General features: G+C 62.2%; 62 protein-coding genes and 4 tRNA genes (1 of these 66 running past the window's edge). 31 read left to right on the top strand and 35 right to left on the bottom strand.

Annotated features, from left to right (window positions below):
• The 7 genes from FYC77_RS11405 to hisC form a co-directional block, all read right to left on the bottom strand.
• Window positions 1-190: the 5' portion of a toll/interleukin-1 receptor domain-containing protein gene (locus FYC77_RS11405; protein WP_149081633.1), read on the bottom strand. Its footprint begins 422 nt before the window's first position; 190 of the gene's 612 nt are visible here — the first part of the coding sequence; it begins with the start codon at window positions 188-190; its stop codon lies beyond the left edge, outside the window.
• Window positions 191-233: 43 nt separating this feature from the next.
• Window positions 234-608, bottom strand: coding sequence for a hypothetical protein (locus FYC77_RS11400; RefSeq protein WP_149081632.1), 375 nt, complete (start codon window positions 606-608; stop codon window positions 234-236).
• Between the two features lie 41 nt (window positions 609-649).
• Window positions 650-1297 (bottom strand): triose-phosphate isomerase, encoded by a 648-nt coding sequence (gene tpiA, locus FYC77_RS11395; RefSeq protein WP_149081631.1) that lies wholly within the window; start codon window positions 1295-1297, stop codon window positions 650-652.
• A 78-nt stretch (window positions 1298-1375) separates the two neighbouring features.
• Window positions 1376-1927, bottom strand: a complete 552-nt coding sequence (locus tag FYC77_RS20700) for a multiprotein bridging factor aMBF1 (protein ID WP_149081630.1) — start codon at window positions 1925-1927, stop codon at window positions 1376-1378.
• A 54-nt stretch (window positions 1928-1981) separates the two neighbouring features.
• Window positions 1982-2593 (bottom strand): CDP-alcohol phosphatidyltransferase family protein, encoded by a 612-nt coding sequence (locus FYC77_RS11385; protein ID WP_149081629.1) that lies wholly within the window; start codon window positions 2591-2593, stop codon window positions 1982-1984.
• Window positions 2590-3123: an adenylate kinase family protein gene (locus FYC77_RS11380; RefSeq protein ID WP_149081628.1), complete on the bottom strand. Its 534-nt coding sequence runs from the start codon at window positions 3121-3123 to the stop codon at window positions 2590-2592. Before FYC77_RS11380 ends, FYC77_RS11385 begins: the two co-directional genes overlap by 4 nt.
• Window positions 3120-4247 (bottom strand): histidinol-phosphate transaminase, encoded by a 1128-nt coding sequence (hisC, locus tag FYC77_RS11375; RefSeq protein ID WP_149081627.1) that lies wholly within the window; start codon window positions 4245-4247, stop codon window positions 3120-3122. The genes FYC77_RS11380 and hisC overlap by 4 nt, the downstream gene beginning before the upstream one ends.
• Window positions 4248-4400: 153 nt before the next feature.
• Between hisC and FYC77_RS11370 the strand changes: the two genes are divergently transcribed.
• The 3 genes from FYC77_RS11370 (at window position 4401) to gcvPB (ending at window position 8617) form a co-directional block, all read left to right on the top strand.
• Entirely contained in the window at window positions 4401-5642 is a 1242-nt protein-coding gene (locus FYC77_RS11370) for an AI-2E family transporter (protein WP_149081626.1), read from the top strand.
• Window positions 5643-5744: 102 nt separating this feature from the next.
• A complete protein-coding gene (gcvPA, locus tag FYC77_RS11365; protein WP_149081625.1) occupies window positions 5745-7079 on the top strand; it encodes an aminomethyl-transferring glycine dehydrogenase subunit GcvPA in 1335 nt (444 codons plus the stop codon).
• The gene (gene gcvPB / locus FYC77_RS11360) at window positions 7076-8617 is read left to right on the top strand and encodes an aminomethyl-transferring glycine dehydrogenase subunit GcvPB (protein ID WP_149081624.1); all 1542 of its coding nucleotides are present in this window, start codon (window positions 7076-7078) and stop codon (window positions 8615-8617) included. The genes gcvPA and gcvPB overlap by 4 nt, the downstream gene beginning before the upstream one ends.
• A gap of 71 nt (window positions 8618-8688) precedes the next feature.
• Here the strand turns inward: gcvPB and FYC77_RS20440 are convergent, their stop codons facing one another.
• Window positions 8689-8862, bottom strand: a complete 174-nt coding sequence (locus tag FYC77_RS20440) for a DUF7838 family putative zinc beta-ribbon protein (protein WP_202911812.1) — start codon at window positions 8860-8862, stop codon at window positions 8689-8691.
• A 257-nt stretch (window positions 8863-9119) separates the two neighbouring features.
• Here FYC77_RS20440 and FYC77_RS11355 point away from each other — a divergent pair, with 257 nt between their 5' ends.
• From FYC77_RS11355 to FYC77_RS11345, 3 genes are all read left to right on the top strand, one after another.
• On the top strand, window positions 9120-9554 hold the full coding sequence (locus FYC77_RS11355) for a DUF4870 domain-containing protein (RefSeq protein WP_162354512.1): 435 nt from the start codon (window positions 9120-9122) through the stop codon (window positions 9552-9554).
• Between the two features lie 265 nt (window positions 9555-9819).
• Entirely contained in the window at window positions 9820-10353 is a 534-nt protein-coding gene (locus tag FYC77_RS11350) for a cob(I)yrinic acid a,c-diamide adenosyltransferase (protein WP_149081623.1), read from the top strand.
• Window positions 10354-10427: 74 nt separating this feature from the next.
• Window positions 10428-10502 (top strand) — tRNA-Val (locus FYC77_RS11345).
• Window positions 10503-10901: 399 nt separating this feature from the next.
• Here FYC77_RS11345 and FYC77_RS11340 read toward each other — a convergent pair.
• The 3 genes from FYC77_RS11340 to FYC77_RS11330 all read right to left on the bottom strand — a co-directional run bounded on the left by FYC77_RS11340 (window position 10902) and on the right by FYC77_RS11330 (window position 13396).
• Window positions 10902-11099, bottom strand: a complete 198-nt coding sequence (locus FYC77_RS11340; RefSeq protein ID WP_149081622.1) for a hypothetical protein — start codon at window positions 11097-11099, stop codon at window positions 10902-10904.
• 60 nt (window positions 11100-11159) lie between these two features.
• Window positions 11160-12554, bottom strand: coding sequence for a 4Fe-4S ferredoxin N-terminal domain-containing protein (locus FYC77_RS11335; RefSeq protein ID WP_149081621.1), 1395 nt, complete (start codon window positions 12552-12554; stop codon window positions 11160-11162).
• A 757-nt stretch (window positions 12555-13311) separates the two neighbouring features.
• Window positions 13312-13396: transfer RNA gene (locus FYC77_RS11330), tRNA-Ser, on the bottom strand.
• A 114-nt stretch (window positions 13397-13510) separates the two neighbouring features.
• Here FYC77_RS11330 and FYC77_RS11325 point away from each other — a divergent pair.
• Together FYC77_RS11325 and FYC77_RS11320 are read left to right on the top strand one after the other, a co-directional pair.
• A complete protein-coding gene (locus FYC77_RS11325) occupies window positions 13511-14482 on the top strand; it encodes an AAA family ATPase (RefSeq protein ID WP_149081620.1) in 972 nt (323 codons plus the stop codon).
• 12 nt (window positions 14483-14494) lie between these two features.
• Entirely contained in the window at window positions 14495-14707 is a 213-nt protein-coding gene (locus FYC77_RS11320) for a winged helix-turn-helix transcriptional regulator (protein WP_149081619.1), read from the top strand.
• A 35-nt stretch (window positions 14708-14742) separates the two neighbouring features.
• Here the strand turns inward: FYC77_RS11320 and ppc are convergent, their stop codons facing one another.
• The 3 genes from ppc to dpsA form a co-directional block, all read right to left on the bottom strand.
• Window positions 14743-17433, bottom strand: a complete 2691-nt coding sequence (gene ppc, locus FYC77_RS11315) for a phosphoenolpyruvate carboxylase (protein WP_149081618.1) — start codon at window positions 17431-17433, stop codon at window positions 14743-14745.
• Window positions 17434-17573: 140 nt separating this feature from the next.
• A complete protein-coding gene (locus tag FYC77_RS11310) occupies window positions 17574-18767 on the bottom strand; it encodes a pyridoxal phosphate-dependent aminotransferase (protein WP_149081617.1) in 1194 nt (397 codons plus the stop codon).
• A 180-nt stretch (window positions 18768-18947) separates the two neighbouring features.
• The gene (gene dpsA, locus FYC77_RS11305) at window positions 18948-19493 is read right to left on the bottom strand and encodes a DNA starvation/stationary phase protection protein DpsA (protein ID WP_149081616.1); all 546 of its coding nucleotides are present in this window, start codon (window positions 19491-19493) and stop codon (window positions 18948-18950) included.
• Window positions 19494-19693: 200 nt separating this feature from the next.
• On the opposite strand from dpsA, the gene cofD reads away from it, so the two are divergent.
• The 3 genes from cofD to FYC77_RS11290 all read left to right on the top strand — a co-directional run bounded on the left by cofD (window position 19694) and on the right by FYC77_RS11290 (window position 22048).
• Window positions 19694-20686: a 2-phospho-L-lactate transferase gene (gene cofD / locus FYC77_RS11300; RefSeq protein ID WP_149081615.1), complete on the top strand. Its 993-nt coding sequence runs from the start codon at window positions 19694-19696 to the stop codon at window positions 20684-20686.
• Window positions 20686-21438 carry a tRNA-dihydrouridine synthase gene (locus FYC77_RS11295; RefSeq protein ID WP_149081614.1) on the top strand — a complete coding sequence of 251 codons (753 nt, stop codon included), beginning with the start codon at window positions 20686-20688 and terminating at the stop codon, window positions 21436-21438. The genes cofD and FYC77_RS11295 overlap by 1 nt, the downstream gene beginning before the upstream one ends.
• A gap of 286 nt (window positions 21439-21724) precedes the next feature.
• Window positions 21725-22048, top strand: a complete 324-nt coding sequence (locus tag FYC77_RS11290; protein ID WP_149081613.1) for a hypothetical protein — start codon at window positions 21725-21727, stop codon at window positions 22046-22048.
• Window positions 22049-22339: 291 nt separating this feature from the next.
• On the opposite strand, the gene FYC77_RS11285 is transcribed toward FYC77_RS11290, so the two are convergent.
• Window positions 22340-24244 carry a DHH family phosphoesterase gene (locus FYC77_RS11285; protein ID WP_149081612.1) on the bottom strand — a complete coding sequence of 635 codons (1905 nt, stop codon included), beginning with the start codon at window positions 24242-24244 and terminating at the stop codon, window positions 22340-22342.
• A 151-nt stretch (window positions 24245-24395) separates the two neighbouring features.
• Here FYC77_RS11285 and FYC77_RS11280 point away from each other — a divergent pair, with 151 nt between their 5' ends.
• The 3 genes from FYC77_RS11280 to FYC77_RS11270 all read left to right on the top strand — a co-directional run bounded on the left by FYC77_RS11280 (window position 24396) and on the right by FYC77_RS11270 (window position 27047).
• Window positions 24396-24893, top strand: coding sequence for a Mov34/MPN/PAD-1 family protein (locus FYC77_RS11280; protein WP_149081611.1), 498 nt, complete (start codon window positions 24396-24398; stop codon window positions 24891-24893).
• Between the two features lie 79 nt (window positions 24894-24972).
• Window positions 24973-25401, top strand: coding sequence for an adenylyltransferase/cytidyltransferase family protein (locus FYC77_RS11275; protein WP_149081610.1), 429 nt, complete (start codon window positions 24973-24975; stop codon window positions 25399-25401).
• A 275-nt stretch (window positions 25402-25676) separates the two neighbouring features.
• A complete protein-coding gene (locus FYC77_RS11270; protein ID WP_149081609.1) occupies window positions 25677-27047 on the top strand; it encodes a YncE family protein in 1371 nt (456 codons plus the stop codon).
• Window positions 27048-27194: 147 nt separating this feature from the next.
• On the opposite strand, the gene FYC77_RS20435 is transcribed toward FYC77_RS11270, so the two are convergent.
• Window positions 27195-27359, bottom strand: coding sequence for a hypothetical protein (locus FYC77_RS20435; RefSeq protein ID WP_202911811.1), 165 nt, complete (start codon window positions 27357-27359; stop codon window positions 27195-27197).
• Between the two features lie 136 nt (window positions 27360-27495).
• Window positions 27496-29217, bottom strand: a complete 1722-nt coding sequence (ilvD, locus tag FYC77_RS11265; protein WP_149081608.1) for a dihydroxy-acid dehydratase — start codon at window positions 29215-29217, stop codon at window positions 27496-27498.
• A 219-nt stretch (window positions 29218-29436) separates the two neighbouring features.
• Between ilvD and FYC77_RS11260 the strand changes: the two genes are divergently transcribed.
• Together FYC77_RS11260 and FYC77_RS11255 are read left to right on the top strand one after the other, a co-directional pair.
• Complete coding sequence (locus FYC77_RS11260; RefSeq protein WP_149081607.1) at window positions 29437-29766, top strand: hypothetical protein; 330 nt, start codon at window positions 29437-29439, stop codon at window positions 29764-29766.
• 369 nt (window positions 29767-30135) lie between these two features.
• Entirely contained in the window at window positions 30136-31119 is a 984-nt protein-coding gene (locus FYC77_RS11255; protein ID WP_149081606.1) for a beta-ribofuranosylaminobenzene 5'-phosphate synthase family protein, read from the top strand.
• Window positions 31120-31401: 282 nt separating this feature from the next.
• On the opposite strand, the gene FYC77_RS11250 is transcribed toward FYC77_RS11255, so the two are convergent.
• The 3 genes from FYC77_RS11250 to FYC77_RS20150 are packed head-to-tail and all read right to left on the bottom strand — an operon-like array spanning window position 31402 to window position 32719.
• On the bottom strand, window positions 31402-32433 hold the full coding sequence (locus FYC77_RS11250) for a tyrosine-type recombinase/integrase (protein WP_149081605.1): 1032 nt from the start codon (window positions 32431-32433) through the stop codon (window positions 31402-31404).
• Window positions 32430-32552, bottom strand: a complete 123-nt coding sequence (locus tag FYC77_RS20895) for a hypothetical protein (protein WP_274381031.1) — start codon at window positions 32550-32552, stop codon at window positions 32430-32432. The genes FYC77_RS11250 and FYC77_RS20895 overlap by 4 nt, the downstream gene beginning before the upstream one ends.
• Window positions 32549-32719, bottom strand: a complete 171-nt coding sequence (locus FYC77_RS20150) for a hypothetical protein (protein ID WP_162354511.1) — start codon at window positions 32717-32719, stop codon at window positions 32549-32551. Before FYC77_RS20150 ends, FYC77_RS20895 begins: the two co-directional genes overlap by 4 nt.
• Before the next feature lie 613 nt (window positions 32720-33332).
• Here FYC77_RS20150 and FYC77_RS11245 point away from each other — a divergent pair.
• Entirely contained in the window at window positions 33333-33593 is a 261-nt protein-coding gene (locus tag FYC77_RS11245) for a helix-turn-helix domain-containing protein (protein WP_149081604.1), read from the top strand.
• A 19-nt stretch (window positions 33594-33612) separates the two neighbouring features.
• On the opposite strand, the gene FYC77_RS11240 is transcribed toward FYC77_RS11245, so the two are convergent.
• Entirely contained in the window at window positions 33613-34407 is a 795-nt protein-coding gene (locus FYC77_RS11240; protein ID WP_149081603.1) for a hypothetical protein, read from the bottom strand.
• Window positions 34408-34756: 349 nt separating this feature from the next.
• Between FYC77_RS11240 and FYC77_RS11235 the strand changes: the two genes are divergently transcribed.
• On the top strand, window positions 34757-35203 hold the full coding sequence (locus tag FYC77_RS11235) for a type IV pilin (protein WP_149081602.1): 447 nt from the start codon (window positions 34757-34759) through the stop codon (window positions 35201-35203).
• A 34-nt stretch (window positions 35204-35237) separates the two neighbouring features.
• Window positions 35238-35669, top strand: coding sequence for a type IV pilin (locus FYC77_RS11230; protein ID WP_149081601.1), 432 nt, complete (start codon window positions 35238-35240; stop codon window positions 35667-35669).
• A 45-nt stretch (window positions 35670-35714) separates the two neighbouring features.
• On the opposite strand, the gene FYC77_RS11225 is transcribed toward FYC77_RS11230, so the two are convergent.
• Complete coding sequence (locus FYC77_RS11225) at window positions 35715-35972, bottom strand: DUF7386 family protein (protein ID WP_149081600.1); 258 nt, start codon at window positions 35970-35972, stop codon at window positions 35715-35717.
• Entirely contained in the window at window positions 35969-36190 is a 222-nt protein-coding gene (locus FYC77_RS11220; RefSeq protein WP_149081599.1) for a hypothetical protein, read from the bottom strand. The genes FYC77_RS11225 and FYC77_RS11220 overlap by 4 nt, the downstream gene beginning before the upstream one ends.
• 284 nt (window positions 36191-36474) lie before the next feature.
• On the opposite strand from FYC77_RS11220, the gene FYC77_RS11215 reads away from it, so the two are divergent.
• Window positions 36475-36750 (top strand): type II toxin-antitoxin system HicB family antitoxin, encoded by a 276-nt coding sequence (locus FYC77_RS11215; protein ID WP_149081598.1) that lies wholly within the window; start codon window positions 36475-36477, stop codon window positions 36748-36750.
• Window positions 36751-36753: 3 nt separating this feature from the next.
• On the top strand, window positions 36754-36999 hold the full coding sequence (locus FYC77_RS11210) for a type II toxin-antitoxin system HicA family toxin (protein WP_149081597.1): 246 nt from the start codon (window positions 36754-36756) through the stop codon (window positions 36997-36999).
• Between the two features lie 20 nt (window positions 37000-37019).
• Here FYC77_RS11210 and FYC77_RS11205 read toward each other — a convergent pair whose 3' ends face one another.
• Window positions 37020-37205 (bottom strand): hypothetical protein, encoded by a 186-nt coding sequence (locus FYC77_RS11205; protein ID WP_149081596.1) that lies wholly within the window; start codon window positions 37203-37205, stop codon window positions 37020-37022.
• A gap of 192 nt (window positions 37206-37397) precedes the next feature.
• Between FYC77_RS11205 and FYC77_RS11200 the strand changes: the two genes are divergently transcribed.
• The 9 genes from FYC77_RS11200 to FYC77_RS11165 all read left to right on the top strand — a co-directional run bounded on the left by FYC77_RS11200 (window position 37398) and on the right by FYC77_RS11165 (window position 44098).
• Entirely contained in the window at window positions 37398-37622 is a 225-nt protein-coding gene (locus tag FYC77_RS11200) for a hypothetical protein (RefSeq protein WP_149081595.1), read from the top strand.
• Window positions 37622-38005 (top strand): hypothetical protein, encoded by a 384-nt coding sequence (locus FYC77_RS11195; protein ID WP_149081594.1) that lies wholly within the window; start codon window positions 37622-37624, stop codon window positions 38003-38005. The genes FYC77_RS11200 and FYC77_RS11195 overlap by 1 nt, the downstream gene beginning before the upstream one ends.
• A gap of 2 nt (window positions 38006-38007) precedes the next feature.
• Window positions 38008-38505, top strand: a complete 498-nt coding sequence (locus FYC77_RS11190) for a hypothetical protein (protein ID WP_149081593.1) — start codon at window positions 38008-38010, stop codon at window positions 38503-38505.
• A gap of 53 nt (window positions 38506-38558) precedes the next feature.
• Entirely contained in the window at window positions 38559-40499 is a 1941-nt protein-coding gene (locus FYC77_RS11185) for a hypothetical protein (protein ID WP_149081592.1), read from the top strand.
• A 107-nt stretch (window positions 40500-40606) separates the two neighbouring features.
• On the top strand, window positions 40607-41170 hold the full coding sequence (locus FYC77_RS11180) for a hypothetical protein (RefSeq protein ID WP_149081591.1): 564 nt from the start codon (window positions 40607-40609) through the stop codon (window positions 41168-41170).
• Window positions 41167-42006 carry a hypothetical protein gene (locus FYC77_RS11175; RefSeq protein ID WP_149081590.1) on the top strand — a complete coding sequence of 280 codons (840 nt, stop codon included), beginning with the start codon at window positions 41167-41169 and terminating at the stop codon, window positions 42004-42006. Before FYC77_RS11180 ends, FYC77_RS11175 begins: the two co-directional genes overlap by 4 nt.
• A 95-nt stretch (window positions 42007-42101) precedes the next feature.
• Entirely contained in the window at window positions 42102-43217 is a 1116-nt protein-coding gene (locus FYC77_RS11170; protein ID WP_149081589.1) for a hypothetical protein, read from the top strand.
• Window positions 43218-43580: 363 nt separating this feature from the next.
• Window positions 43581-43706: a hypothetical protein gene (locus FYC77_RS20890; RefSeq protein WP_274381030.1), complete on the top strand. Its 126-nt coding sequence runs from the start codon at window positions 43581-43583 to the stop codon at window positions 43704-43706.
• A complete protein-coding gene (locus FYC77_RS11165) occupies window positions 43703-44098 on the top strand; it encodes a hypothetical protein (protein ID WP_149081588.1) in 396 nt (131 codons plus the stop codon). The genes FYC77_RS20890 and FYC77_RS11165 overlap by 4 nt, the downstream gene beginning before the upstream one ends.
• A 265-nt stretch (window positions 44099-44363) precedes the next feature.
• Here the strand turns inward: FYC77_RS11165 and FYC77_RS11160 are convergent, their stop codons facing one another.
• From FYC77_RS11160 to FYC77_RS11115, 10 genes are all read right to left on the bottom strand, one after another.
• Complete coding sequence (locus FYC77_RS11160) at window positions 44364-45422, bottom strand: hypothetical protein (protein ID WP_149081587.1); 1059 nt, start codon at window positions 45420-45422, stop codon at window positions 44364-44366.
• Window positions 45423-45749: 327 nt separating this feature from the next.
• The gene (locus tag FYC77_RS11155; protein WP_149081586.1) at window positions 45750-47369 is read right to left on the bottom strand and encodes a DUF7845 domain-containing protein; all 1620 of its coding nucleotides are present in this window, start codon (window positions 47367-47369) and stop codon (window positions 45750-45752) included.
• Window positions 47370-47371: 2 nt separating this feature from the next.
• Complete coding sequence (locus FYC77_RS11150; RefSeq protein ID WP_149081585.1) at window positions 47372-47650, bottom strand: hypothetical protein; 279 nt, start codon at window positions 47648-47650, stop codon at window positions 47372-47374.
• Window positions 47647-48168 (bottom strand): hypothetical protein, encoded by a 522-nt coding sequence (locus tag FYC77_RS11145; RefSeq protein ID WP_149081584.1) that lies wholly within the window; start codon window positions 48166-48168, stop codon window positions 47647-47649. Before FYC77_RS11145 ends, FYC77_RS11150 begins: the two co-directional genes overlap by 4 nt.
• A 112-nt stretch (window positions 48169-48280) precedes the next feature.
• Window positions 48281-48688 carry a hypothetical protein gene (locus FYC77_RS11140; RefSeq protein WP_149081583.1) on the bottom strand — a complete coding sequence of 136 codons (408 nt, stop codon included), beginning with the start codon at window positions 48686-48688 and terminating at the stop codon, window positions 48281-48283.
• A gap of 128 nt (window positions 48689-48816) precedes the next feature.
• Window positions 48817-49056, bottom strand: coding sequence for a DUF7563 family protein (locus FYC77_RS11135; RefSeq protein ID WP_149081582.1), 240 nt, complete (start codon window positions 49054-49056; stop codon window positions 48817-48819).
• Window positions 49057-49115: 59 nt separating this feature from the next.
• Window positions 49116-49290, bottom strand: a tRNA-Trp gene (locus FYC77_RS11130).
• A gap of 46 nt (window positions 49291-49336) precedes the next feature.
• Window positions 49337-50248 (bottom strand): DUF5794 domain-containing protein, encoded by a 912-nt coding sequence (locus FYC77_RS11125; RefSeq protein ID WP_149081581.1) that lies wholly within the window; start codon window positions 50246-50248, stop codon window positions 49337-49339.
• A gap of 361 nt (window positions 50249-50609) precedes the next feature.
• Window positions 50610-51269, bottom strand: coding sequence for a hypothetical protein (locus FYC77_RS11120; protein WP_149081580.1), 660 nt, complete (start codon window positions 51267-51269; stop codon window positions 50610-50612).
• Window positions 51270-51303: 34 nt separating this feature from the next.
• Window positions 51304-52263, bottom strand: coding sequence for an ABC transporter substrate-binding protein (locus FYC77_RS11115; protein WP_162354510.1), 960 nt, complete (start codon window positions 52261-52263; stop codon window positions 51304-51306).
• A 247-nt stretch (window positions 52264-52510) separates the two neighbouring features.
• Between FYC77_RS11115 and FYC77_RS11110 the strand changes: the two genes are divergently transcribed.
• Window positions 52511-52593, top strand: a tRNA-Leu gene (locus tag FYC77_RS11110).
• A 164-nt stretch (window positions 52594-52757) separates the two neighbouring features.
• Here the strand turns inward: FYC77_RS11110 and FYC77_RS20430 are convergent.
• On the bottom strand, window positions 52758-54584 hold a 1827-nt coding region (locus FYC77_RS20430; protein WP_238386905.1), incomplete at its 5' end, for a PGF-CTERM-anchored ABC transporter substrate-binding protein.

The following is a 54584-nucleotide window of genomic DNA, read 5'->3' as shown; positions in this document are numbered from 1 at the left end:
CGGTCAACACCGCGACGACGACATCGCTGTCGGGAATGCGACTCTCGAGTCGATCCCGCGTGCGATTCGAATCGACCTCTTCGAGTGCGATATGAACGTCGAACGGGAGGTTCTTGACCGTCGAGAACAGCGTCTGGACGAGCTCGAGGTCCGACGGAGCGTGCGAAACGTACACCTGTTCTCCGGTCATTTATCGGTTACAACGTGTACGACTTCGAGTTTAATTAATGTATCTACTCGTCGACCGAACCCGTCGTTACCGTCTCGAGGATCCGTCGGGAGAACTCGGATTCCGTCAGTTCGGCGTGGAGATCGTCGAACCAGTCGCGTTCGACGCGCCAGCGTCCCCGAAGCGAGCCGTCAGTCCCGCGGGAGGTGGCCTCGAGGTGGCCCGGCGACCACCCCCGTTCGTCCGCGATCGCGAGCACGGTCCGGACGACCGTTCCGACCTCGTCGCTCGTCACTCGCGGAGCGTCGGTGACGACCTCGTACGTGAGGTGGAAGTCGGTCTCCGAGCTGGGTTCGTCCCACTCGACCTCGAGGACGTAGATCCCGTGGCTCATGAGTCGGTTCTCGAGGGTGACGGCGATGGGCGGATCTCCGGTCATACGACGGTGTTCGGCCGGAGCGACGAAAAACACCGTGGCAGTTAGAGCGGATCGACGAGATCCGAAAGCGCGGCCGTCGGGTCGTCCGCTTTCGCGACGCCGCTTGCCAACAAGACGCCCTCCGAGCCGAGCTCGCCCGCGGCGACGACGTCGTCCCCGGTGCTGATACCGGCACCACAGAGGACCGAAACGTCGGAATCCACGTTGGCCGCGGCGGCGACGGCACCCTCGACGATCTCCGGGTCGGCCTGACTGACCGGCGTTCCGGTTCCGATGAGTTCGGGCGGCTCGACGGCGACGGCGTCCGGCTCGAGCGCGGCCGCAGCACCGATCTGGGCGGGGTTGTTCGCACAGACGACCGTCTCGAGACCCGCCCGGTCGGCAGCCTCGACGGCACCGTCAACGTCAGCGAGTTTCAGGCGGCGTTCGGAGTGGTTGATCAACGTCCCGACGGCACCGGCGTCGGCGACCGTCTCGGCCAGCGTATGGCCGGTGTTGCTCCCGTAGTCGATGGGATCGACGTGCTGAGCCCACGTCTCGGCCCCTGTCTCGGCGACGCGCTCGAGGTGTGTGGCCTGGGGGGCAACGGCGACGCGAGCGACGTCGGTGGACTCGTCGACGTCGCGGACCGCTTCGGCGACGGCGACCGGATCACACGGATACGTCTTCAGGTTGACGAGGATGAACATACGGAGTATCCGATCCCCGTCGAAGAAATAGCTTGCGAGTTGTCGACAGAGATACGCCTCGCGAACGGAGCGTGTCGGTCAGTCCTTTCGCTTGACGACGTCTCCGAGCGTGTAACTGCCGGACGAGGAGCCCCCGGACCACTCGGAGTCCTCACCTGAGCCACCCTCGGCGCTCAGGTCGATCTCGAGGAACCGCTCGAGTTTCGACTGGACGCGGTCGCTCGGGAGCGTATCGCCGCGTTCGATCTTGCGGATGAGACTCGCCTTCTCATTAAGTTCGTTGGCGAGATCCGACTGGCTGAGCCCCTTCCCCTCGCGGGCGTTGCGTACGCTGTCGTCGTAGTCGGCGACGAGTTGGTCCATGTCGTCGAACATATCGGACCGGGGAGAGCCACCGGAGCTGGAACTCGTCGACGAGCTCGCGGACGCACTCGAACTCGAACTCGAACTGCTCGACCCTCCGGAGGAACTCGATCCGGTCGAGTACTTCGTGGACGTACTCGAGCTCGAGGGCTGTTTGACCTCCGTGCCGAAGTCGGTGCAGTTCGAACACACGTCGAGTTTCGCACCCTCGACTTTGATGGTCTTCGGAGACGACGTCTCGGCGCCACACATCTCACACTGAACCATGTGCGCACCTATATCGCGCCGAGTGATAAACCATGCGGCGAGAGCGATGCAATCCTACTCGAGTGCGCTCCAGGAGTAGAAGAACCGCTGGAGGGCAGTGAGGTGACCGACGACAGCGAGGAAGGCGAGCAGCCAGCCGACGAGCGTGAGGCCGCCGTACGTCCCCGAGAAGGGGTACGCGAGAACGCCGACGACGCCGATGATCGCCAACCGGTCTGCCCGACCGACGAGGCCGCCGTAAACGCGATCGAGACCGACGGCTTGGGCCTGCGTCCCCAGATACGAGGTCATGACGACGCCGGTGACCGCGAGAAAGCCCAGCAGGTAGTCGCCGACCCCTGCTGCGAGGCCACCGATGACGACGATGTCGGCGTACCGATCGAGAACGTGATCGAGGAGGTCGCCGCCGGGCGAGGCGACCGCCTGTTCGCGCGCGAGCGCGCCGTCGACGATATCGAGCCAGCCGTTCAGAAAGACCAGCGCCGCCGCCCCGACGTACCAGACCGGATCCGCGCGCCCGCCGAGTACGAACGCGACCGCCGCGAGTATCGCCATGAAAAACGCCAGCACGCTTACGCCGTCGGGTGTCATCCCGATCCGGTCGAACCCCTTCACGAACGGATCGAGAAATCGCGAGATGTACGGTCGAAGCTGATCGAGCGTCACGCGAGATACCCCACGAAGTCGACGTCGCCGGCGCTCGGTTCGCGCTCGCCCGCGAGGACCGACTCGAGGTCGTCGGCGACCGCTTCGGGGTCGCGATCGGTCGTATCGATCTCGTAAACCGAGTCGAGGCCGTGTTCCTCGACCGCCTCCGAAAGAATCACGTCAAGCGCCTCGCTCTCGGCGTTTTCGGTCGCTTTCCCCTCGTTCTCGCCACGGTCGCGGAGTCGCTCCTCGAGGTCGTCGGGGCGACACCGGAGGACGGCGACCCGATCCGCGTCGAAATGATGGGCGAGGTGGGACTCGATGACGACGTCCTCACGTCCCTCGAGCCAGACCGACAGCGCCTCGAGGTCGGCGACCTTACTCTCGCGTTCGGCGTCGATTTCCGTATACAACCCCTCGCGCTCGAGAACGTCGTTCAGGTGGACGACCTCGAGATTCGGTTCTGACTCCGTCTCGAGGCGCGCCTCGAGTATCGTCGTCGCGGTCGTCTTTCCGGTTCCGGGCGTTCCGGTGACGGCGACTCTCACCTGTCGGGCACCTCCGCTTCGGCGTCGACCTCGAGATCGGCGAGCACCGCGTTCGTCGCCTCGATCGCTCGTTCGGTCTCTTCGTCGGTTCCGCAGGTGATCCTGATACATCCGGGGAGACCGAAGCTCGTGCAGTCGCGGACGATGACGCCCCGTTCCTGGAGTTCCCCGGCGACCGCGGCGGCGTCGTCGACGTCGACGAGGACGAAGTTCCCCTCGCTTGGCCAGACGTGTGCGTCGATCCCCTCCCTCATTGCCTCTCGTGAGGTTCGGGCCGTCTCGACGGTCCGCTCGACGTGCTCGGTATCGCCCATCGCGGCCAGACCGGCGCGACAGGCGAGTTCGCCCGCCGCAAACGGTGTGTTCACGCGCGTGTACGCGCTGGCCCACTCCTCGGGGACGACCGCGTATCCGAGCCTGACACCGGCGAGCCCGTAGACCTTCGAGAACGTCCGGAGGACGGCGACGTCGTCGCGCGCGTCGAAGCCATCCTGTCCCTGTATGAGCGTTACCGCGCTCTCGGTCTCGGCGAACTCGCCGTAAGCCTCGTCGACGACGACCAGCGTCTCCTCGTCGGTTTCCGCGGCGAGCGCCTCGATCTCCGTGAGTGCCATCGTCGAGCCGGAGGGGTTGTGCGGGCTCGTGAGCCAGATGACCCGCTCGCCGTCGTACGCTTCGAGCACTGTGTCGGCGGTCTGCTCGAACTCGTCTGTGCGATCGATCGAGTACTCGTCGACCTCGCCGTGGTGAAATCGTGAACTCATGCCGTAGTAGGCAAAGCCCGGCGTCGGGACGAGAACGGCATCGTCGGGTTCGAGCGTCGCGCGATGGAGGTAATCGATCGCGCCGTCGCCGCCGTTGGCGAGCCAGACCTGCTCGTCCTCGACGTTCCACCGGTCGGCGATAGCTGCCACGAGGTCGGTGTGTGCGGCCTTGGGATAGGAGCTCATGCTCGAGGCGTGCTCCCGGATCGCCACGGTCGCGGCCGGCGACGGGCCGTGGGGATTTTCGTTCGAGGCGAGTTTGACGAACTCCGAGGGGTCCCGCCCGAGTTCGCGGGCGACTTCCTCGATGCCCCGACCCGCCTCGTATGCGACGTGATCGGACAGGTCGCGCGGTTGCATACCAAAAGCCTGTTTCCCGTGGCTCTTAAGCGTGCTCACCTGTTCACACGACGGGAAGTACTCGAGACCGTCGGCTCGGCATTCGTTCGACGTCACGATCGGGAAACGGGTCGAGTCATCGCACTAATTGGTCAGGAGCGCGTACGGTGTCGCATGTCCGGGCCTCGCGAGACGGGAGCGTCACGGTGGTTCACCGAGCGGACCACGTTGACGATGTTTGCGCTGGTGAGCGTCACGCTCGCTGTCCTCGTCGTTCTCCCCTACCTCCAGTACGTGCTGTTGAGTGCCGTCCTCGCGTACATTCTAATGCCCATTCAGCGTCGCCTCGAGCCCTACGTGGGGTCGATGATCGCCGCGCTCACGGTGGTGGCGGTCGCCGTCCTCGCGATCTTGCTTCCGCTCGCGTACGTCCTCGCCATCGCGTTCGGCGAGGCACTCGAGATCGTCAACGCGATTCAGGAGGGCTCGCTCGACGCCGAGATGATCGAATCCCAACTCGAGGAGACGGGGTACGCCGTCGACCTCGGCGAGATGTACCAGACCTACCAGGAGCCGATCGCGACCGGGGTACAGGGGCTCGCGACCAGCGGGATCGAGGTCGTCGCCGGGCTTCCATCTCTGCTCATCGGGCTGACGGTGACGCTGTTCGTCCTCTTTGCGCTGTTGCGAGACGGGGACGCGCTCGTCGACTGGACGCAGCGGGTGTCACCGATCGACGACGAGATCCAACAGGAGCTGTACGACGACCTCGATCAGCTGATGTGGGCATCGGTCGTCGGAAACGTCGCCGTCGCGGGGATTCAGGCGATCTTGCTCGGCGCTGGGCTCGCAGTGGTCGGCGTTCCGATGGTCATCTTCCTCACCGTCGCGACGTTCGTCCTCGCGTTGCTCCCGCTGATCGGCGCGTTCGGAATCTGGGTTCCGGTATCGATCTATCTGTTCGCGATGGGTCGTCCTCTCGAGGCCGCGGCCCTCGTCGGGTACGGCACACTCGTGAGCGCGTCGGACAACTACCTGCGGCCGGCGCTCATCGGTCGGACGAGCGCGTTCAACTCCGCGATCGTCGTCGTCGGCATCTTCGGCGGACTCGTCGTCTTCGGTGCCGTTGGCCTCTTTATCGGCCCCGTCATCCTTGGCGGCGCGAAGGTCACCCTCGACGTATTCGCTCGAGAGCGAAACGACGGCGGGGACCACGAACAGGCGGCGGATCCCGCGGTCGACACCGCGCCGGATACCGGCGTTACAGCGGACGACGAACCGGATCCGGATCTCGAGTCGGAGGCAGGACCGACTGACTCGACCGCGTCGGAGGAGTCGGAAACCGACGTGACGGACGAGACGCCGACGACCACCGAGAACGGCGACGACGATCGAGCATCCGACCGCATGCGTTAATTAGCCGCACAAACTACACGCTGGTATCGTGTCTCGAATCGATACCCGCACTTCAGGCGGGTGTGGACGGGCCGTATCGTCCGTCCGACGGGTCCAGTAACTATGCACGGGTCACATTCGGGGAGCCCGTACGCTCCCCACACGGCGGACGAACGGTCGGCGATGCTCGAGGCGATCGGCGTCGAATCGGTCGAGGAACTGTTCGACGTCCCGCCCGAGGTCGGCTTCGAGGACAGCTACGGGATCGACGCGCGGACGGAACGGGAGACGCGCCGGCTCGTTCGCTCGATACTGAGCCGCAACGACGACCTGACGGAACTGCTCGGCCGGGGTCATTACGGCTACTACGTCCCCTCGGTGGTCGACCACCTCGCCGACCGCTCGGAGTTTCTCACCTCCTATACGCAGTATCAGCCCGAGGTCTCACAGGGGTTCTTACAGGCGTTGTTCGAGTACCAGTCGCTGCTGGTCGAACTCACGGGCCTCGAGGTCGCCAACTGCTCGATGTACGATGCTGCGACCGCCCTCGGCGAGGCGGCCACGCTCGCCGACCGGGTTCGCGACGCGACCGGCCACCGCGTCCTCGTCCCCGACCTCCTGCTCGAGGGACGGCGGAGCACCCTCGAGAACTACGTCGCCGGGACGGACCTCGTCGTCGAGGCGTATCCGACCGACGACGCCAACGTCGACGTCGGCGGACTCGACGAACTCGTCGACGACGACATCGTCATGCTCTACGCCGAGAACCCGACGGTGCGTGGAACGATCGAGGAACGCCTCGAGGCGGTGGGCGACCTGGCCGAGGAGACGGACGCGCTGTTCGTTCTCGGGACCGATCCGGTCGCGCTCTCGTTGCTTCAGCGACCCGCAGACGTCGGTGCGGACGTCGTCGTCGGTGACGCGAGCGTCCTCGGTCTCCCGACGAGTTACGGCATGGGGCTCGGTCTGTTCGCCACGAGCGAAGAGTACCTCCGGCAGGTCCCCGGCCGGCTGGTCGGCGCGAGCGAGGACGCGACCGGCCGGCGGGCGTACACGCTCACGCTCCAGACCAGAGAACAACACATTCGACGCGAGCGGGCGACGAGTAACATCTGTACGAACCAGGCCTGGGTCGCCTTACGGACCGCGATGCACGCCGCCGTCCTCGGTCCCGAGGGACTCGTCGACCTCGCGAAACGCGGTGTTACCCGCGCCGAGAGGCTCGCGACCCGCGTCGACGACCTCGCCGGCGCGAGTGCACCCGTCCACGACCGCCGACACGTCCGGGAGTTCGTCGCACGCGTCGACCAGCCCGCTCGAGCCGTCGCCGCCGACCTCGAGGAGCGCGGCTTCGCTGTTCACGTCGTCGACGACCACGAGATCCAACTCTGCGTCGCCGGCGTCGCCGACGATCGGATCGATCCGTTCGTCGACGCACTCGAGGAGGTGATTCGATGACCGACGGCGTCGATTCACCCGTAGACGACGAAACCGACGGCGGATCCGAAGCGATAGGAGGCGATCGTTCCGGACGGACCGACGACCGCGTCCGGTACGACCAGGCGCGGTACGTCGAGGACGGTCAGTACGAACCGCTGCTCTCCGAGAAGGATCTGACGCGGGTCGAGATCGGCGAGGACTCGCCGCTTCCAGAGGAGTTGACCCGCGACTCCCTCGAGCTTCCGAGCCTCTCGGAGCCCGAGCTCGCGCGCCACTACACCCGACTCTCGCAGATGGTCTACGGGATCGACAGCGGTCCCTACCCGCTCGGATCGTGTACGATGAAGTACAACCCAAAATTCACCGAGGACGTAGCTGCACTGCCATCGGCGAGCGTCCATCCCGACCGCTCCGAGCAGTCGGTTCAGGGCACCCTCGAGGTACTGTACCGGCTACAGGAGTATCTCGGCCTGATCGGCGGCATGGACGCCGTCACGCTCCAGCCACCCGCCGGCGCGGCGGGGGAGTTCGTCGGCATCCGCGTCGCCACGGCATACCACGACCACCGGGGCGAGGGTCACCGAGACGAGGTGATCGTCCCCGAGAGTGCCCATGGAACGAACTTCGCAACCGCCGCCCTCGGTGGCTACGACGTAGTTTCGTTGCCCAGCGACGACGGCGGCCGGGTCGACCTCGAAGCGCTCGAGGCCGCCCTCTCCGAGAACACGGCGGCGCTGATGCTTACGAACCCGAACACCCTGGGGCTGTTCGAACGCGAGATCGCCGAGATCGCCGAGATGGTCCACGATGCGGGCGGGCTCCTCTACTACGACGGTGCGAACTTGAACGCCCTGCTCGGACGTGCCCGTCCGGGCGATATGGGCTTCGACGTGATGCACTACAACGTCCACAAGACGTTCGCGACGCCCCACGGCGGCGGCGGTCCGGGGGCGGGCCCGGTCGGCGTCGTCGCCGATCTCGCCCCGTTCCTGCCCGCGCCTCGAGTGCGCGAGGCCGACGATGCCAGTGCGAGCGAGAGCGAATCCACTTACGAACTGTTCGATCCCGACCACACGATCGGCACGGTCCACGGCTTCCAGGGCAACTGGCTCGTCCTCGTGAAGGCCTTCGCCTACATCGCCCGGCTGGGCGACGCGGGGCTCGCGGACGCCAGCGCGAAGGCCGTCCTCAACGCGAACTACCTCGCGAGCCAGATCGAGTACGACGTCCCCTACGGGCCGTTTCACCACGAGTTCGTCGCCAGCGCGGGCGAGCAGGACGCTGCCGACGTCGCAAAGCGAATGCTCGACTACGGCGTCCACCCGCCGACGACCAAGTGGCCCGAAATCGTCCCCGAGGCGCTGATGACCGAACCGACGGAAGTCGAGAGCAAGGCGACGCTGGATCGGCTCGCGGCCGCGTTCAACGCCGTCACAACCGACGGCGACGCGACGCTCGAGGACGCTCCGGAGCGGACGACCGCTCGCCGGATCGACCAGACAAGCGCCGCGCGAAATCCGCGACTGTCCTGGCAAGCCCTCGAAGACGAGTCCTGACCCAACGCGGTTACACCGCGACGACGCCTCGTCTCTCGCAACAGTGGTCTCCCGGTCGAAAAACAGCCGAGTTACGCACTCGAGTCGACGGCCGTACCGTTGTCCGCGATGCGGACGAATCCGTAGTCACAGTCTGGACAGTGCCACTTGACCTTCTCGCCGAGGTGAAGCGTCGTACTCGCGGCGCGGTAAAACGTGCGCTCGCCATCGCAGTCGGGACAGTAGTGCTCGAGTTCCATCGCCATAGCCGTGCGTAGCGAACGCATCGAGTTTAACCTACTGATTTTCCAGGGGGCGGTTCGACGATCGGAGTTCGATCACACTTACCTCGAGGTAACGTATGCGACTACTTTCGGTTCACGAAACGGTTAACTTCCGAACTTTCAGTGTAGGTTGTAGAAGCACCGGCCGAGTTGAACGGAGCGAGAGTCAATCTCCGGCGTTCGAGAACGACGCCACGGGCGATTCGACAGCCGCTGCTCAATCCGATACTGATCTACTCATGACCACAGAGCACGCGAATACTGACGGGGAACTGGCCGACGAACAGATAGATGCGGATCCAGCAGGGGACTCGGAGATCGTTGGCGGCCTCGAGGAAAACGTCGCGGGAGCCGTCGCATATTTCCTTGGCCCCATCACCGGAATCCTGTTTTTCGTCCTCGAGGACACAAACGAGTTCGTTCGGTTTCACGCCGCACAGAGTATGATCGTCTTCGGCGCGTTGATCGCGATTCAGATCGCGATCATGATCGCACAGGTCGTCCTCGAGACGATCCCGTTTATCGGGTGGGCCCTCTCGTTCATCGTCGGTCTGTTCACGATGTTGTTGATGCCGATCGCGTTCGTGTTGTGGCTTCTCTTGCTCTTGAAGGCGTACAAGGGCGAGCGATTCAGCCTGCCACTTCTCGGCGGCATCGCCGACGGTCTCGTCTGAGACGGACACTGGGGCGGTCGACAGCGATCACAGGACCGTTCGGGGTGACTGTCCCCGCATCGACGCCATTTTCTCCCGGCCGATCGCACACCCGCGAGCGATCGACCGGCAATCATACGGTCTGCTGTAAATCGTTACTGGCGAAACCACAGACGGCTCGTGGTTTCGCCGGTAAACCGTTACAGCAATCCGTATCAGTCGTCGGAGATCGTATGACTGCCCGTCGATAGCAATGTTGACGTCGCTTCCGTCCCTCGAGTCAATGATGACGATCTACACCGGCCGCGGCGACGACGGGAAAACCGACCTCCGGGATATGACTCGAGTCTCGAAGACTGATCCGCGCATCGAGGCCTACGGCACCGTCGACGAACTCAACGCGTTGATCGGCACGATCCGTCCGACCGGGTACGACGATGTCGACGACCGCCTCCGGACGGTCCAGAACCACCTCCACGTCGTCCAGGCGGAGTTCGCGAACCCCGACCCGGACGAGGATGATCCCACGATTCGGACGGAACACGTCGAGCGAATCGAAGGGTGGATCGACGAGTACGACGAGGAACTCGAGCCACTCACCTCGTTTATCCTGCCGACTGGGAGCGACCACGGTGCCCGTTTGCACCACGCCCGGGCGGTCTGTCGGCGGGCCGAACGGCGGGCCGTCGACCTCGCCTCCGCGGAGCCGATCGGTGAGGACGCCGTCCAGTATCTGAACCGACTCTCGGACGGACTGTTCACGCTCGCCCGGGTGGTCAACGCTCGCGAGGGGGAGCCAGAAGAACAGCCCCAGTACTGAGACGGACTGCTCTCGACGGAAAGCAGATCGATGAAAGGAAGTCTTAAGTTGAACGCCCGGATACCACAGCGTGCGGGTTGGTGATCTAGTCCGGTTATGATACCTCCTTCACACGGAGGAAGTCGGCAGTTCAAATCTGCCCCAACCCATTTCTGACGGAACAACACCGACGAGCGAAGCGAGTCGTTCGTTCCGTCAGAAATGGAAACGACAGTTTGAACCAGACGAGTCGCGCGCAGCGAAGCGAGCACGTCTCGGCGAGGTTCAAATCTGGCTCAACCCACTCGCGTTCCTCCTCCTGGCGAATTACGGGACAGCTGAGAGGTATTTATATGTCCCCTCAGATACCCGAGACGGCGCAGAATCTACTCCCCGCCTTCGATGAGCCCACGCCAGTCTTCGAGGGCGTCGACCTTCCGTGACTCAGGATCGTCGATGACGCCGAGTTTCTGACGATCCTGCATGATCATGCTGTCTACTGTACGTCAGTACCACTGCACCGGAGGACGGGTCCCGGGCACAGTGATACACAGGGACAGCAGTCCGTATCACTCGAACGGCTTCCGGCTGATCACGTTCCACGGATCGAACAGGTACAACGCGGCGAGAAACAGCGCGAGAACGACGACGAACAGCCGCGCGACGTCGCCGACGGACGACGGAACTTCGACTCCGACCGTAAGCGCCATCAGCGCGGCGACGACGATCCAGATCACACCGACGATCAACCGCTGGCGACGTTTCATACGGCAATATTCGAGTCGGCGGTTAAGAATGATCCGCGTTGTCTCGAGTCCGACCCGAGACTACAACGACAGACCGTCGATGCCGCCGACGGTCTTCTCCTGTAAGACCTCGTTTCGATCGTCGACCATCCCGACGTCCTCGTAGGCGACGGGGCCCGGAACCTGTTCGGCGTTTTCGCCGGGCTCGTTGCCGAGATACGTGACGTTCGGGTTGGTGTTGTACTCCTCTAGAAGTTTGAACCGCGATCCTTCGTCGCCATACTCGCCCTCGATGAGTTCCAGCGCCTCTTCCTCGTCGAGGTCGGCCTCGTCGGCTTCCGTCTCGCCCTGAAGGATCTCGATCGCCTCCTGTAGCTCGTCGTCGTCGGGGTCGTTCTCGATGGCTCGAGCCAGCGGGACGTTGTCGAGGTACTGTCGCGGATCGCTCTCCGGGTCGTTCATGTCGCCGAACTGTATCGCTCCGGGCGGACAAGCGTCCTCACAGGCGGTCGTGCCGACCATCTCCTCGCCCATCTGCCCGTCCTGGCGAGCCGGGTCGAAGATACACTTCTCCATGACGCCGCGGGGTCCGCGGCTGCTGACGCGTCGGTCGCGCTGGTCGTAGACCATGTCCTCGTTGAGTTCGTCGTCCGGAACCGCCGGGTCGTCCCACTGGAAGTAGTTGACGCCGTACGGACAGGCGACCTGACAGTACCGGCAACCGATACAGACGTCGTAGTCGGTCAGCACCAGACCACCCGCTTCTCGCGTGTGGCGGGCGGTCGTCGGACAGACCTTCTCGCAGGGTGCGTCGGTGCAGTGCTGGCAGGGTCGAATGAGGTAGTTGAAATCGCGAACCGACTCCGCCTCCTCTGGCTCGGGTGACTCGACAGTGCCGTCGTCGAATGCGAGGATGTACATCCAGTTTGCCCCCTCGTCCCAGTTGTGCTCCTGGTGACAGGCGACGACACAGGAGAGACAGCCGTCACACGTCTCGAGGTCGAGTGCCATCCCCCACTGGACGCCGTCACCGTCTGCGTCTTCGTCCTCGTCTTCGTCCTGTGCAACGACGGGTGATTCGGGATCGTCGTCGCTCGCCGCTCCCCAGGCACCGAGCCCGAGGAATCCCGCGCCGGCACCCATCTTCTTCATCGTCTCTCGCCGAGACCGCTCGCCGAGGCCGAGCCGGTCGAGCGCGTCCTCGAGTCGTCCCTCCTCCCGGGCCGATTCGACTCGCTCCGCCATCGGCCGGCTGTCCTCGCCGAACTCCTCGAGGACGTCCTCGTGATACCGGTCGTAAAACTCCTCCTCGGTGAGTTCACCCTTCGTCAGCCGCATGGCGTCTTTCGCCATGGCCATCCCGAGTTCGGCGTCGTACTCACCCTCTTCAAGTAGCGCTTCGTAGTTCTCCTCGGCAGCCTCACCGAGGGGATGAAATGGCTCGTCTGCCGATTCGTCTATGTCGTCCGACGTCATGGGTTACGGACACCTCGGTGAATAGTTACTAGGTGACATGATCGCGGAGTAGTGGGTTCCCCAACCAGAGATATCACATTAAGAGACGGCCCTGCACACGACGGGTTGTGAGAGCGACCATCTTGCAGATATCGCTCACGGAAACTCGAAAGCAATCAATCGTCGGTTGAGGAAACGAGTTCGTCCGCTGCGGTAGGATTGGTTCCGCCGCCGGAACGTGTGTGCTCCGTGACGGCGTCGGTCTGGAACCGATTCACGAGCGAGTGTTACCCCTTCCACGGCTCGTCGCTACCCTCTGTGCGGAGCTGGTCCGATCGTCGGTCACGTCGGTGGTCGAGTCGATCCCTGCGTTGGCCTCCGCGATTTCCTCGACGATCGACTCGAGGGCGTCTAGTAGTGCTTTGGCAAGCCTGCACTGCAGGGGCGAATTCGGTGGTGTGGTTCGAGTCGACCCCGCAGTCGACGCTTGTCGAAGTCCTAGGGTTTCGTCGGTCGTCTGTCGGCCGCTCTCGATATCGGCGCACACATCGGAGCTGTCTCCCGCGACGAACTCGGTCGAGGGGAGGGCTCGATGCTACGCGCCGCTTATCGATTCGTTGCTCCAAAGCGCGAAGGGGAGATTTGAACAACGCCGAGACGTTCCGGGTCGTTCGCTCCGCTCACGTCCCAGGCTGTGACTCGTCGACTTCAAATCCCCGTCCCGCGTTCCAGCGAGACGGACGACTCACTACGTTCGTCGTGTTGTGTCGCTGAGAAGCGCCGAGAGGGAGATTTGAACTCCCGAGTCCGTGAGGACAGCAGATTTCGAATCTGCCGCCTTGGCCGGGCTAGGCTATCTCGGCTCACTTTCATCTACCCGGGAGACGTTTTTACCCGTTTCGATTTTTCTCCCTGCGTGTGAGGCGGTGACGTTCGAGGAGCGAAAACGATTTGACAGGAGCGGTGTACGTCCACCCATGGACGTTTCTCAGGCCAGCACCGAGTGTACGACCGTTCTCGAGGCGATCGGCGACGCTGTCATCTGTGAACAGGAGTTTCTCGAGGAGGTTCTCGTCGCGGTCGTCGGTCGGGGCCACGTTCTCCTCGAAGACGTTCCTGGCACTGGAAAGACGCTAACCGCACGAAGCGTCGCGGCCGCGCTCGGTCTCTCGTTCTCTCGTATCCAGTTTACGCCGGATTTGCTTCCCGCGGACGTCACCGGAACCCACGTCTTCAACGAGCGCGAACGATCGTTCGAGTTCAACGAGGGACCGATCTTCGCCAACATCGTCCTGGCCGACGAGATCAACCGCGCGCCGCCGAAGACCCAGGCAGCCCTACTCGAGGCAATGGAGGAGGGCCAGGTGACGACCGACGGCGAGACCCGCCAGCTTCCCGACCCCTTCTTCGTCATCGCGACGCAGAATCCCGTCGAACAGGAGGGGACATTTCCCCTTCCCGAGGCGCAGGTCGATCGCTTTCTCGTCAAAACCTCGATGGGGTACCCCGACGAGGACGGCGAGGTCGAACTCCTCCGACGACGCGCCGGTCGGGAGACGACCAGTCCCTCGATCGAGACCGTCCTCGACCCGATGCAGGTCGACCGACTCCGTCAGGTACCCGAATCCGTCCGCGTCGACGAGGACCTCCTCGAGTACGTGGCCGCGATCGCCCGGGAGACGCGCGTCGACGGCCGGGTGGAGGTCGGCGTCTCCCCGCGGGGGACCCAGCGGCTGTTCGAGGCGGCCCGAGCATACGCGACGATCGTCGGCCGCGAGTACGTCACGCCCGACGACATCAAACGTGTCGCCCACCCCGTCCTCGCCCACCGCCTCGTGCTCACGCCCGACGCGACCGTCAACAACGTCGACAGGGCGAGCGTGATCGACGGCGTCCTCGAGTCCGTGCCGGTCCCGACGGTAGAGACGGGAGAAGCTACGCCACGATAACGTCCGTGAGGGTTGTCGCACCCGCGAGCGACGCTCTCGACGCAACTCGAGGAACTCGTCGAGGCCGGCTACCTCGCGCGCGAGCAGTACGCCGAAATCCCGCCGCGGGCCGAGTACGATCTGACGCCGACCGGCGAGGAACTCTGCCGGCGACTCGAGGCGTTGCTCGAGTGGGCAGAACGCGAGCAGTCGGCGAATACTGTCCGATCGAACCAAGAAACGTAACGTTCGGTAAGCCGACTACCAGTTCGGGCGTGCGATCAGCCCGTGTTCTTCATCCCGGCGGCGATCCCCTTGACCGTCAGCCGGAGCGTCCGCTCCTCGATGTCGGTTCGGTGCGTGCGATCGAGCAGGTACGTCTGGAGAATATTCAGCGGGTCGACGTAGGGGTTTCGCCGCTCTAAGTTCTCCCCGAGCCAGTCACGGGTGTGAAGCTCGTCGCGTTGGCCGATCGTCTGGATCAGTTCGCTCGCCCGCTCGTACTCCCCGGAGACACGCGGGAAGAACCGCTCGCGCAGCTCGTCGTCGGCCAGGTCGGCGTACTGTTCGGCGATTTCGAGTTCGGTTCGAGAGAGCGACAGCGCCGCGTTGTCGAGTGTCGTCCGGAAGAACGGCCACTCGTCGTACATCTCCTGGAGGGTCTCGACCGAGCCGCCCTCCTCGAGGTAGGCGTCGATTCCGGTCGCGACGGCGTACCAGCCAGGGAGGATACACCGCGACTGGGTCCACGAGAACACCCACGGAATCGCCCGGAGGTCCTCGACCGTGCGCTCGCCGGAACGGGAGGCCGGCCGCGAGCCGAGATCGAGGTCCTCGATGACGGTGATCGGCGTCGCCTGCTCGAAGTACCGAACGAAGCCGTCGGTCTCGAGCAGGTTGCGGTACTCCTGGCGGGCGGCGTCCGCCATGGTTTCCATCGCGTCGACCCACTCCTCGCGAACCTCCTCTTCGGGCTGATCGATCGCGTACAGCCGCGAGCGAAGCTGTGCGTTCAACATCTGCTCGATGTTTCGCTCGGCGATTCGCGGATTGCCGTATTTCTCGGCGATCGCTTCGCCCTGTTCGGTGAACTTGACCTGACCGGTGACAGTCGAGTTCGGCAAGGCGAGAAGTGCCTCGTTCATCGGGCCGCCACCCCGCGAAATCGAGCCGCCGCGGCCGTGGAACAACCGCATCGTCACGTCGAAATCGTCACAGATCTCCGCCAGTCGGCGCTGGTTCTTGTACAGCGACCAGTTCGCCGCGAGAAAGCCGTTTTCCTTGTTCGAGTCGGAGTAGCCCAGCATGATCTCCTGGGTTCGTCCGCGTGCCTCGAGCGCCTGTGCGTACGCCTCGTTTTCGAACAGAGTCCCCATGATCCGGCGAGCACCCGAGAGGGCGTACTCGGTCTCGAGCAGCGGGACGATGTCGAGCCCGCAGTGTTCGGGAAGCGAGACGACGCCGGCCTGGTCGGCCAGAAACAGCACCTCGAGGACGTGACTCGGTTCGTCGGTCATCGAGATGCAGTAGGTGTCGATCGCCTCGACGCCGTACTCGGTCTGCCAGTCGCCGAGCTTGTCGAACAGCGTGAGGACGCGCGCCGACGCGTCGGAGAGATTTTCCGTTTCCGTCAGATCGACGATCGTCTCGTCTTGTAAGATCGCGTCGGTGAGGAACTCGACGCGTTCGTCCTCGGAGAGCGCGTGGTAGTCGATTTCCTCTCCCTCGAGTGTCTCTGCGATGGCGTCGGTGTGTTTTTGCTGATGTTCCCGGAGGTCCAAACTCGCAAGCGAGAAGCCGAAGGTGGCAACCTGCCGGCGGATCGGGTCGACGTGGGCGTCGGCGACGCTCTCGCCACTGTTGGCCCGCAGGCTGTTCGCGATGACCTCGAGGTCGTCGAGCAGTTCGTCGACAGTGTCGTAGCCGCCCGGTCGGACGTCGCCGACGCGTTCGATACGCTCGCGCATCAGCTTGAGCTTCTGTCGGTACGGCTCGCCCGGATACCGCTGTTCGGCGGTGCGGGCGCTTCCCGGGAGCCGTTTACGGTCCGCCTCGAGGGAGGCTTCGAACCCCTCGCCGGCGTCGATCCGGCTGCCGTCCTGGCTGAGGACGCCCGAGAGGCGTTTGAGCTGTTCGCGATAGCGTTCGAGGATGACCGATCGCTGCCGCTCGAGGGTGTTCGCGGTCACCTCGGGAGTCACGTACGGATTCCCGTCTCGGTCGCTTCCGGCCCACGACCGGAACTCGAACAGCTTCGGAATCTCGAGGGTGTCGTCGACTTCCTCGTCGATCGCCTCCGCGAGTTCGTCGTACACCTCACCGACGACGTCGAACAGTGTGTTCTCGAGATACCACTGGACGTTTCGTGCCTCGTCTTCGACCTCCGGCTGCCGGTTTCTGACCTGTGGCGTCTGCCAGAGACTCGTCACCTCGGCGTCGATATCCCGCCAGATCTGGCCTTGTTCTTTCTCCGTCAGTAGCTGTTCGTCCAGCCGTTCGAGCAGCGTCGAGATCCGCCGGAGCTTCGATTTTACCGTCTTCCGTCGAGCCTCGGTCGGATGCGCGGTAAACGTCGGCTCGATCAGAACGTCGTCGAGGACCCGTTCGACCGTCTCGGTATCGGCCTCCGCGAGTTCCTCGGCCGCGGTCTCGAGGCTATCCTCGAGGGTGTCCTCGTTGGACTCGGTCCGGATCGAGCGGACGCGTTCGCGTTCCTCTGCCAGATTGATCAACTCGAAATACGTCGTGAACGCACGGGAGACGATCCGTTGTTGATGGGGTGACAGTCCCTCGAGTTCCGCGATCAACGCTTCCCGAGAGTCGAGTTCTCCGGCACGATAATCGATCGCTTCCCGTCGACAGGTTTCGACCGTCTCGAACGCCTTGCGCGAAGTCTGCCCTTCGAGTACCTCGCCGAGTAACGCGCCGAGTTCGCGAACGTCCTGTCGCACACCCCTGTTGTGAAGTTGCATATCACGCCCATCGGATTCGACTGTAAAAAACCCCGGCTAACCGAAACGGCGATAATCATCGTTTTCCGTGACGATTACGCCCGAATTCGAGGTTTCATAACCACGGTTGTCGTGAGGATGTATCGACAGTTGATGAAATTTCACTCCAATCCGAGTTCCGTTTCGACCATCGATTCGATTCGATCGAGCCCCACCGCGAGTCGCTCGCGGTCGGCCGCGAAACTCAGCCGGAGGTAGCCCTCGCCACCGTCGCCGAAGGCCGTTCCGGGTGCCGTGACAACGTCGTACTTCGAGAGCAACCGTCGAGCGATCTCCGCGCTCGATCCCTCGAGTGCGCTCACGTCGACGAACGCGTAGAACGCGCCCTCGGGCCGGTCGGCGGAGACGTGTGGGATCGACTCGAGGCGATCGACGACGTAATCGCGCCGGTCACGAAACGCCGCTTTCATCTCGTCGATCGGCTCTTGTGGGCCGGTGAGCGCGGCGATCGCGGCGTGCTGGGCGGGCGTGTTGACACACGAAGTCGTGCTCTCGTGGATCGTCACGAGTTCGTCGACGACGTCCGCGGGACCGTGGAGCCAGCCGACGCGCCAGCCCGTCATGGCGTAGGTTTTCGAGAACGAGCCGATCGAGAGCACCCACTCGTCGTGGTCGGTCACGCTCGCGGCGGGCCGTGGCGTCTCGCCGTAGGTGAGTTCGCGATAGACTTCGTCGGCGAGGACGTACGCCCCGTGCTCGGCGGCGGCTGTCGCGATCCGGTCGATCGCCGTCTCGGGCATCAGCTTCCCGGTCGGGTTCGACGGCGACGTGACCACGACCGCCGCGGTGTCCGGGCCGATCGCCTCGACGACGCGGCCGGCGTCGGGCGCGAAGCCGTCCGTCGCGGCCATCGGAAGTTCGACGGGGACCGCGTCGGCGAGTCTGGTCTGAGAGATCGGGTTCGGCCACGTCGGCGTCGGAATGACGACCTCGTCGCCCGGATCGGCGACCGCGTGGATCGCGAGGTGAAGGGCCTCGACGCCGCCGTTCGTGACGATCAGTTCGGAGTCGGGATCGACCGCCGATCCGGTCTCCTGAGAGCGCTTTTCGGCCAGCGCGCGACGAAGCTCGAGGACGCCGGCGTTCGCCGTGTATCGCGTCTCGCCGCGTCTCGCCGCTTCGAACGCCGCCTCGACGACGTGTTCGGGGGTATCGAAGTCCGGCTCGCCGACCTCGAGGTGGACGAGGTCGCCGTCAGCCTCCGCCGCGAGGTCGAACATGACCCGGATCTGCTGTGGCTCGATTTCGGCGACGCGCCCGGAAATGCGTTCCCCGTGCGGGGGGCTCGAGTGCATCGATAGTCGGGTTCCGTCGCCAGCCGGAAAGCGTTTGCTGGAGCCGACAACGGGACGCGGGTCGGCCACGGACGCCGAGTTGCATTCACCACAGGTGGATCGGATTCGAGGACACGGTCCAGTCGACGGACGGGAAAAACGGCGTGTTGTCCGCGAAAAACGTCGCTGTCGGCAGTCGGGTTACTTCGTCGCTTCTTCGAGGACGAGGGTGTCGTCCTCGAGGTAGTGTTCGAAGTGGTGGCCGTCCTCCTCGAGGGTGACGAGGATCTCGCGGAGGATCTCGGCGGTCGCGTAATCACCGAGGTTGTCCGCGAGCTCGATGCTGTCGCGCATCGATTCGATGATGTCGCCGTACATCTCGAGATCGTTTTGGAACATCGTCCGGACGTCGTAGACGTCCTCGCCCTCGAACTCGACGGTCGCGCGTCGTTCCTGGTTGGTCGGTCCCGAGACGGGGACGCCACCGAGGGCCTGTGCGCGCTCGGCGATGACGTCCGCACCTTCCTCGACGTGTTCGTACGCCTCCTCTACGAACTCGTGAAGCGGGAGGAACTCGGCACCCTCGACGACCCAGTGGTGCTTTTTGAGTTGGTGGTACAGCACGTACGAGTTCGCCAGCTCCGTGTTCAACGCATCGACGATCTGTTCGGCCTTCTCCTGCTCGAGGCGAAGTTCGTTCTCCTCGACGACGTCAGCCGACTGTCGGACGGTTTTCTGGGTACTCATCGTACTTCGATTCTACTCCCGCGAACCACTTAAAGCCTTCCCCAGAACAAATCAATATTGCCAAATGGAAAAATTTAGTTTCCGGTCACCGATATTGATTTTGTTTGAGCCCCTCATCGAGACGTTCCGGTCGTGTTGGTGCGAAACCACGCTTTCGCATAGCGCAAGCGATTAAGTAGCCTCGCCCGAGAACTGTAGGCATGGTTACCTTCCTCTCCGGGGGCACCGGAACGCCGAAGCTGTTAGACGGGGCTGGTGCCGTGTTTTCGCCGGAGGAGACCACGATCATCGCCAACACGGGTGACGACATCGAACTCGGCGGACTGTTCGTCTCGCCCGACGTCGACACCCTGTTGTTCCAGGGTGGTGGTGTCCTCGACCGAGAGACGTGGTGGGGTATCGACGGTGATACCCACCGGACGAACGCGGCACTGATGGACCTCGCATCGGCAGGCAACCTTTCGACCGGTCCCCAGTACCTTCCGAAGGAAAAGCAAACGGACGGGCGTGAACTCGCGAACTGGCGGCGGTTTTCTGGGATCGGCGAGTTCATGACGATCGGCGATCGCGATCGCGCGATCCACATCACGCGCACGAGCCTGCTCGATCAGGGACACTCGTTGAGCGAGGCGACCCACCGACTCGCCGGCGCGTTCGGTCTCGAAGTCGATCTTCTCCCCATGAGCGACGACCCCGTCGCGAGCCTGATCCACACTGAAAACGGGATGATGCACTTCCAGGAGTACTGGATTGCCCACCGTGGCGAACGCGCCGTCGACACAGTCGAATTTCGGGGCTCGTCGTCCGCCGAACCCGCGCCGGGCGTCCTCGAGGCACTCGAGGACACGGTCGTGATCGGACCATCGAACCCCGTGACGAGTATCGGGCCGATGCTCGCGTTGCCTGGGTTCGCGGATGCGCTCGCACAGACGACGGTCGTCGCAGTCTCGCCGTTCCTCGGCGACGACGCGTTCTCCGGCCCGGCCGGACCGCTGATGGAAGCCGTCAACGCCGAGCCCAGCACCGCCGGGCTAGCGAGTGCCTACCCGTTCGCGGACGCCTTCGTCATCGACGAGACCGACGCGACCGAGTTCGACCGGCCCACGGTTCGAACGGATATTCGGATCGACTCCAGCGGGGACGCCAGACGCGTCGTTCGGGCCATCGACGACGCGATCGGACAGGTCGAGTGATGATTCGGATCGATCCACCGCTCGTGCTCTCGAGTCTGAGCGGCGAATCCGACGCCGACTGGGCGCGGGCTGGCGCTGCCTACGCCGGCGCGGCGTTTCTCGGCGGGATCGCGATCGACGACGACTCGAGAGCCGCTGCCCGAAAGCTCGTCGAACGCGAGAGGAACGAGTTCCTCCCGCCCGACCCGCTCGCCTTCGTCGACCGCGAACTCGCCGCGCTCGAGGACGTGCCGATCCAGCCGGCGTTCAACGTCCGGAGTGCGACGCCCGACCCGGTTGCTGAGGCGGCGCGCATCTGCCGGGACCGGGACGCGTTTCTCGAGATCAACGCCCACTGTCGCCAGGACGAGTTGTGCGCCGTCGGCTGTGGCGAGACGCTTCTGCGGGACGCCGACCGGCTTCGAACGTACGTGGAGACGGCGGCCGACACCGGCGCGAGGGTCGGCGTCAAGGTCCGGGCGGAGGTCCCCGGCGTCGACCTCCCGTCGCTCGTGGGCACTCTCGAGAGTGCCGGCGCGGCGTTCGTCCACGTCGACGCGATGGACTCCGAATCGGTGATCGAAGACGTCGCGGACGCGACGGGGCTGTTCGTCGTCGCGAACAACGGCGTCCGCGACGCCGAGACCGTCCGCGAGTACGTCGAGTACGGCGCGGACGCCGTCAGCGTTGGCCGACCGAGCGACGACGAGCGGGTGCTCGAGCGCGTCGGCCAGGCGGTCACCCAGCAGTTCCGGCCTACGACGAGGCGGTGAGGGTATCGTGGTACGGCGGTAGAGCCCGGATTCGCTCGATCAACCGTCGAACGGTGGTTCGCCAAGCCGACGTTCGATCGCCTCGACTCGAGTCGGGGAACGCGAGGAGACCGAGGACGAACAGGTTCCCGAAACAGACACACGGCACGTGTTCAACGCGAGAGCATGCTCTATCGGACGGTTTCTCGACGTGTGGAACTCACGGTGGGCGACGATTGTCGAGCGGGCTCGAGCGGGCTCGAGCGAGCACGAAAGGACTTTCCACCGAGGCCGCTTGCACACCGCTATGACCCTCGAGGAGCTAACCGAGGAGATCGAGGAATCGTATACGGATTTCGACGACGACCTTTCGGTCTCGCTGGACCGGGAGACCAGGAACGAACTCGCCGTCCTCGAGACGGCCCTCGAGCCCGAGGAGACGGACGAACTCGTTCGGCGGGCGATCCACATGCTGTTTCAGACGACAGTCGAGACGGGGAAGATGGATTTTCACCTGCGTTCGGGTTTCGACGTCACCTACGACGAGTATCTCTCGGGGATGACGTTCGACGAGATGACCGGCGCTGACCAGTATCCGACGATGGACGACGAGCGACGCTATCAATTTTAGCTGAATTGAGGCGCTAAGCTCCCTTCCTCAGCGAGCGCCGACCGAAAGAAAGGAGCGAGCAGGGAGGGGATACAGCGTTCACAAGAGAAGCTCTTGTGCAGCCCATCAGAAACGCTCGCGTTTCTGAGGACGTCCCCAGAAATCTGAGATTTCTGGTGTGCGAACGAGACATCGTCTCGTTAACGCCGCACGGTTCTCAAACACTCTACGGTTGCAGACCCACAAGCCCACGCAGTCGTAACGTTTTGTCCACGGCAGTGACGAACGACGCTCGAGTCACGTACGAATCAGTCAGTCGTCGATCGGCGCGGCACTCGAGAGCGCTTCGTCGATTTCGGCGTCCTCCATCTTCTCGACCAAAGCGTCGATCACTTCCTCGCGTTTGCCTTTGACGAACTTGATCGAGCCGACGACGAGGTGGCCGCCACCGGAGACGCCGCCGCCCGGCACTTCCTCCTCGAGTTCCGAGACCATCTGCGGGATATCCAGGCGGACGCCGTCACTGCGGAGGACGGCGAAGTCCGGCCCGTAGCCGACCGTGATCACGGGGTCGCCGGTCTCCTCGATCTTGCGGTCGTGGATCTCGCCGGTCGTCTTACCCGGCGCGGGGTAGGTAAAGCGGTGGGCGTAGTTCTCGACGTCGATCCGGTAGAGGTGCGCCCCGTTGTCGAGGTCTTCGTGTTCGACGTGGGGCATGGCGGCCTCGAGTTGCTCGTCGACTTCCTCGCGGCCGCGGTCGGCGAAGAAGGAGACGAGTTCGCGGTGGCGCTCGTCGTCGCCGTTGTCGATCTGGAGCAGGTCCTGGATGAGCTGGTCGCCGGAGTTGTATCGGAGCCAGAAGGCGGCGTAGTCGAGCGCCTCGCTGACGTCCTGTAGGCGCGTTTCGTCGTAGCCCTCCTCGGCGGCGAGTTCGAGATAGTCGTCCATCGCGTCGGCCTTCGAACGATCCGAGAGGCCGGCGACGGCGGGGATGTGCCGGAGTTCGTCCGTGATGTCGGGGTAGATCATTCGGGCGAGTTCGACACAACACATCCCCGTCGTGATCCGGTAGTCCTCGTCGTGGAGGTAGGGGTTGACGTGGGCGTCCAGCAGGTGCTCGACGGCCTCCGGGTCGGGGTGGTGGTGGTCGACGACGGCGATCGGGATGTCGTAGTGCGCCAGCGTCTCGTAGGCCGGGACGTCCTCGGCCGTCGAGCCGTTATCGAGCATCAACAGGAGGGGTAACTGTTGGCCGTGTTTCTCGCGGTCCTCGAGCGCGAAGTTCAGGTCGCGCGTGGCGTCTTCCATCTCGTAGAACGGCGCCTTCGCGGGCAGTCGCTTGATGAGGTGTCGCGGCGCGTCGGCGTCCTCGTGGACATCCGCGATGAACCGTTCCAGGGCGATCTGGACCGGAACCGCGGCGCACATGCCGTCGCCGTCGGCGTGATGGCGGACGCGGATGGGACGACCCTCGAGAACGGTTCGGCGGAGCAGTTTCGCGACCTCGCGGAGGTTCGGCCGGAGCTTCTCGAAGGCGGGCCAGTCGATCAGCGGGTCGACCTCGTGGGGTTCCGCGCGGGTATCGAGGGCCTCCTCGATCCGTTCGCGAGCCTCCTCGGCGTCCTCGCCCTCGAGCGTCGAGAGCCCGTCGACTTCGATCTGGACCGAGCCCTCGCGGTACTCGGGCGTCCCGGTAACGCGGATAACGTCGTCGATTTCGATCGACGGATACGCGCGGACGCCGGCCTCCTCGAAGGCGGCACAGGGAACGACGCCGTACTCGTCGGCGACGTGAAAGATCGTCGGCCCGCCCGTCTGTTTGACCTGGATGACGGTGCCTTCGAGGTGGATCTGTTCGCCGACGTTGGCCTCGAGGCGGTTCGTCCCCGTCAGGGAGTAGTCGTGGGAGACCGACTCGAGTTCGTACTCGTCGGTGTCGACGGGTTCGAACGCGATGTCGCCGTTGTCGCGGACGGCCTCGAGTTCGACGACGAGTTCGTCACCGACGCGGTAGGTGCCCTCGAGAACGGATTCGTGGACGAGACCGGAGACGGATTCGGAGAGGTCGACGAAGACGCCGTAGTCGACGACACCGTTGATTTCGGCCAGATAGGGTGTATCTTGCTCGACGTCGTCGGCGGTACAGTCAGCATCGAGATCGTAGACGACGGAACCCCCGTCGTCCTCGCCGAGTTCCTCGGCGGACTCACGTGTCATCTTGGTTTGGCGTTTGGTGGTGGCCGCGTATAACCCTTGCCAAGGAGTTTCCGCGGGTGCCCAGGGATGGTCCAGCGTCCCTCCGTCAGGGCTTGCGAGTACGAACCGGTGTATCGGAACGTTTAGCAACGGCAAGCCCACAGGTATGGATATGGGGCTGCTCGACGCGCTGTTTCGCTCGAACGAGATCCTCGGCATCGCCGAGGAGACCCTCGAGTTCGCTATCGAGTCCTCCGAGGCGACTCACCCGGCGGAGTACATGGGATTTCTCCGCGGGACCGAGGCGAGTCGGCTAGGACTCGACCGGGACGGGCTCATCATCACCGACATTCTGGTCGTGCCCGGCACCGAGGCCAACAGCGTTAGCGCGACGGTCAAGACGAGCCAGATTCCGAACGACGTGAAGGCGCTGGGGAGCATCCACTCCCATCCGAACGGCGTGATCAGACCCAGCGACGCCGACCTCGAGACGTTCGGCCGTGGAAGCGTTCACATCATCGTCGGCGCACCGTACAGACGAACCGATTGGAAGGCATTCGACTCACAGGGCCAGCCAACGAATCTGAACGTCCTCGACGTCGATCTCCCCGACAACGAGGAGTTCTTCGATTTCACCCAGGCAGACATCGACGAGGAGCTTCGCGGATGAACGGACAGACCACCGCAGCCGGACCAGAGGAGAGATTTGAGAAAGCTATGATTCGACGAACGAGTCGGACGAGAGACAGATGACGAGAACGGTCATCGCACAGGGAACGTTCGACATCATCCACCCCGGCCACGTCCACTATCTCGAGGAGGCCGCCGAGATGGGAGATCGACTCTACGTCATCGTATCGCGGACGACGAACGTCGATCACAAGGAGGCACCGATCTGTCCGGCAACCCAACGGCGGGACGTCGTGGCCGCTCTCGAGGCCGTCGACGAGGCCCTGTTGGGCCACCAGGAAGACATCTTCGCGCCGATCGAAGAGATCGATCCCGACGTGATCGCGCTCGGACACGACCAGTATCACGACGAATCCGCCATCGCTTCCGAACTCGAGCGTCGCGGTATCGACTGTGCGGTCGAGCGTGCGAGCGGGCGAGAGCCACGCGACGACGAGTTGCTCTCGACGCGGCTCATTATCGACCGGGTGCTCGACCGTCGCCGCTGACATCACCGACGAGTACTGTCGTGGACGTTCTCCACGAGAGAGGGAATCGTCTCTGGAACCCCGAAAAACGACGACGTAGAAAGCGGCAATATTCATCGTTTCTCCCGATATTTTCAACCGGCGATTGACGGGTGATTGGTGCTTCCGACGGATCTCTCGAGACCGGATCGAAACCGAAGTCAACAATTGCCGCTATCTCCCTCAAGTGCCAAATTTGCCGGAGAGACGGCCTGAAACCCGCAAACTTTTGAACCCGTAGACCCGAGTACGTCGGTATGAAGCCAGATCCAACTCGCAGAACATTCCTCGCGGGAAGTGCAGTTGCCGGCGCCATCGCAGTCGCCGGCTGTGCGGACGAAGAGGGCGACGTCGAGCCCCAGGACGACGACGCAAGCACGGACGACGACGGCAGTGACCAGGAAGAACAGACCGACGATGGAGACGACGAGCCAGCGGAGCCGGAGACGCTCCAGTACGAAATTTGGGCGCTCGATCAGGGCCAGGACAACATTCACTTCTATCAGCCAGGTGATGGTGACGACGAGTTCGATCGGACCGACACGCTCGACCTGAACGAGCTCGAGGGCGTCCCGGACGACGGGGTCGTTCCGCACATGATCGATTACACGTCGGATTACGAGTACGCCGCAGTCGCCTGTACCGGCGGGGCCCGCACGCTCGTCTTCCGAACCGACGATCACGAACTCGTCGGGAACATCGAGACTGGGCCGAGCTCGCATTTCGCCGGCTTCTCGCCCGACGACGAGTATATCCACGTCGACGTCATCGGCGCGGACAAGATCGTCCGCGTCGATGCCGACCTCGACGCCGAGGAGTTCGAGATCGTCGACGACATCGACCTTCGCGAGAACGACACGATCGTCGACGCCGGAATCGAGGAGGGTGCACCGATCTGTCACCAGTACGCCCCGGATGGACGATCGCTTCACACCGTCGGACCGAGCTACCACGACGGTGCGCTCGTTATCGTCGACCACGACGACTTCTCGGTCGATCGAGCCTACTCCGGCGAGACGCTTCCGACCAACTGCGGGACGATGCCCCACCCCACTGAGGAGAAGTTCTACCTCACTGCTGGTCTCCCCTCGAGTGACGGCGAGGGCGTCGGCGACTACTACGTCTACGACACGGCAGACGACGAGATCACCGTCGACGGCGCGAGCACCGCTGGCAACGACGCTCACGGCTTTTGGTTCACTCCCGACGGCGAGGAGCTGTGGGTCCTGAACCGCGAGACGAACGACGGCGTGGTCCTCGACCCCGAGACGGACGAGGTCATCGAAGAGATCGACGCCTACGGTCCGGACCAGTCCGACGACCCGGGCGAGCGCGACGCACCCGACATCATGTGGGCCTCGCCCGACGGGGAGTACATGTTCGTGACGCTTCGGGGCCCCGCCCCGCAGTCCGGTGACCCACACGCCGCAACCGGCGTGACCCCCGGGTTCTCCGTGCTGGACACCGAAACGCGGGACATCGTCGACGTCGTCGAGCCCGATCCGATCGACGACTACTCCGAAGACGAGATCGAGGACGACGACATTTCGACGCCCGACTTCCACGGTATCGGCGTCCGACCGCTGGACGACTTCGAGACCGGCATCCCAACCTCGCCCCCGTTCTAACCCGGAACAGACGCGAATTCGTCGGCTCCTTGAGGGCGGAATCATCACTCAGTGGGCGGGATCGTCGGACGACTCGCTTTTCCCCGCTTCAGTTCACGACCGGTCACCAGACCGGCGCGCAGATCGAAATCGAGAGGCGTCGGCTCACTAGCTGTGGGTCTCCTCGAATACGACGGGAGATGGGAGACGCAGCGACTCGACGGCGTGACCGGTTTCGACGAAATGTTCGATTGCCGCCTCCGACGCCTCTCGTTCGGTGAGGTCGCCGCTCGTACTGACCTGCCACCCACACTCGAGGCAGTACTTGTACATTCGTTCTACTCACTCTCGGTGATAGGTAGGGGAAAGGGTCGTGCAGGACATCGAAGGGAGGTCGTCACCTCCGTGGTGAACAGACGTTCGAAAACGAGAGCACAGCCACGAGCGACAGCTCTCGCCCGAAACGGTGCTACTCTCGAGTGGCTCCCGGGTTCGTCACGGCGCCGTTGGCCGCGGAGTCGAACGCCGTGCCGTATTTCGCTAACACGCCGGTGTCGTAGGCCGGCTCGGGTTCGTACTCCTCGAGTCGTGACTCGATCTCCTCGTCGGTCAGGTCGACGGAGAGCTCGAGTTCGTCGATGTCGATCGTGACGATGTCGCCGTCCTCGAGGGCGGCGATCGGGCCGCCGACGAAGGCCTCGGGGGCGACGTGGCCGATGGAGAATCCTCGAGTGGCTCCCGAGAAGCGGCCGTCGGTAAACAGTGCGACGTCTTCGGCGTGGCCCTGGCCGGCGACGGCGCTCGTGACGCCGAGCATCTCGCGCATGCCGGGTCCGCCGCGGGGGCCCTCGTTTCGAATACAGAGGACGTCGCCGGACTCGACGCGGCCCTCTTGGACGTAGGCCATCGCGTTCTCCTCGTCCTCGAAGACGCGGACAGGCCCCTCGTGGTGAAGGTGGTCCTCACCGGTGATCTTGATCACCGCGCCCTCGGGTGCGAGGTTACCCGTGAGGATGCGGATGGCGCCGCGCTCGTGGATGGGGGCGTCGACGGTGTGCAGGAACGCCGCGTCGACCTCCTCGATCTGTGGTGGGTCGACGCGCTCGAGCGCGTCGGCCATCGTCTCGCCCGTAACGGTTAACGCGTCGCCGTGGAGCAAGTCGGCCTCGAGGAGTTCCTGGAGGACGACGGGCACGCCGCCGACCTCGTGGAGGTCGTTCATCACCTTCTCGCCGCCGGGCTGGAGGTCGGCGATCTTCGGCGTTCGAGCGCTGATCTCGTTGAAGTCCTCGACGTCGAGGTCGACGCCGGCCTCCGCGGCCATCGCGAGGAGGTGAAGGACGGCGTTGGTCGAGCCGCCGACGGAGACCTGCAACGCGATGGCGTTCTCGAACGATTCCCGCGAGAGGAAATCGGAGGGACGCAGACCACTCTCGACCGCCTCGACCGCGATCGCGCCGCTTTCGCGGGCGATTTCGTAGCGGTCCTCGTCCTCCGCTGGCGGAGAAGCCGATCCGAGCGGTGCAAAGCCGATCGCCTCGGAGATCGACGACATCGTATTCGCCGTAAACATGCCACCGCAGGATCCGGCACCGGGACAGGCGTGGTGTTCCATCTCGCTGAGTTCACCCTCGCTCATCTCTCCCTGGGAGACGGCGCCGACGCCCTCGAAGACGTTCTGGATCGTGACCTCTCGCCCGTCGTGTTCGCCGGGCATGATCGAGCCGCCGTAGAGGAACACCGAGGGCAGGTCGGTTCGGATCGCGGCCATCATCATCCCGGGCATGTTCTTGTCACAGCCGCCGATCGTGACGAGCCCGTCCATGCGCTCGCCGAACGCAACCAGTTCCACGGAGTCGGCGATGACTTCGCGGGAGATTAGCGACGCTTTCATCCCCTCCGTTCCCATCGAGATCGCGTCGGAGATGGTGATCGTGCCGAACTCGATCGGCATGCCGCCGGCCTCGTCGACGCCCTCGAGCGCCGACGCGGCGACGTCGTCCAGGTGAACGTTACACGGCGTGATGTCGGCCGCGGGGTTGGCCACGCCGATCATCGGCGAGGAGAAGTCCTCGTCATCGAACCCCATCGCACGGAACATCGCTCGATGCGGGGCTTTCTCCGCACCCTGAGTCACCTCGTGGCTCGGCAACTGCTCGTCCTTTCCGTAGTCGAACTCGTCGCTGCTCATGGTCGGACCTTACGCCGGGACACTATAAGTCACCCTTTCCCGGTCGATCGCACCGCCGCGCCCGTATGGCGCGAACATGTTCGCCGATATCCGAAGGATGGTCGTCCATTCCGGAAACCAAGTCTATTGCGAAATTTATACATCAGCGGCTCTATTTCTCACGATCCTACCGTTTCTCGAGGAAGAAAGCTTATACTGTACCACCCGGCTCATCGAAGCATGGCACGCGACGATCCGGTACGCAGCCAGACAGCATCGAGCGAAGACGACCATCTACCCAATCTCGTGACCATCGTCGGTCGCGGCGTTCCCGCAGCGTTCGAGATCGCCGTCAACGGCGAAATCGAGATGGTTTCCCACGACCCACTCGAGGATGCGACGGTCGTCTCGAAACACGCCGCGGAAGGGACGATCGACGTGGGGGTGCGGCGGTTCAGATTCTCCGGACAGATGGCGAACGTCAACCTCGTCGACTGGAACGGCGTTCCCGCCCCCGAGTCTCCGAGCACGCCGACCGTCCACGTCGAGTACGGCGTTCCAGAACGATAGCTACGCACCACCGACCGACGCGTTCTCGATCCGACGACGGTCACCGAGCCAAATCGACTGCACGGTGTGTCGACACCCGAACGCGTCGAGAGCCGTCCGTACCGTCCGAGGACACCGGCACGTCGCATCTCGTTTCAGCGGAGTCGTCGTCCGGCCCGTTGCCCGTCAGTTTCGACGCGTCCGTAACCCGAACTGATACGGTTTACCGTCCGTGAGTGTCGGCGCACCAGCGACCCGTGAGGCGGGTGCGCCGGGAGGTCCGGATGGCATTCCGAACGAGTCGTCGCCGAGATATCGGGACAGCATTCCGCATCAGACGTTGCCAGCGTCGAAACCCCCTTCCCTCGAGCGACCCAATCGGCGAGAACGATGCCGACCGTCACCGTCTCTTCGGGGGCCCGCCTCCACGTCGGGTTTCAGAACCTCTCGCTCGCACGCCGTCGGCTGTACGGCGGCGTTGGTGTCTGCCTCGAGACACCGCGGGTGACCCTCGTCGCCAACTCCGCGGACGAAATCGTTGCACCCGACCCGCTCGTCCGCGAGTACGCACACCGAGCCGTCGAGTTGCTGGACGTTCCTGGCGTCGAAATCGTCCTCGAGGAACGCCTTCCGAGACACGTCGGCCTGGGAAGTGGCACCCAGCTCGCCCTCTCCGTCCTCGCGGGGACGGCCCGTGCCCACGGTCTCGAACCTCGGGTCCGCGACCACGCTCCTGCGATGGGCCGTGGTGGGCGAAGCGGCGTCGGCGTCGCGACGTTCGAAGCGGGCGGGTTCGTCGTCGACGCCGGCCACCCGACGGCACGCTTTACGACGGAGCCGCCGGCGGAAGGCGACTGGACGGTTCCGCCCGTCGTCTCGCGTCACGACCTCCCCGCAGAGTGGCGGTTTCTCGTCGTCGTTCCCGACGCCGAGCCGGGACGGAACGGCGACGACGAAGATCGAAGTATGCGAGCCGTCGTCGAGCGCGCCGATCCCGCGGTCGCCGACGAAATCGCGGGCGTCGTCACGCGGAAACTGCTTCCGGCCGCCGCGGAGGGTCGCCTCGAGGAGTTCGGCGAGGCGATCGCCGAGATCGGCCGCAAGAACGGTAGCTGGTACGCGGACGCACAGGGCGGCGTCTTCCGCCCCCCCGCCGGCGAACTCGTCGAGGCGCTCGAGCACTGTCGTGTCCTCTCGGGCGTCGGCCAGTCGTCGTGGGGGCCGGTCGTCTACGGCGTGACCGATCGGGACCACGCCGACGAGGCGGCCGCGGCGGCCGAGGACGCACTCGCTGATCGGGGACTCGAGGGCCGGGTCGTCGTCTCGGCCCCAGCTACCGACGGTGCGCGGATCCGGGTCGACGACCCCTCGTAAAACTCGGGGGATTTGGCGCCCATCTCCTCGAACAGCACCCTATTCGGTCGATGCGCTCCGGAAGTCGTGCTATTCCCGTCCCGAAATCACTGGCGTCGCTGACGCACCCACGAAAATCACACTACTGCATCAGATCCACCTTCGATAGAAGATATCTCTCTACACGGACCACTACCGTGACATATTACAATAAATTCAAGGGGAAATGGGGTCGGAGGGCGCACCTCTCCCGCGGAACGCGACACAACTGGGCATTCACTGGCCATTTTACGGCAGTCTGAGTTACGAATCATTGTCCTCAATGTCAAGTTTCAGAGTGACGTCTGCTCGCAGTTCCTCAAATTCCTCGTGCAAACCGGCCTTGTAGTAGTGGCGACGGATGGTTTCAGGCCGGGCGTTCACGCGCTTCGCGACGGTCTCGATGTCGAGCCCCTGTAGCAACTGCCAGGTGATCGAGCCAGTGCGGACGGCGTGCAGCGCCCGGCTACTCGGGCATTTGCTCGCGAAATTTCGGCGGGTGTAATCACACGTCTCGCGACGCTTGGAGTGCGGACACTGGGTGATCAAGCAGGGCTGGGTGCCCATATAGCTCCAGGCGCGAAACGTCGAGTTCGACGGTCGCCCCTGACGCGCACAAAACAGGGGCTCACGTCCCTTCTCGTCCCGTTTGTCGACCCTTTCTCTCGCGAGGTAGGTGTCGAGCGCGTCGACTACCTTCTCAGAGATCCCGACCACGCGCTCGCCTTGTTCTTTGTTCTTCAGGCGGGTGTACGGCGGTCGGTGACGAAACTCGAGTGTCTGCTCATCGGGGTTGTAGTCGCGGAGATCGAGCGCCCGAAGGCCGCTCATCCGACAGCCAACGTGCCAGGCGACTTCCAGAACGACGTGCTCCGGTCTCCCCTGCCACTTCCGTGACGATCGGTAGAAGTTGATCAGCCGCTCGGCGTCGTCGTGTGCGAGTTGCTGGTCGCTCGATTCCTCGGATCGAGTGAGCGTCGGGACGTTCACCTTGTCGGCTAGGTCGTCCTCGACGACGTCGATCGACTCGCAGTAGTCGAGCAGCTGCTTCAGCGCGACCATCGAACCGCGTAGGGTGGTCGGTGCGATGTCGGCCGCTTCCCGATCGGCTCGGAACTCGTCGATGTCCCAGCCGGTTAGCTCCGACATTTTGGTGATGTCGCGCTCCTCACAGAACTCGACGAACCGGGTAAGTCGGTTTTCGTAGGTGCGGAGCGTCCGGTCGGTGTTTTCGGCTTTTCGGCGCGAGAGGAACCGAGAACGGGCTTCTCGCGGTGAAAGGTCTCGGTTGCTCACTCCGAACCCTCCTCGAGCGCGTCGGCGATTCGTTCGAGATCGGCGGCGATAGCCTCGAGGCGTTCGGCCATTACGATCTCCGGTGGGTCCTCCGGGGTGTGGAACTCGTAACGTCTCATGCTTCACCACTGCCAGCCTCGAGATCGCGCTCGCGGGCCTGTTCGTACTCGACGGCGATCTTCGCCGCGCAGGATTCGCAGACGTACCCCTCGGGGGTGATCGTCTCGGCGTCACTGGAACAGGTCGGCGTATCGCAACTGCTGACGCGCGCGGACTCAGAACTCATCGACCCACCTCGCGGCTGTCAGTGGGCTGATTGTAAGCGGTACTCTTACCGTATCGAAGCGTGCATTCGTGCATGGTCTCAGTGTATGGGACCGCGGACTCACCGCGCGCGCCACTGTGTAGGAGCTGGGGCGCGTGCGGTTGTCGTCCGTCGGTGGTTCGTTACGTCTCTGTGCTACCCTCTTAGGTTCTGTCGTGCGGTTTCCGATTTTCCGATAGAATAGCGACTGCTGAATTACAGGCTCACTAACCAGTTTTCGGGCGCGTCGGTGATTTCCGATACTGTTTCCGTTACTTCTCGAGCCGCCCGTGGGCCATGGGCCGATCTCGATGCTATGCGGTCGAACGGGGACTTTATTTCCCCGCGGAATGCGTGTTTGCATGCTTCCGTACCTGAGTTACGGAGGCCAGGCGGGCCGGTGCCCCAAACACCGGGTCCGCGTTCTCTCGAGGACCCGGCCGGGTAGCGGCGGGTCCGTCTGGCTTCCGTTACCTCTACCAGGAACGTATGGGTATTAAATCTAATCCTATATGGTATCAGTTCCGATCCCAAATAGTATTGATCGCGGGTGTGTCACCTGCAGTTATGATGACGAAGTGTGACACCCAAGTGAATGCGCCCGCTGGTACCGTGGATGACTAAATCCGATCCCGCGATTCTCGAGTTCTTCGAGGAAGTGGGGATTGCAATGCCACCAGCAGTCGTCTCGTATAATCTTGATGGAGTATCCCACCCAACAGTGAAACGCCGACTTCCGATTCTGGTTGATCATGGTCTTCTCGAGAAAGTCGACACGAATCGAGGATATTACGAGATCACTGATAGGGGGCGATCCTATCTCGAGGGAGAACTCGAGGCGACGGACTTGGAATGAGACGAGTAATCCGACGGCTTCACCGAACTGTTCCGAGAGCGCGCGAAGCGTCGGCAGAAATAACGATGTCGTGTTTTTTCAACCTCACTCCCCCGCCAGCGACGTCGTTGATTAAGTCTGAGAGTGCAGATAGATAGGTCCGATTTCGGTTTTCTCTGATTGTGAGCGTCCGTTTTTCGTCGTGTTCTATCGCCCGGTTCTCGAGATATGCGTAAACGAACGTCTCGCGGACGTGCTCGGGAGCCTCATCGAGATACGCTGGCAACTCGAGGGGCTGTTCAGATTTTGGGCCGACAGGTGCGCCGAGGACTGAGAGCGTCCGGCCGAGGATAGTACCGTCTTCGACCGGGCAAACTTCGTCACCCCGATTCGCACGATCGTCGATGACCTCGTACTCGACGCCAGCCAACTCGAGAGCGTCGAAGACGTGTGAGTCTTCGCCACGGTGATTCAACGCAAAACTCGGCCGATAGTACTCCTCCGCGATCGAGCCACCGGAGAAGACGTTCGCGACGAGTGCGTTCAACCCGGCGAAAACAGGATCACCAAACGAACACTCGAGCCAGCCGTAGTCGAGAGCGACGTCGATCGCTCGAGCGGCATCGGGCATTCCGTCGCTGTCGATCCACGTTCGAATCCGATTCCGTGAGAGATCCAGTGCACTTGCGGTTGCGCTCGAGCCAGCGTCGTGTTTGCTCGCATACCGGGTCACCTCGCGGTACTCTTGGACGGCCGTCCAGGCGTCCTCATAGGAGCCGCCATCGTACGTCGCGGCGAGATCTTGGGGCGTCACCAATGGTTCTTGCCTGCTCATAGCACCACTTGAGACCCCACTTCAGTAAGGGATAACGGTTGAGGGCCACCGTATGGAAAATCGCAGGACGGCGTTGGTTCAATGGGGTGCTGTAACCCCTCTAGAAGGTCTTGATTATCAGTTCTGAAACCGATGTCGGACGGTTATTTTCCTCACCGAATATACTAACGACTAATTATATATACCAATGTTACACTGGTTGTTATCAGCACCAAAATCGACGGCAGGAAGGGCGCCGGGTGGATTATGCTTACCCCCAATCCCCGGGCGCAAGCCGACGTTCTACGTCGGCGCGCATAGGCTTTCCGGCTGTCGTGGGGTGCAATGGAAACGAAATCACACGATAACCATGGACGCAACAAAAATCCGCGACAAGTTGGTTGGTAGCAAAGACGAACGGGCAGTCTCCCCTGTCATTGGAGTGATCCTCATGGTGGCCATCACCGTTATTCTGGCCGCTGTGATCGCCGCGTTCGTACTCGACCTCGGTGGGAGTGTCGGGCAGGAAGCGCAGGCCGGTGTTTCAATCGATGTGGACGAGACGCAGGAGGAAATACAAGTCCAAGTGACCTCGCTGGGGAACGCTGACCACGTCAACCTGACGTCGAACGGCATTGGTGAGAGTAGTGAATGGGACACCGCAGATACGGATGAGCTGACCGTCGGTAACGTGACGACCCTTGAGTACGATGATGGTAATGGCGCCATTGATGACTCCGGAACGATCTCCGCCGTTGCAGTAATCAACGAGACGCAGACCGAGACGCAGGTCGCGTCCGAGGACTGGGAGTTCTAAACTAACCCCACATTCCGGTTTTTTATTTCACCAAATGATTAGCTTTCAGTATCGACACCGTGACCGGGCCGTATCGCCTGTGGTGGGTGTGATCCTCGTCGTTGCGATTACTGTGATCCTCGCGGCCATCGTCGCAGGGTTCGTCCTCGACTTCGGGAGCGACATCGAGGAAGAGGTGCAAGCAGGCGTTTCGATCACTGTCCAGCACGACCCGCAGTACATCGACGTCCAGATAACGACGCTCGGGAACGCCGACCACATCAACATCACCGGCGAACCGTACGATCACCTCAACAGCCCCGATCTCTCGCAGGACGACCTCCGCGAGCTCGAGGCCGGCGACAGCGTCCGCATCGCCGAGGATGATCTCGAGGATCCGGATGGTCAGCGAGGCACAATCGTCGCGATTGGCGTGGCCGGCGAGCAGGAAACCCTGATCACGAGCGAAGACTACGACTTTAGCTAATCCCTATTTGCGTTCTATCTGTTCAAAACTGTACTGAGAGTCGCGTTATCGCCACTTGCTAACGACTGAGGTCCGATACCGGAGACCGACAACGGACGTGTTGAATCGCTGGATCGTTTCAGGGTCCAGCTCGCCTCGAGCGTCGTCGAGATTTCGCTCGTGTTCGATCAGATTCTCTAACGCCGCGTCGATCACGACGGACATCGGCGGGTCGTCGTACTCGTCGGCGGCGACGATCTCGCTGGCGCGCTCGAGCTTTCGCTGTCGTTCGTCGGTGAGTTTGAGGCTGGTTCGTTTGGTCATGCGCCAGTCCCCGTTCGGTACCGATAGACGACTGCAACTGCAAGGATGAGAACCGGCGCAACAATTCCGGTCGTCGCGTAGACGGCCGTCGCGACCCACAGGACCGCCCAAACAACTGACGGAATAGCGGATCGGGTTCGCTGAATCGCCTGTTTCTCGAGTGCCGTACGCGTTTCAGTGTCGATCTCCGGTGTCTCAGTCGTGGTTTCGTAGCTCATGGTTTAAGCGAGTGTATGCACGGGGGGTCGGTTCGCGTCGCTCGCGGGTGAGCAACTGGTCGGTTCTTTAAATAAGGTGGTCGGGGTCCGTGGCGATCGGCGCGGAGGCCCGCCGGGTCGGCTCCGATTTGATGCACCTCGAACCGCAACCCAAGCCTCGAAGGTGCATACATCGAGGTCTCTGTATACATTCGCGAGCAACCCCGTGGGGTCGGGTTCGAGGACCGGGTTCCAGGTGTCTCAGCACGAACGCTTATGGTTGCATTCCCACTATTCCCACGTAGATGGCGAGTGCAACGCGCAACGACCGTACGGAGGGCGTAGAGTTCTACTACGAGAGCGACGGGAGTGTCACCGCCAAGGACCTCGAGACGGGACTCGCCCGCGGCGGCGAGACGCGCGCGGAGGCACTCGCTCAACTCGCCGAAGTTCTCGAGCTGCACGAGGGCGGCGGCGAGCCGATCGACGATCCCGACGAGTTTCTGCGAGACGAGTTCGACCTCGAGGCCGACGACCTCGCGGATGTCGACGAAGACGACCGGCCGGAGTTCATGCAGTAACGAATGGTTCGAACGACGTTCTCCGGTCGTGAGGTCGTCAAAGTGCTGACCTCGTTCGACTACGTTCCCGTTTCGCGCCGTGGGAGTCACGTTCGACTCCGATACGAACATCCCGAGACGGGCGAGGTTCGAAACGTGGACGTCCCACAACACCGTGAGATCAAAATCGGAACGCTCCGATCGATCGCCGATCAGTGCGGCGCAGACGATTTCTACGAGTGGTGTCGCTGGATCGACGAACACGCCTGAACCTTCTGTCGCACGCATCGTCACGTCTCGATCCCCTCGACGAGTTCGAGCGCCCATTCACCGTCACCGACGTAACGGATGTGAACGTGGTGTTCTCCCTCGAGTTTCCCGTTTTCGTCGAGTAGTCCCTCGAAACGGACGTCATCTTTCGGAAGCGTCACACCGACCGAATCCGGGTCCAACTGCCGGAGTTTGTTCAGTGCCATATCCGGCGGGCAACCCGCCTTGGTATAAAGGTTGGTGACCCTATGGATTCCCGATAGATCCCCGTTGTTTTCCCGACGTTTTCGTCAGACCGTGTGCGACGGCTGTTCGTTGCGCATGGCAACGAACAGACCACTTTCGACCGGTAGTAGTGATCGACTCGAAACCACCTCAGCGGCACAGACTCAGGACCGATGAACAGGCTATTCGCCGGAAACAAGCTGGTTCGAACGGCGCTGACGGTTATCGCGGCGCTGGCGGCCCTGAACTACGGGCTCGTCGAGTTCCTCGAGTACAACCTGCTCGCCGATCTCCTGAGCTTCGAATCGGGATCGACGGAGTATCAAGCATCCATCGCGGCCGTCACCGGATCGGCCGCTGTCACCCTCTACAACACCGTTTACGAGGTGATGGGCTGATGTCGGAGGGGTACGACATCGACCTCGAGATGTTGCTGATCATTCCGTTCTCCTGGGGAGCGGCCGCTTCGCTCGGAATGATCGACGACAACATTATCTGGTTCCTTGACGCGGGGTCGGTGATCTTCGAGCAGGGCAACGTCGAGCTGACCGTCGGCCGAATCGTTTCGCTGGCGTCGCTTCTGTTCGTGCTCGTCTCTCGAGACGCGAGCCTGAGCGATACGCGCGGGATCGACGTCTGGATCGTGTACGCGACGGTCGGGCTGATCGTCGCACCGCCGTTGTTCCCCGCGTTCGCGGATACGCTGGCACACCAACCGGCGGCGATGATCTCCTTCACCGTCCAGAGTACCGGATTCCTGCTGGTGAGCTACATCAACTAACAATGTCTGTCAACACTCACGCGGACGATCGGCGTACCGGCGCGAAAATAGCCCTTGGGTTGCTGTTCGTCACGATCGGCGTGCTCGTCGGAATGTCGACGATCGGCGCGGCGATCGTCACCGAAGACGTCGAGACCGACGACGGTGACGAGATCGTGATCGACGTCGAATTTGCGGGCAACGAAACGGCCGACGTGGACGTGTCCGTACTCGACGACAACGATTCGGAGGTGAACGCGACGACGCTTTCGTACGATCCGGCGGATCACGACGACAACGAAACGACTGAGACGACCGAGTTCGCCGTCGATACCGGAAACTACACGGTCGACCTCACATCGGCAAACGAGGCGATCGTCGAGAACACGCACGTCTCGGTCGAATCGACGTCGGGGCCGATCGTTGGAGGTGACGACGCGCCAGATCGGTACACGACTGTCATCGCAGTGGTGGCGATCCTCGCAGTCGGGTACTTCGCACAGCGGGAGGGCTGGATCTGATGACCGCAACACAAGCAGAGAGTGGGAATCGATCTCTCGATCGACGGGAATTCATGCGGCGAACAGCGGGCACGGGGGCAGCACTTGGGGCGCTTGCTGTCGGCGGGTCGAAGGTCGCTCCGCAGTTTGCTCCCGCCGGTCGTGCAAAAGCACTCGCATTCTCGTCCGGCCAAACCGTCGATCTCGCGGCTGAGGCGGCCTATCAGCTTATCTCGCTGTTCTCAAGTGGCTACGACCCTGAGGAAGTCGAGGATCTGCTCGCCGAAAATCAGCACGACGCGATTTATGACAGTCTGTCTGATTATGTCTCTGGCGCTGACGGCTTCTCGACGCAATCTAACAATCTCCTTAACCGCGATGATCCGCTCTCGAGCGAGTTCGCGAATATGGCGTGGGGAGAGCTTCGGGCCGTCACTCACAACGGCCTTGTGAACGACGAACCCCCGACAGACGTCCGCGACGAGGCTCGAGACGACGCACTTGAGGTCGTCTCGACACAGATGAAAAATCAGATTCGACAGTTCAACGAGTACGCTTATGTCTTCGTTCGCCACGCTCTTACCTTCGCCGACGACGTGGAGCTATCCGACGTCGATCACGAGGACGGAGAAACTATCAGCGAACTCGAGTCGACCGATCTGACGGAAACCGAGGACGGGCTTGATCCGGAAGACGTGATAGTTATGGGTGGCTCGTCGTTCTCGACTCCAGTCGAGTCGATCTCTGTTGAGGTCCACGATTACGAGCTACCAAACGGCGAGTCTGAGTCGGCCTATCATCTTCATTTCGGATATGATTCGGCGGCGGACGATGAGATCACAATCGTCCCCGGTGCCGCAGACTCTAATGGTCTCGATATATTCGTGCCGAGCTTTGAGTTTTCGGAGGAGGAGGGTAGTGGATCCGACATATTCACCCATCGAGAGGGAGACTCCGTGAACGTGTTCTGGGAGCGCGAGAACGGCGGTCCTTACGCTCCGTATCGCAATCCTGCCGAGATTCTCGAGGCGCTCGAGGGGATAGCCGACGACATTGATGAGTCGGTCGACGATTATGTAGCTGACGTCTACGATGCTGTCGAGGCGGGCGAACTCGAGGAGGTCGAAATTCTCTCTCCACGAGAGTACGCACAGGAGTTCAGCGACTCGGACGCCGAAACGCGGCTCCACGCGGAAATGAACGCACTCGGTCTGCAATCGAGCGACGATCCGAACGTTCTGGTTACGCTCGAGGACCCCGACGAGGAGGCCGAATGGCACGGGGAAACCGGCTCCCTCTACGTGTCGTGGGATTGGTCGCGACTCTCCGAATGGGAGTTCGAGCATGACTCCGACGCCGAGGCGGTCGAGATCGACGCCGACTCCTACATGGAGGAGTCCGTCTACTCCTTCAATTTCGAGGAGGAAACGGAGGAGATCCCGGCCGACGACCTGATCGAGGACGGAGATATGTATCGGTTCGAGTTCGATGATCCAGAGGACGAATACGGCGCTCTCGAGAGTGTCGAACTCGATGGAGTTGGGTCACTCTCGTCGTTTATCCCGACCGGAACAACCGTCGATGACGTCGACTATCGGAGTGTCGTCTTCGCGCATCCAGTAGAGGACGATGAGGGGGCAGAGTTCCTTCAGCGGCACTCAATCGGGGGAGATCCGTTCATCGTCGCAGAGATCGACGGCGACGACTCCGGTCGATTCGACCTCTCGGGCTACAATATGACGACGAGAGATCCTGCTCGCTCGCTCGATCAGGCCCGCGAGACGGCCGAAAGCCGACGGACAAGCGAGGATCTTGAGGAGTCCTCCCCGATATTCGGCGGCGGTGACGGCTCAGGGTTCTTCGGAGACCTGCTTGACAGCTTCTTCGGGCTGTTCGGATTCGATGGTGCCGTGACGTGGGATCGACTGCTCAAAACCTACTACGGCGTTCCGGCGTGGTTCTGGGCGGCCGCTGGGGCGACTGTCTTCGCGTCTGACGGGGGTGACGACGAGTAATGTGGTGGGCTATCTCCGAACTGCTCCCGTTCGGCTATCTCGGCCGGTGGATCGTCTGGTACATCGGATTAGCGACGGCGTTCATCTTCATAGGGGGTGCGATCTGAATGGGTCGCCGTACAACGGCCGCGATCGGCGTCGCGCTTGTGTTTGGGTTGCTGTCGATGGGGGTAACTGGCCTGGCAGTCGCCGACACCGACGACTCCGGCGCGGGCGAACCGACCGACGTCGCGGATCAACTCGGCGACCTCGTGATTCACTCCTACGAGTACGACGGCGAGAGCGAGACCATGCAGATCGAGGCGACGTGGGTCGGCTCGAGCCCGACGACGGTCACGCTCACCGAGATGATCGAACTCGACTCGGAGGGCTCGACGGACATCTCGTTTCAGGAACAACGGCTGAGCCCAGACGAGAGCGTGACGATCGAGATGGGTGCCGAGCAACGAAGCGGTGGCACGGCGGCTATTCTCGTCTCGACGCCCCAATCGGTCGACAACGGGAACGCGCTCGTCTTGCAGGCGGGTGACGCGGGCGGTAGCACGCCGATCCCCTTTCAGTGGGGCGTGATCCTCGTCGGGCTGGCCTGTGCTACGACGGGCGGCGGAGCGTTCCTCGTCGTACGCTACTTCGCTCAGAAAGAAACCGATCGAATCGAGAGGGTAGCATGAGCAGGTTCGACGACGTCGACGTCAGAGAACCGCAATACTACATTGACGAGGCGCGGCGCTGGCTCGATAACAATCGGCGCGTCGCGCTCGTCGCGGGCGCGGTGATCGCGATCGCGTGGTGGCGCGGGTACCTCACGCTTCCGCCGTGGTGGACGATCGGCGTGATCGCGGCCGCGGCCGCGGCCCTGGTCGGCTGGCTCACCGGGAAACGAACGTACGAAGAACTGAACGAGGAAAACGGGGTGCTCCTCGTCGACTTCACGGCGAACGAACCGGGTGGGGCGATCTGGGAACTGTCCGAGGATCGGTTCGCCGACCTCGAGGTGAGCGGAACGCTCCATCAGTGGGACCAGTCGACGCGACGAGTCTACGAGGTCCGCGACTACGACCCAAACACAAATGTCGCAATCGCGAACTGGCGCGAATCCGAGCCGGGGTCCGCGCTCGCTCGAGAGCGGACCGTCGAGGACGTGTTTGCGGCGATTCGCGAGCTTCGCGAGGACCTGGAACCGGACGCCGCGAAGGGCCGGGAACTCCAGCGCCGCATCCGCGGAATCGTCCGACAGATCGACCGGGAGCGTGCTGAAGCTCAACAGCGGGCGCTCGACGAGCATATTGCGCCGGATGTGGGCGACTCGCGAACGATCTCCGACATCGTAGACGAGTCGCTTCCCGACGATCTCCACCCCGAGCGATGTATGGACGACGACGATGAAACCGAGAACCCCCACCCGGATGCGGGTGGTGGGTTAGGTGCTGTCTCGGTGACGGAGTTGGGCGGACCGCACGACGCGCTCGAACCGCTCGCGACAGACGGAGGGCAACCCGATGAGTAACCTCTTACACCTGCTGTTCGGTCGGTCCGAGGACGAACAGACCGAAGCAACCGACGCGGATGTCCGCGAATCGGTCGAAGCCGTGGAGGACCGGTATGACTGACAAGTCCAACGCGTACGCGAGCGCGGAACTCGCGAGTACGCTACGCGGCGACGAGGTGAGCGAGCCGATCCGGCCGTACGCTGGGCTCGTTGACGATCCGGACGACCTCGCGTTGCTCAATTACTACGACTCGATTCTCGACGAGCCGGTCACGGAGACGGTGATCGGTCGCGAGATCATCCAGAACACGGCGACGCGGACGATCGACACTGCCGTTCGTCACGGCTCTGTGAGCCAGATGAAAGCCGGAACCGGCCTCACGAGCAACGAGCGAGAAGGAAGTGATCTGCTTTCCGACGCGGCCGACGAACTCAGACACGAGGGCGCGATCGGGCTTGTGTTTGGGTCGCCGGGATGCGGGAAGACGGCGACGACGCTCGACGTCGCGATGACGTGGAAAGCGAAGACCGGCGGCGCGGTGATCGGGAATACGTCGTGGGACGGCTTCGATGAAGTCGTTCGAAGCGACGCGGAAATGCTCGAGGCAATGGCAAATATCGAGGGTCCAGTGCTGGCGATTCTCGACGAAATCGCCCAGGAACTCTCCGGATTCGGAAGCGGGAACAAAGCGGCCGAGCAGTTCAGCGATTCGCTGTTGTTCATCCGCAAGAAGGAGGCCAAACACGGCCCGCACGCGAAACGCGGAAGCGTACTGCTCGTCGGGCATACGCGCACGAAGACGGCAAAGTCGATCCGTCGAGTCGCGTCGTTCGCGATCGACAAGCCCAGCCGGTCCGATCCTGGTCGTGCGCGCCTGCTCGAGAGCGAGGGCGGCAAAGACTCGTGGATGGAAGGACCGACGTTCAAGGGGCTCACCGACACCGCGGCGAACTACCCCGAACACGAACCCAGCGAGTTCGACATCGTGCTCGAAGACGACAGCGACGACGGCGATAGTGGACCGTCGGCCGACGACGCACGGGTGGAAGAACACATCACGACGGCGATCAGGGCCGTCGAGCGGGGAATGAGCTACAAGGAGGTCGGTAAGGCCGACAAAGACGACAACGACTATCTTGTGCCCTACTCGCGGGAGTGGGTCGGCACGAAATACCGCGAGTGGCGAGACGACGACCGCTATACAGAACTTGTTCCCAAAGATGAGTGAACCGACAGACAGCGGCGGGCCAACACCCAACAACAACCAGCGCGCCCCGGCGCATACAGTATTTTATACGCGGGCGCATCGCGGGGGTCCGCCTGTTCCTCGCGGGGGCGGGGGGCCGATCGCAACCCGACAACGATCGATCGACGTCGATCGTCGCGATCGCGACGAGTTCGAACCGCAACCCAAACGGGAGCTGGTTCGACAGTGATCGCGACGATCTCGCAGCTGATCGTGGTCGTCATCGCGGTGTGGTTCCTCCAGGTGTTCTCATCGAAGCCGCGCGAAAACGCTCCCTTCGCGAAGTGCCACGAGTGTGAATCGACGTTCGAAAGAGCGTCTGTCTGTCCCGAATGCGGCGCATCGATGCCGCTCGAGGTGCACTACTGGCAACGTCGATCGATGCGCGAGTGGTTGCTCGCGCATCTGTTCGATCCACTCGCGGCGTTCCAGCCTCGAGCACCTGATCGGAGGGATCTCGAGGACCCATGAGCTACGATCCCCAGCGCGTCGGTCACTACGGCAAGCTCGTCGAACTCTGGGCGGAGCGAAACTACCCGCTGGAACTCGAGTATCCGATGGTCGATGGGCTCCGGTTCGATGCTGTCGACGACCGTGGACGGCCGTGGGACATCAAAGGGACGATGCTCAACGGTGTCCGGCCGACGTTCAAATTCTGGAAGGACCAGCACGACACGCTCGCGGCCGAAGACGGAGGATACGCACTCGTCTGGTATCGTGCTCGAGAGAACTCCATTGCGGTCGAAGACTCGAGGACGATCAAAGCCCGGAACATCCGGATCGACAACTGGACGAATCCAGGCGCGACACACCACCGATCACATACGAAAGAAGCGCAGGTTCCGGCTCACGAACTCCGATAGTCTGGTGAAGACCGGGACAGAGTGATTCGACAGGGCTACTCGTTTCGAACCATGCTCGTGAACACGAACCACAAATCCTCGATTTTCCGGTCACTTACTCGGCGGTCAGTTATAAAGACCAGAGCGGAAGGCCGCCCGATCGGGGCGGACACCCCGGCCGTCACGATAGAAACCAGTCGGATATGAACACGGCCGACTCACGCTCGTGTTCATATTCAGGAAACCGGTTCTTCGAACGTGCGAGCCCTGGCATAGGGAGAAAAGATCAATCAGAATTCATCAAATACCTCTGCCTAACATCCTCTAAAATATATGTACCCCATGGATCAGTTGTAATTAGATAATCCAAATAGGGCAAATATCGGGTTGCATCACCGCGAACAAAAACGAGATGCTCTGGAACAATTGGATCTGGGAATTTGATTTCCTCAGTAATTGAACTTGTAAATCTATTGAGTGCTCTAAGGGTAGTCTGAACAATTTTCGAGACTATCGGCCATAACGGGGCAAGCCCATTTTCGCGAATTGTTTCATCTGACCAAACATCACTGAAACCATCTATGAATTTACCATCGGTATTTACGGCCAACCCGTCAGATGTTCCAAATACAGAACCAAATGATTCACCATCATGAACAATTTTATTTCTTACATCTCTTATTTTCTGGAAATGGGTCGCTTCTTCTGCATAATATTTCGCCAATTCATCTGGTAGGTTTCTTTTCAGCTTTAGACTTTCTAAATCAACTGGCTTTTCATCTTCTAAAGCTATTTTAGCAAATTTCTTAGGCAACTGCATTTTGCCACCTTCAAGATATTCAACACTTTCCCAAGTGGTACGAGCAACTTGCTGAAGAGACTCATACATGCTCCTACAAGTAATAACAATGAATTCTAACTCATTCTTAACAAATTGTCCTGGATACAATCCTTCCTTTCGCGAAAGATGATCAAATACCCCAATTTGAGCCATTGAATTCGATATTTGTCTCACATCAGTCAGTAGATGATTGATTTGGTCCATGTTCTCTTGTAGAATGAAACCCCTCAAATAAAAGTCGAAGAAGGAATAATATACATCGGTGTGATCTTCAGCTTCCGTTCCAAAATATACCATTCTTGTTGGATATCCTCTCATTCGCTGTAAATTACCTTCTTGATCCGAAATCCAGAGGTACCAATCCGATTCATCACCCCAATCTCGATATTCCTCACCGTTATAATGTGGGTCGTAAACTGGGTAGAGTGGAACAGTCCCGTGATAATCATCTCGAATATGAAATAGTTTATCTAATTCGTCTCGTCTGATGGTCTCGCGGGACATGTCTATGTGTGATAATAAACAGAGTTATCTTGATCTTTTTGGAGATATATTAATACAACCCCTGTTTCGTGTGCTTCAACTGGAGATCTGCTGTGCGGAAGCGGGGGTGGGGCGTTGTAATTTTTTGGCTCTGTCGCCTTGGCGACACCCCCCAAGGGGGCGTTCGCGCGCAGCGCGAATCGACCCCGTTGCGGTTGCGGTGCGATCGGCCCGGCGACCCCCGCCTCGAGGGGAGAACTACAACCAGAGTTGAACAGTAACGACTACAGTACAATCTGAGTTGTCGAAAACAAGGTACAAAACAGCGTTGCCACTACCGAGGCCGGTTCACCGATCGGCGACAGCACCGACGTATCCGGTCTCGGTTCCACCGCCGGGCGTCTTCCAGGTCAGGTATGCCCGTCGCAGCAGCGCCGGATCGTTACCCGACTTGCGCCACTTCTCGAGGGCTTCGGTGGCGATCGTCTGGACGTTCTCGAAACTCCCGTACTTCAGCTGTGAGAGGATCGTATCGATTCGGACGCGCTTCGGTTCACCATCGCCGTCGAAATCGATCTCTGCGCCGTTCTCGGCGAGCCACTGCTGGAACGGCGACGACTCGGCGATGTGATCCGCGAGCCCCATCACGTGCTGAATCCGATCGGCGAAGCTCTCGAGGGCGAACTCGGCCGACTCGACGAGCGCACGGAGTTCGTCGCGGTACTTCCGAACGCGAAACGAGACGTCGCCCTGGTCCAACTCGAGAATCTCGTCGAGGTCCTCGATCGCGCGGTAGATCGTCGCGGGATGCTTCCCCAGCTCGTCGGCGAGATCGTCGACCGTCGCCCCGCCGTCAGTCGCGACCGTCTCCGTGACGTCGCGAGCGGTGTCGCCCATGTCCCGCAACGTCGTCATCAGGAGGTGATCCGTCTTCGCCTCGAGACGGGGCGTCGGGTCCTCGTAGAGTTCTACTCGATCGTCTCGAGCAACAGCGTCAAAATGGTCGTCGGCAACGTAGACGCCGTTTCCATCGGGTCCGAGCGGAATATCTTCCCAGTGGAGCGCGTTCAGTAGTGTTTCCTCAATTTGCTCGGTCACGTCGTGGCGATCGGCCCACGCCCAGGCTTCGCCGTCGTTCATCGATTTGTTGACTAACACCTCGATTTTCGGGTGGTACGACGGGTGATCTTTCGACACCGCATCCGGGTCCCGCAGTTGGTAGATCTCGAACTTCCGACCGTAGGTGTGCCCCGGAAGGAGTTTCCCAGCCGATGCTGGGTCGAGAAAGAGCCGGTTCTGGTGGTTCGTCACCTCCGTGTTGTTGATGTGCAACTCGGCTTTGACTCCCTCCTGATCGCTCAGATAGTGGGTCACCTTCTGGAGAACACCGGCCGACGAGAGCTTTTCCGCCCAGTTTCGGGTGATTCGGACGTATCGCTCGTAGGCCCACATCCGGCTTGCTTCGTGGGGTTCGGTTCGGAAGTATTCGGAGTGAACACGCTCGTCGGCGTGCTCGAAGATCGCCGCGAAGAACTCGGGCAACAACTCGAGCCCGCGGTCCGGTTCGATATTGCTGGTATGATACTCGACGTCGACACCTTCGACGTCGCCGATCTGTTTCTCCCAGGGGAGATTCACCGGTTCACCGGTTTCCCAGTGGCGCATATTCGGGAACCGCGGCGAGAGATTGAACGACGCCTTCTTTTCGCCACGGCCGCGGCCAACGATGTCCCACTCGTAGAGCCGTTCAGCGTTGATTCCGTCAGATAATCGGGGCGCAAATCCCGATTTGCTGTAGCTCACCTGTAGCTGCCAGGGTTCGCCGTCGACCTCGGTACTCAACTCGAGGTGTCCCTCGAAGGGCGGCCCGAGCATGACCGACGAGAGCGCGTCGTACGGGCCGCGACCCCAGTCGGGCCACTTCCAGCGCCCTTCGACCTCGTGGGGCGTCGTCTCGACCTGCGACACGACTACTCACCTCGCTCGCTTTCGAGTAAGCCAGTGAGAACGGCGACGGGGTTCCACCACGTACCGGACTGACAGCGGTGGCAGACGTGCTTGAACGAGGTGAGATCTGCCGCCTCGAGTGTCTCGGGGTCGAAATCTGACGGCTTCACCGCCTCGAAACCGGCGCGTTTGACCCGCGTTCGACCGCAACCCACACAAACCGCATCGACCGGAATCCCGGCTTGACCCGCCTCCGGGGTCTCGAGTTCGGCCGCTAAATCACGGTCAACGTCGGAACTCACAGCCGATCACCGACCGTTGTCGATGGATCGACCGTTTCAGGATTGATGACGTGTGACCACGCGAGTTTCGCAACCTCGTTTTCCGATCGCTCACCGCCGACGTCGTACCAACGTCCGACCAAGAGTTCGTCGACGATCGTCGCCGGGACGATCGCGCGGGCGACCTGGGGGAGTCCCGGTCGTGGCAGGTAGACAACGAGCAAGTACATCCCGCCAGCCTCGAGCAACTGTTCGTGAGCGTCGCGTTTGACGTAGATCCGGCCGCGAGTCGAGCCGTTTCCGTTGCTCGTTCGAATCTGACAGCCTTTGATTTCGACCGGAACACCCGGCTCGACGATCACGACGCCGTAGAACGGCAGATTCTGAGCGGGCTCGAGAAGCGTCGTCGTCCGTGCATCGTGCCACGTTGCGGTTCGATCACCGACGAACTCGAGCGGGCCGACCTCCTGAATGACGTGCGCCTCGAGCGCGTCGCCGCTCGCTTTCGGACTCTCGAGGGCGGAGGCTCGAGAACTCACAGCGGTCCACCTCGAGCACGGCGAACCTCTCGAGCACAGTCAGGGCAAAGGCGGCGCGTCGCTGGAATGGACGCGTCACACCGTTCGCACTCGTCGGACTCGACGAGACGGCTCACGGTGATTCACCGTCCTGGCAAGTACCCGGCTCTACACCACGGACGTTTCGCTGAGCCTCCCGGATTGTTTTAATGTCCTCCTCAATCTCCGCCACCTCCTCCTCGAACATTTCTCGCCGTTGTTCGATCTTCCGAGTTCGCGGGTCCCAACGGTTCAACAACGCGTAGACCGACGCAGGCGGGATTATACCGTCTGTCGCGTTCAAGAAACGGATGTGTTTTCGGAGGTCCTCGCGGCGATCGCGGCGGCGACTTAGCAGAGCGAACGACAACAGTTGCTCGGAAGCGAGTTCCAGACCATCAGGTTCAGGACCGTCGTACTGGCGAAGCCTTTCGACCGCAGCCCATTCCTGTTCTTCCGCTTCGGCGACCGTACTGGGGAGATAAGTATCGTCGCTACACATCCCGATCACCTTCCGCGTCGACTGATCGAACTACATGCGTCCTTACCGACCGAGAACCGCACTCAGGACACTTATCGAGAGAACCACGCCAGACAGCGAGACATCCCTCTTTACACAGTGTAACCCGTTCAGACATCGGCCTCACCACCGTGGCGACCGGGTGACGTCTCAGGATCGGGAATCGGAACGTCGACACCGGCTGCGGAGCCGCGGCTCAGGCGGGCGTAGCTGTCACAGTCACCACAGCGGTGGGCGCGGTCACGATCGTCACCGAAGACGCGACCGAACTGGTCGGTGACGTGGGCTCCACAGTGGAGGCAGGTCGACCGATCGACCGGCGTCCAAGGGGTGGAACTCACGCAGACCACCCTCTACGAGAACAGTGTCGAGAAGGCGAGAGGAGGCGATTCTCGCCTTTTATTTCAAATGGGGTCGGAGGGATTTGAACCCCCGATCGACTGATATCTCCGGTGCGCCTCGGAACTCCAGAGGGTCATCACACGGACACTGATCAGGTGTCCGATCAGTATATCAGTCTGGAGTGTCGTCCCGGACGCGGTGCCTCTGGAGTCAGTCGCCATCCCTGACTTGGCCACGACCCCTCGAGCGTTCGTAGGTGTATCCTGCCTAAAGTGGTTTCGATTCGAGCTACAGCCACGGGGCGCGCTCCTCGGTGTCGGTCGGATCGTCACCGGGATAGGCTTCTTCGTCTTCACGTTCGTCTTCGGAGGTATCCGCGTTCGCCCCCTGGCCGGTTAGACCGACGTCGGGAAGCGGGCCCGTGCCGACGGCCGGGAAGACGCCGCCGTCGTCTTCCGATTGTTCGTCGCCGCGGTCGAACGAGAACTCGAGGGCGAACAGTGCGGCGACGACGAGGGCGGCGAGTGGTGCCTGTCCGAAGGCGAAGCCGAGCAGTGAAAGCGGCAAGAGCCCGAGCGCGACCGCGCTCCCGAATCGAAACCGGTCGATGTCCATGTACTCTCGAAGGTAGGGCCCGCTCAGGGCGACCGCCAGGGCGAAGACAACGCCGACGACTGCGGCGAGGGTCGCGTTGGCGACGAGCGTGGGATCTTCCATTAGCGCGAACGAGGCGCCGTTGAGATCGATGCTTGCCACGAGCCCCAGTCCGATGATGACTGCGGGATTCGGGAGGTACTCGCCGATGGTCGCGCTGGCGGTTTTGGCAGCGATGGCGAGGATCACGAGTGCGGCGAACCGCTCGATAATCGCGTCGTCCAGCACGCTCCCGATCGCCGGTGCGAGCGCCGCTTGCACCGCGGCGAGCAGTATCAGCGGGATGCCAACCAGGAGAACGATCTTCGCCTGTTCTCGAGGACCCCCGGACATTTCGGCGAGAATCACTGCGACAGTGGCGCTCCCGCCGAAAATAAGCAATCCAATCTGGATCGCGTTTAGCGGGCTATCGAGTGCGCCGGCGAGGATCAACGCCGGGAAGACGCCATCGATGAGCGGCAGCATCATCACGAGCGCGAGCAGCCTGGTGTCACCACCGATGATCCGCTCTAGGCGGAGCGCGACCGGGTGTTGAGACGCACTCATCGGTCACGGACGATGGCCGTGACCCGAGGCCGATGGGTAACGTAGTGGACGATGCCGTCCCGACTCGTAGGGGAGTCGTTTCGTCCAATTTGGGCCTCGTGCTGTGAGTGTGAATTTCGGATTCCCGAATGTAAAGCTGGAGGCGGAGTCGAACGTCGTCCGGCCACCGATTCGGGGTTCGCTGGAACTCACAGCGTACATACTCACACCGATGCCGGGGCCGTCAATAAACGTTGTGTGAGAGACGTTTTCACGACGGGCCGGCCTCAATACGCCTGTTCGAGCCGATGCGTCGGTGTCCGGAGACGATCGGTCCGTCGACAAGAGCCGAGCCGTCGTCCGGGTCGGACCCACGGGTGAGTCAGAGCGGTCCGTCCGGGGAGAACTGAATTTCGTCGTTGTCTCTCACGCCGGGTTCCGTCTGGGCGAGCACATAGCTGATCCGAAAGTCGCTTCTGAACGAAAACCCGGAGATATCCAGTTTCCGGTGGTTCGTATGTATAATCGTGTTGGCGGCGGCGTGAGCGTCGGCCTCGTAGTACGGCCCGATTTTCACGGTCGCGGTTTCGCCGGGGTTGATACTCGCTTCGCTGTCCTTGGCGACGAGCATGACGTACCCTCCATTCGCGAAGGTGTCGGACACCCTGCTCGTGTGGCCCCCGTTCGCCGGTGTGATCTCGATCGTGTCGTCGCCGTCCAGATTGTCGAGAGCGATCGTATGATAGTCAAGTTCCGCGAGCTGGAGGTACTGAATGATCGCCGTTCTGTCGTGGGTGTTCGTTACTGAGAACTGATAGGAGTGGGCGGAATCCGTGAGTTCGGTATCCTCGTTGTACTCGAGGGAACCGGTTTCGAGGGCGCTCACGCCGGTTCCAAACAGCGAAAGCGCACCGACGGTCGCAATTCCGGACTTGAGCGCGGTTCGCCTGCTCGTCGTTTCTGCGGACGAACGGTCGGCCGTCGATCGGCGTGGCGTCGCCTCGGATGTGGATCGGTCGTCGTGTATCGGTGAGTCAGTCATTGTTGGGTAATTGTCGTGGGCACTTTTCGGGTCGTTACCGTTCCTCCGCGAGAAACGCCGTCGCGACCGTTGACGGATCCTCGCCATCGTCGTCGACCCGTGCGATCAGTTCGCGCATCGTCTCCGTGGAGTCGAGGAGGCTCGCGAGATCGTTCAGCGGCGCTTCGATCTCCGGGACGGCCTCGAGCGTCGGCTGGTGAACGAGCGCCACCGGGTTGTAGGTGGGGAAGAACGACCGATCGTCCTCGAGGGCGACCAGATCGGCACCGCCGAGTTCGGGATCCGTCGAAAACCCCATTACGACGTCGACTTCCTCTGCCTCGAGGAGGTCGTACGTGCTCCCCGCCGGGACGACCTCGGCGTCCGACGTGATCTCGTTTGCACGGTCGGCGTCGACATCGTAGGCGTCGACGAAACCTCGCCAGCCGTCGATACGGTGGACGAACTCGTCGCCGAGGCCGAATCGGACGTCGCTGTCCCCGAACTTCTCGGCGAGATCAGTAAGCGTCTCGAGACCGTGTTCGCTCGCGAACGAGTCGGTCGTGACGAGTTCGTACGTGTTGTCGAAGCCACCCGGTTCGAGCACGGCGATATCGTCGTCTGCGGCGAGTTTCCGTACCTCCTCGATAGTTTCCGGAGACTCGTGAGCGTAGTGCGACCGAAAGAGGGTTCCGGTGTACTCCCAGTAGTGGTCGAGGCCACCGTACTCGGTGTCGACGAAACTCTGGACGGTCGTTCGCTCCCCGATCGTCTCCTCGAGGATCGACGTGACGCCGTCAACGCGAGAGAGAAGCGACACTGACAGCTCCGCGAGGAGGACGTTTTCGGTGAATCGTTTCGACCCGACTGCGACGTCACGGCCGTTGGAACTGTCACGGTCGGCGTCGCCGTCGGTGGTCGTTGTTTCGTCGTCCGTTGAGGTAGTGCCTTCTTCGTCCGTCGGCTCTGACCCGGACATCTCGTCGTCCGTACATCCCGCCGCTGTGGCCGTCACTACTACACCGGCGGTCGTCAACACCCGTCGTCGCGTCTGTCGTCGTTTCATGCCTTATCGATCACTTTCGACGCAATCAGCGGCCACGGGTAGCGTCCGGTTCGCCGTGAGTCGACTCGAATTACGCGTCAGTTTAAAGTACTCTGTGAAATATAAATAGTTTCCTACCACTTTTCGGCGTCCGTCCGACAGGGGCCGGACCGAATCGGACGATTTAACCCGATGAGGGCGCAACTCCCAGGTGCGTGCGAGGGTAGCCAAGCGGTCAACGGCGGCGGACTCAAGATCCGCTCGTGTAGACGTTCGTGGGTTCGATTCCCTCCCCTCGCATTGCAGCGAGGCACACACCGTGCCGAGCGAAAATGCAGAAGGTCCTACGCGGGATCTTCCCTCGCAAAGATTCTGACAGATCGTCACCAACCAACGAAGGCATTCACGGTGAACACTGAGTGTACAGTGGGCCTGGACCTCGCGAAGATATCGCGGGTCGTCGGTTAGTTCGAGCGACGGCCCACGGAAACGAGGGCGAACACGATCAGCGCAAGGAGTGCTCCCTGGATGCCGACCGAGGGTACTGCGTCATCGCCGTCCTCGGTGACAGTGGGTTCAGGGTCGTCGCTGATCAGCTCATCAGCATCGGGACTCGTCTCGTCGTCTGTCTCAGCGTCGTCTGCATCGTCCGTCTCGGTATCGTCGTCACCTTCGTCGTCCGTCTCGTCGTCTGTCCCAGCATCGTCGTCCGTCTCGTCTTCTATCTTGGCATCCTCGTCCGTTTCGGTATCCTCATCGGCGTCGTCCGCTTCGGTATCCTCGTCACCCGCGCTGCCCGTAGTGGAACTACCGGAGGACGAACTCCCGCCACTCTGGCCCGTACTACCGGACGATCCGGAACTGCTGTCGTCGGTCTCGCTCGAGTCGTCGATCGCTTCGAGGTCGTCCTCGAGCGCCTCGTCGAGCGCCGCGAGATCGCCTTCGATCTCGTCGTAGGCGTCGGGATGGATCGTCGCCACGAGGTCTTCGACGATGAAGACGATGTCGGGTGCGGGCTGACTCATCGCGTTGTCGTCGACGGCGACGGTGTTGTTCGCCTGGATCGCCGTCGTCGCGTCGAGGACGTCGGGAACCTGTGGGTCGTCGGCCCAGTCCGGGTAGACGATCCACTCGGGGTCGTGGGCGACGACGACTTCGGAGCTGATCTCGCCCCAGCCTTCGATCTCGGCGCGTTCGGCGACGTTCTCGAGACCGCTGGCCTCGAGGACGTCGTGCTGGAAGGTATCGGTACCGGGCGTAAACCCGTCGCCGGTGGGGTAGTACGCCAGCGGTTCGTCCTCGTCGTCGACACCGTCCTCGAGGATCGAGAGGCGGTCGGTCATCCACTCGCTCCGCAGTGTCGCTCGCTCACACTCGCCGGAGAGTTCGCCCGTCACGGCGACGTTCTCTTCGACGTCCTCGATCGAGTTCGCGGTGTCGAGAACGTAGACGGGGATGTCTGCCTCCTCGAGCGTGTCGAGCAGGTCTTCGTCGGCAAGCGCGATGTTGCCTGCGAGGACGAAATCCGGCTCGAGATCGACGATTGTCTCGGCCTCCGGTGTGACGCCGTCGTCGCGACTGATGTCCGTCTGACCGTCGGTCTCGAGGGAGTCGGTATACTGTCCGATCGGCATTCCGACGACTCGGTCTTCGATCCCGACCTGGAACGCCAACTGGGCGTCACCCGGATACAGCGTCACGATTCGGTCGGGTTCCTCCTCGAGTGTGATCGTCTCACCGCGGGCGTCCGTCCGCTCGAGCGGGAACTCACACTCGAGGTCAGGGACAGTATCAGCGTCGTCGTCACTCTCTTCCTGTTCGTCGTCTGAATCATCGTCACCCGTTTCGTCCTGCTCGTCGTCCGAGTCGTCGGTCTCGTCCGAGTCGTCGATCGCTTCGAGGTCGTCCTCGAGCGCCTCGTCGAGCGCCGCGAGATCGCCTTCGATCTCGTCGTAGGCGTCGGGATGGATCGTCGCCACGAGGTCTTCGACGACGAAGACGATGTCGGGTGCGGGCTGACTCATCGCGTTGTCGTCGACGGCGACGGTGTTGTTCGCCTGGATCGCCGTCGTCGCGTCGAGGACGTCGGGAACCTGTGGGTCGTCGGCCCAGTCCGGGTAGACGATCCACTCGGGGTCGTGGGCGACGACGACTTCGGAGCTGATCTCGCCCCAGCCTTCGATCTCGGCGCGTTCGGCGACGTTCTCGAGACCGCTGGCCTCGAGGACGTCGTGCTGGAAGGTATCGGTACCGGGCGTAAACCCGTCGCCGGTGGGGTAGTACGCCAGCGG

It is taken from the genome of Natrialba swarupiae (assembly GCF_008245225.1).
In the GTDB taxonomy this organism is placed as follows: Archaea; Halobacteriota; Halobacteria; order Halobacteriales; family Natrialbaceae; genus Natrarchaeobius; species Natrarchaeobius swarupiae.
The sequence above is the reverse complement of the archived record's forward strand: the minus strand, read 5'-3'. Positions and strand labels throughout refer to the sequence as shown.

Coding starts and splice junctions, on each gene's coding strand:
- FYC77_RS11195 (WP_149081594.1), top strand. CDS start 37,622: ATGTCGGAGGGGTACGACATCGACCTCGAGATGTTGCTGATCATTCCG.
- FYC77_RS11190 (WP_149081593.1), top strand. CDS start 38,008: ATGTCTGTCAACACTCACGCGGACGATCGGCGTACCGGCGCGAAAATA.
- FYC77_RS11165 (WP_149081588.1), top strand. CDS start 43,703: ATGAGCTACGATCCCCAGCGCGTCGGTCACTACGGCAAGCTCGTCGAA.
- hisC (WP_149081627.1), bottom strand. CDS start 4,247: ATGCAACCGCGCGACCTGTCCGATCACGTCGCATACGAGGCGGGTCGG.
- FYC77_RS11235 (WP_149081602.1), top strand. CDS start 34,757: ATGGACGCAACAAAAATCCGCGACAAGTTGGTTGGTAGCAAAGACGAA.
- FYC77_RS20890 (WP_274381030.1), top strand. CDS start 43,581: ATGCCGCTCGAGGTGCACTACTGGCAACGTCGATCGATGCGCGAGTGG.
- FYC77_RS11280 (WP_149081611.1), top strand. CDS start 24,396: ATGGGGCTGCTCGACGCGCTGTTTCGCTCGAACGAGATCCTCGGCATC.
- cofD (WP_149081615.1), top strand. CDS start 19,694: ATGGTTACCTTCCTCTCCGGGGGCACCGGAACGCCGAAGCTGTTAGAC.
- FYC77_RS11120 (WP_149081580.1), bottom strand. CDS start 51,269: ATGACTGACTCACCGATACACGACGACCGATCCACATCCGAGGCGACG.
- FYC77_RS11180 (WP_149081591.1), top strand. CDS start 40,607: ATGGGTCGCCGTACAACGGCCGCGATCGGCGTCGCGCTTGTGTTTGGG.
- FYC77_RS11275 (WP_149081610.1), top strand. CDS start 24,973: ATGACGAGAACGGTCATCGCACAGGGAACGTTCGACATCATCCACCCC.
- FYC77_RS11200 (WP_149081595.1), top strand. CDS start 37,398: ATGAACAGGCTATTCGCCGGAAACAAGCTGGTTCGAACGGCGCTGACG.
- FYC77_RS11220 (WP_149081599.1), bottom strand. CDS start 36,190: ATGAGCTACGAAACCACGACTGAGACACCGGAGATCGACACTGAAACG.
- FYC77_RS11310 (WP_149081617.1), bottom strand. CDS start 18,767: ATGCACTCGAGCCCCCCGCACGGGGAACGCATTTCCGGGCGCGTCGCC.
- FYC77_RS11335 (WP_149081621.1), bottom strand. CDS start 12,554: ATGACGTCGGACGACATAGACGAATCGGCAGACGAGCCATTTCATCCC.
- FYC77_RS11185 (WP_149081592.1), top strand. CDS start 38,559: ATGCGGCGAACAGCGGGCACGGGGGCAGCACTTGGGGCGCTTGCTGTC.
- tpiA (WP_149081631.1), bottom strand. CDS start 1,297: ATGTTCATCCTCGTCAACCTGAAGACGTATCCGTGTGATCCGGTCGCC.
- FYC77_RS20895 (WP_274381031.1), bottom strand. CDS start 32,552: ATGAGACGTTACGAGTTCCACACCCCGGAGGACCCACCGGAGATCGTA.
- FYC77_RS11125 (WP_149081581.1), bottom strand. CDS start 50,248: ATGAGTGCGTCTCAACACCCGGTCGCGCTCCGCCTAGAGCGGATCATC.
- FYC77_RS11270 (WP_149081609.1), top strand. CDS start 25,677: ATGAAGCCAGATCCAACTCGCAGAACATTCCTCGCGGGAAGTGCAGTT.
- ppc (WP_149081618.1), bottom strand. CDS start 17,433: ATGCAACTTCACAACAGGGGTGTGCGACAGGACGTTCGCGAACTCGGC.
- FYC77_RS11245 (WP_149081604.1), top strand. CDS start 33,333: ATGCGCCCGCTGGTACCGTGGATGACTAAATCCGATCCCGCGATTCTC.
- FYC77_RS11400 (WP_149081632.1), bottom strand. CDS start 608: ATGACCGGAGATCCGCCCATCGCCGTCACCCTCGAGAACCGACTCATG.
- FYC77_RS11175 (WP_149081590.1), top strand. CDS start 41,167: ATGAGCAGGTTCGACGACGTCGACGTCAGAGAACCGCAATACTACATT.
- FYC77_RS20435 (WP_202911811.1), bottom strand. CDS start 27,359: ATGTACAAGTACTGCCTCGAGTGTGGGTGGCAGGTCAGTACGAGCGGC.
- FYC77_RS11260 (WP_149081607.1), top strand. CDS start 29,437: ATGGCACGCGACGATCCGGTACGCAGCCAGACAGCATCGAGCGAAGAC.
- FYC77_RS11225 (WP_149081600.1), bottom strand. CDS start 35,972: ATGACCAAACGAACCAGCCTCAAACTCACCGACGAACGACAGCGAAAG.
- FYC77_RS11240 (WP_149081603.1), bottom strand. CDS start 34,407: ATGAGCAGGCAAGAACCATTGGTGACGCCCCAAGATCTCGCCGCGACG.
- FYC77_RS11215 (WP_149081598.1), top strand. CDS start 36,475: ATGGCGAGTGCAACGCGCAACGACCGTACGGAGGGCGTAGAGTTCTAC.
- dpsA (WP_149081616.1), bottom strand. CDS start 19,493: ATGAGTACCCAGAAAACCGTCCGACAGTCGGCTGACGTCGTCGAGGAG.
- FYC77_RS11285 (WP_149081612.1), bottom strand. CDS start 24,244: ATGACACGTGAGTCCGCCGAGGAACTCGGCGAGGACGACGGGGGTTCC.
- FYC77_RS11290 (WP_149081613.1), top strand. CDS start 21,725: ATGACCCTCGAGGAGCTAACCGAGGAGATCGAGGAATCGTATACGGAT.
- FYC77_RS11350 (WP_149081623.1), top strand. CDS start 9,820: ATGACGATCTACACCGGCCGCGGCGACGACGGGAAAACCGACCTCCGG.
- FYC77_RS11340 (WP_149081622.1), bottom strand. CDS start 11,099: ATGAAACGTCGCCAGCGGTTGATCGTCGGTGTGATCTGGATCGTCGTC.
- FYC77_RS11355 (WP_162354512.1), top strand. CDS start 9,120: ATGACCACAGAGCACGCGAATACTGACGGGGAACTGGCCGACGAACAG.
- FYC77_RS11255 (WP_149081606.1), top strand. CDS start 30,136: ATGCCGACCGTCACCGTCTCTTCGGGGGCCCGCCTCCACGTCGGGTTT.
- gcvPA (WP_149081625.1), top strand. CDS start 5,745: ATGCACGGGTCACATTCGGGGAGCCCGTACGCTCCCCACACGGCGGAC.
- FYC77_RS11210 (WP_149081597.1), top strand. CDS start 36,754: ATGGTTCGAACGACGTTCTCCGGTCGTGAGGTCGTCAAAGTGCTGACC.
- FYC77_RS20700 (WP_149081630.1), bottom strand. CDS start 1,927: ATGGTTCAGTGTGAGATGTGTGGCGCCGAGACGTCGTCTCCGAAGACC.
- FYC77_RS11160 (WP_149081587.1), bottom strand. CDS start 45,422: ATGTCCCGCGAGACCATCAGACGAGACGAATTAGATAAACTATTTCAT.
- FYC77_RS11170 (WP_149081589.1), top strand. CDS start 42,102: ATGACTGACAAGTCCAACGCGTACGCGAGCGCGGAACTCGCGAGTACG.
- FYC77_RS20440 (WP_202911812.1), bottom strand. CDS start 8,862: ATGGCGATGGAACTCGAGCACTACTGTCCCGACTGCGATGGCGAGCGC.
- FYC77_RS11325 (WP_149081620.1), top strand. CDS start 13,511: ATGGACGTTTCTCAGGCCAGCACCGAGTGTACGACCGTTCTCGAGGCG.
- FYC77_RS20150 (WP_162354511.1), bottom strand. CDS start 32,719: ATGAGTTCTGAGTCCGCGCGCGTCAGCAGTTGCGATACGCCGACCTGT.
- FYC77_RS11140 (WP_149081583.1), bottom strand. CDS start 48,688: ATGTGTAGCGACGATACTTATCTCCCCAGTACGGTCGCCGAAGCGGAA.
- gcvPB (WP_149081624.1), top strand. CDS start 7,076: ATGACCGACGGCGTCGATTCACCCGTAGACGACGAAACCGACGGCGGA.
- FYC77_RS11295 (WP_149081614.1), top strand. CDS start 20,686: ATGATTCGGATCGATCCACCGCTCGTGCTCTCGAGTCTGAGCGGCGAA.
- FYC77_RS11370 (WP_149081626.1), top strand. CDS start 4,401: ATGTCCGGGCCTCGCGAGACGGGAGCGTCACGGTGGTTCACCGAGCGG.
- FYC77_RS11230 (WP_149081601.1), top strand. CDS start 35,238: ATGATTAGCTTTCAGTATCGACACCGTGACCGGGCCGTATCGCCTGTG.
- FYC77_RS11205 (WP_149081596.1), bottom strand. CDS start 37,205: ATGGCACTGAACAAACTCCGGCAGTTGGACCCGGATTCGGTCGGTGTG.
- ilvD (WP_149081608.1), bottom strand. CDS start 29,217: ATGAGCAGCGACGAGTTCGACTACGGAAAGGACGAGCAGTTGCCGAGC.